Here is a 54,265-nt window from a genome sequence, read left to right as displayed (position 1 = left end):
CGAAGAGCTTCCCGCAAGGGATGAAATACGACATCGTCTATAATCCGACACAGTTCATCCAGCAGTCGGTCGATGCCGTGCGCTCGACGATCCTAGAGGCGATCGTCCTCGTCGTGCTCGTCATCGTGCTGTTCCTGCAGACCTGGCGCGCCGCGGTCATTCCAATCATCGCCATTCCGGTGTCGCTGGTCGGCACCTTCTTCTTCATGGCGATGTTCGGCTTTTCGCTGAATAACCTGTCGTTGTTCGGCCTCGTGCTCGCCATCGGTATCGTCGTCGACGACGCCATCGTCGTGGTGGAGAACGTGCAGCGCGGTATCGAGCACGGCCTGTCGCCGCGCGACGCGGCCCGCCGCAGCATGGACGAGGTCGGCACGGCGCTGATCGCCATCGCGCTGGTCTTGGCCGCGGTGTTCGTGCCGTCTGCCTTCATCACCGGCATCTCCGGTCAGTTCTACCGTCAGTTTGCGTTGACCATCACCGGCGCCACCGTCATCTCGCTCACCGTGTCGCTGACCTTGTCGCCGGCGTTATGCACCTTGCTGCTCAGGCCGCCGCGCGAGAACGGCGCGCACTGGTGGAACTGGCCGACGCGCACCTTCTTCGGCTACTTCAACCTTGGTTTCGAGAAGCTGACACGCGGCTACGGCTGGCTGTCGGGACGCACCGTGCGGCTGTCGGTGTTGATGCTGGTCGCCTACGCGGTCGTCATCGGCTTCGGCCTCAACGAATTCCGCAAGACGCCGGTCGGCTTCATCCCGCAGCTCGATCGCGGCTATCTCATCATCGTCACCCAACTGCCGCCGGCGGCCTCGCTCGCCCGCACCGACGCGGTCAACGCCAAGGTCGTCGACATCGCGCTAAAGACGCCGGGTATCGACCACGCGGTAAACATCGTCGGCTTCTCCGGCGCGACCTTCACGCAGGCGCCCAATGCCGGTGCCGTGTTCGTGACGCTCAAGCCGTTCGAGGAGCGCGCTGGGCACGCCAACGAGACGGCTGCGGCGATCCAGGGCGAGCTGTTCAAGCGGCTGGCCGGTATCCAGGAAGCGCAGGTCTTCGTCGCCGCGCCGCCGCCGGTCTCCGGCATCGGCAATGCCGGCGGCTTCCGCATGATGGTCGAGGACCGCGCGGGCCGCGGGCCGGTGGCGCTGCAGAACGCAACATATGCGATGATGGGCCGTGCTGCCCAGACGCCGGGCCTCAGCCAGGTCTATTCGCTGTTCGAGACAACGACGCCGCAGCTCTATCTGGACATCGACCGCACCAAGGCGCAGTTGCTCGGCATCAACATCCCCGACGTCTTCGCGGCGCTGCAGATCTATCTCGGCTCGGCCTACGTCAACGACTTCAACCTGTTCGGCCACACTTACCGCGTCGTCGCGCAGGCCGCCGACAAATATCGCGCCGACACCCGCGACGTTCTGAACATCCGCGTGCGCAACAAGAGCGGCGCCACCGTGCCGCTCGGCGCTTTCACCACAGTGCGCACCGTCACCGGCCCGTACCGCGTGCCGCGCTACAATCTCTATCCCGCGGCCGAGCTCGACGGCGCCGCGGCGCCCGGCTACAGCCAGGGACAGGCGATCCGGATCATGGAGAAGCTCGCGGCCGAGACGCTGCCGGAGGGCTTCTCCTACGAATGGACGACGCTCGCCTACCAGCAATTGAAGGCCGGCAATACCGCGGTCTTCGCCTTCGTGCTGGCGGTGGTGTTCGTGTTCCTCGTGCTCGCGGCGCAGTTCGAGAGCCTGACGCTGCCGCTCGCCGTCATCCTGATCGTGCCGATGTGTCTCATCGCCTCGATCGTCGGCGTGGTCTTGCGCGGGCAGGACAACAACATCCTGACGCAGGTCGGCTTCATCGTGCTGATCGGCCTTGCCGCCAAGAACGCCATCCTGATCGTCGAATTTGCCAAGCAGCTGGAGGACGAGGGCCGCGACCGCTTCGGCGCCGCCGTCGAAGCCGCACATCTGCGCCTGCGCCCGATCCTGATGACTTCGATGGCCTTCATCCTCGGCGTCACGCCGCTGGTCTGGTCGGTCGGCGCCGGCGCCGAGCTGCGGCAGACCCTCGGCACCACCGTGTTCTCGGGTATGATCGGCGTCACCGTGTTCGGCCTGATTTTCACGCCCGTGTTCTACGTCGTCTGCCGCTGGATCGCGTTGCGGACGGCGAAGGTCAGGGGCCGCAAGGCCGAGGAGCCGGCACATCGGAGTGAGTGAGCATGGCGATGAAGTTCGGTTTCGGTCAGCCGCTCAAGCGCAAGGAAGATGACGCGCTCGTCCGCGGCGCCGGGCGCTACATCGCCGACGTGATGCCGGACGGCGCTTTGCAGGCGGTGGTGGTGCGCTCGCCGCACGCGCACGCGAAGTTCACGATCCGCGATCTGTCGGCCGTGCGCGCCATGAAGGGCGTGCGCCTGGTGCTCACCGCCGCCGACGTCGCCGATCTCGGCCCGATGCCGACGCCGGGCGTGATCCCGGGGCCGACCATCGACGTTCCTTACTACCCTGTGCTGGCGCGCGACGTCGTCAAGCACGTCGGCGACGCGGTCGCCTTCGTCGTCGCCGACACCCTGGCGCAGGCGCGCGATGCCGCCGAGGCCATCGCCATCGACTGGCAGGAACTGCCGCACGTGGTTGGCGCCATGGCCGCGCTGGACGCCAAATCGCCGCGCGTCTGGCCGGACCGCTCCAACCTGTCGTTCGAGACCACGATGGGGGACGAAGCGGCGACCAAGGCCACCTTCGCGCAGGCGGAGCGGGTGGTCGAGACCACCATTGTCAACCAGCGTCTCGTCACCAATTACATGGACACGCGCGGCGTCGTCGCCGAATTCGACGGCAGCCGCTACACATTGACGCTCGGCAGCCAGGGCTCGCACATCATCCGCGACATCATCGGCGTCGAAGTGATGAAGCTGAAGCCGGAGCAGATGCGCGTCATCACCCCCGATGTCGGCGGCGGCTTCGGCACCAAGCTGTTCCCCTATCGCGAATACGCGCTCGCCGCCGTCGCAGCAGAGAGGCTGCGCCAGCCGGTGCGCTGGGTGTCGGACCGCTCCGAGCATTTCCTCGCCGACAGCCACGGCCGCGACAATATCTCGACGGCGCGGCTGGCGCTCGACGACAAGGGCAAATTCCTCGCGCTGGAACTCGATATCGTCGCCGACATGGGCGCGTATCTCTCGTGCTATGCGCCGTACATTCCCTGGCTCGGCATGGGCATGGCGACCGGGCCCTACGACATTCCGATCGCGCATGTGCGTCTGCGCTCGGTCTACACCAACACGGTGCCGGTCGATGCCTATCGCGGCGCCGGCCGCCCCGAGGCGTCCTATCTGATCGAGCGCGCCGTCGATCATGCCGCGCGCGAGATCGGCATGGCGCCCGACGCGATCCGCCGCAAGAACCTGATCAAGCCCAAGGCGCTGCCGTACACGACGCCGACCGGCAAGGTCTACGACTCCGGCGATTTCGCCGGCACGCTGGCGCGCGCGCAGGCGCTCGCCGATTGGGACGGCTTCTCCAGGCGCCTGCGCGAGTCGAAGCGCACCGGCAAGTTGCGCGGCATCGGCATCGCCACCTATGTCGAGGCCTGTGGCAACAACGGGCCGGAGACGGCGCGCGTCACACTCGATCGCGACGGCGGCATCACCGTGCTGATCGGCTCGCAATCGACCGGGCAGGGGCATGCCACCTCCTACGCGCAACTCGTCGCCGAGCGGCTCGACATTCCGCCCGAGCGCGTGCGCGTCATCCAGGGCGACACCGACCGCATTCCAACCGGGGCCGGCACCGGCGGTTCGAGCTCGATTCCCGTGGGCGGCGTCTCGGTCGACCGCGCCAGCAAGACGCTCGCCGACCAGATGAAGGAGATCGCGGCTGACGCCTTGGAAGCATCCGCCGTCGACATGGAGGTCGTCGACGCCACCGTGCGTGTCGCCGGCACCGACCGCGCCATTACCTTCGCCGATCTCGCCGCGCATCCGTCGGCGACGCCGGAGAAACTGACGGCGGCCAACGAGTTCGGCGTCGACGCGCCGACCTTTCCCAACGGCACGCATATCGCCGAGGTCGAGATCGATCCGGACACCGGCGCCACCCGCATCATCGCCTACGTCATCGTCGACGACTTCGGCGCCACGCTGAACCCGCTCATGTTGGAAGGGCAGGTTCACGGCGGCACGGTGCAGGGCATCGGCCAGGCGCTGCTCGAGGACACGGTCTATGACGCCGCCTCCGGCCAGCTCGTCAGCGCCTCGTTCATGGATTACGCCATGCCGCGCGCCGCGGACGCGCCGGATTTCGTGTTCGAGACGCGCAACGTGCCGTGCAAGACCAACCCGCTCGGGGTGAAGGGGGCAGGAGAGGCCGGCGCCATTGGGTCCTGCCCGGCCGTGATCAATGCTGTGATCGACGCTTTGGACCGGGCCTATGGCATCCGCGCCATCGACATGCCGGCGACGCCGCAAAAGATCTGGGCGGCAATCCAAGCGGCCACGCGGGCCGCCGCGGAATAGACCGCCCATCTCCAATGTTCGTTACCCTGCAGAGGGTCATTGGAAGGGATTTCCGGCATGGTTTCGAACTGGGCTCTGGCGGTAACATCTCGCAGATGCTGAAAGGCCAGCAACCCTTCGACGCCGGGGCAGCGGCCTTCGCCAAGGTTGTCGCCAAGAACCGAGACAAGGCGAAGGCTTCACTCGACGGCCTGAAAGCGGCCGCCAAGCCGGTCGGCGACGCTTGCGATAATCGCCACAATGACTACCGTCTGTCGCGGCGTTAGCGCTCGGGGACGGGACGTCTGTTTCACAAGATTCTCATAGCGGTTGTCGCGGCGCTTATCGGCGCCGCGGCGGTCTTTTGGTTCGTGACGGTGCCGAAGACGGTGGCGGTGGCCGACCTGCCGCCGCATACGCCCAACCTCGGCAACGGACGCACCATGTTCATCGCCGGTGGCTGCGCCGCCTGCCACATGACGCAAAAGCAGACGGATGCCACGCGCCTCGGCGGCGGCCTGCAATTGCACACCGCCTTCGGCGAGTTCTACGTGCCGAATATTTCATCCGACCGGCAGGACGGCATCGGCGGCTGGAGCGAGGCGGAGTTCGTCACCGCCATGACCGAAGGCACGGCGCCGGACGGTTCGCACCTCTATCCGGCGTTTCCCTATCCGTCCTACCGGCACATGCGCCTCGGCGACGTGCGCGACCTGTTCGCCTATCTCAAGACGCTGCCGCCGGTTGCCGGCCGCGTGCGCCCGCACGATCTCAAATTCCCGTTCGATATCCGCCGCACCGTCGGCCTGTGGAAGCTGCTTTTTCTCGACGGCAAAGGTTTCACGGCAGACGCGAAGCAGTCGGCCGAATGGAACCGGGGAGCCTACCTGGTGAACGGGCCCGGCCATTGCGCCGAGTGCCACAGCCCGCGCAACGCGCTCGGCGCCATCGTCGAGGGCCGCAAGTTCGACGGCGGGCCGAGCCCGACCGATCAGGGCGGCGTGCCGAGCATCCGCCAGGACAAGCTCGCCGACTGGTCGGTCGACGACATCGTCGGTACCCTGACCACGGGCGATACGCCCGATTCCGACCGCGTCGGCGGTCCGATGGTCGAGGTGGTGCGCAGCATCTCGCAACTCTCCAACGCTGACCGCCACGCCATGGCGGTCTACATCAAGTCGCTGTCGCCGCTCGCGAAGTAGGGCAGGCGCAGGCAAAAAGCCGCCGCGCCGGCCGGCGCGAGGGCTTCGCTCGTTCAGCGCCGTCAGGAGACGACGACGATCTCGACGATCTTGCACCGTAGTCGGGACGACACGCCGGAGTTGTGGGGGCGGGCCGTACACGGCCGATTGCGCGTCCCCGTGGCTCTGCTAGACTTTTGAACAAGCCGCTTGCGGACGGGGCGTGCCGAACCCCGCAAAATAGACGAGCGGCGATGCGGCCATCGGCGGGCCACAGCAAGTCTCACAGTAATCGTAGTCATATCGGACACGCGCGCATGCGTCGCGCGGCGTCGTGTCGTCGCAGCTTCGCGGCGCACGGCGTGGAAATCAAAATTGGGGGAAATGCAATGCAAGGTAACGGATCGATTCGCTCGATGTTGGCCTGCTGCGACGGGGCGGCGGATAGCCTGCGCGATGTGCTGCTGCTGATCGCACGCATCTGCGTCGCGGCGATGTTCTATCTGACGGTCTCGAAAGGATCGCCGACGGCCGCCTACCTGACCTTCCTCGGCTATCCGGCGCCGGGAGCCTTCAGCGCGCTGGCCCAGCTTGCCGAATGGATCATCGTCGTCACGCTGGTGCTCGGCGTCGCGACGCGCGTGGGTGCGCTGATCGCCGTGGCGTTCATCCTCGTCGCATCGGTGACGGCGCACCAGTACTGGCACTATCCGGAGGCGGGACAGCTGGTGCAGGCGACCTACCTTGCCAAGAATTTCGCGGCGCTCGGAGGCGCCCTGCTGGTCTTCGCCGTCGGCGCCGGCCGTTACAGCGTGGACGCCAAGATGCTGGGCAAGGCCTAGATCGGGGCCGGTTGGGGGGCGATGAACGACGACCGCATCTGGCCGCTCGTCGGCCGCATCTACGACGGAATCGAGCTCGCGCTTTGGGCGAGCCTGATTGCCGGACTGGTCGTCTTTGCGCTCTTCATCCTGCCGGGTATACCGGCGGCGCAGCAGCGCAATGCCGCGGCGCGCGCTGCCGCGTTCGAGCACGAATGCGACTTCTACTGCAGCAAATGGGGCATGCCGGCGGATACGCGTCAGCATGCCCGCTGCATGTCGGATCTGAAGCAGTTCAGCCGCGCGGTGATCAAACGGATCGAAGACGACGATCAGTTCTAGAGTCGCTGCACTGCCGGTCAGCCAAAGCAAAAGAGGCCGCTCGCGAGAGCGGCCTCTTCGTTTTGGCGCCCGGGCTGTGCGTCAGTTGCAGACGCGCACGTTGCGGATGTGCCGGTAGCCATGGCGGTCGTACCAGACCTGACGGCGGATATAGCAGTCCGGGCCGTAATAAGCCGGCGGCGGCGCCACGATCACGCCGGGGAAGAAGCCGTGATGATGATGGTGATGATAATAGCGGTGATGGTGATGATACTGCACGAGCTGCAGCAGCGGACGCGGCTGCTGCGCCTGCGCGAGATCGTCGGCGGCGAGCACGGCGCTGGCGTTACCGACCGGCTCGAGCAACTCGGCATAGGACTGCGCTGCGGTCACGGGACTCTGCACCGGGGCCGCCTGCGCGGCGCCCAGCATGCAGAGTGCACCCGCCGTACTCAGCAGGAAGGTCGCATATTTTCTCACGTCGTTTCTCCCAGGTTGTATCGTGCGAATCGCCCCGAATGATTGGAGTTTAGTCGGCCCCGCTGAATTGAGCGTTATCGCCGCATTCAAGTGCAGTTCATCTCCGCGGCGCCGGCGTGTCCGATATACGACATTGCCGGGACGGGCGCGGCCCAATCCGACCGAACTAATGGGGCTCGTGCGCGTGCGCGAAGCCCTTGGCGAGCGCGTGGTAGACGCCTTCCGGACACACGAGCCGTGACGCCGCGTAAGCGATGAGCGATGCGCACATCAGCGGGATCACCATGGCGTGGTTGTCCGTCATCTCGGTTACGATGACGAAAGCGGTGATCGGCGCCTGAACCACGCCGGCGAAATACGACACCATGCCGAGCAGGATGATGGCTGACGTCGGCGCGGTCGGGAAGTAATGCGCGATATTGGCGCCGACGCCGGCACCGACCGCAAGCGACGGCGAAAAGATGCCGCCCGGGATGCCGCTGATCGTCGAGAAGGTCGTCGCCAGGAATTTGAAAAATCCGAAGTCGCCGCGCAGCGGCGTTCCGCTCTCGAGGGCGGCTTTCACCTGCGCGTAGCCGGTGCCGTAGATCGCGTCTCCCGAAGCGATGCCGCACAGCGCCACCAGGAGGCCGCAGGCCAGCGCGAAAGGGATCGGGTTGGCCTTGATCGCGCGCCCGAGGCTGCCGGGCAGCCCGCGCGCGACGACGATCACGATGCGGCTGAACAGGCCGCCGGCGAGCCCGCCGGCAATGCCGCAGACGGGGATCGCCAGCCAGTCAAGGCCGTTGCGCAGCATGGCCGGGCTGCTGCCGAAATAGGCGTAGTTGCCGACCAGCGCCAGCGAGGTGAGGCCGGCGGTGATGACCGTGGCGATGATGAGCCCGGAGGTGCGGGTCTCGAAGGCGCGGCTCATCTCCTCGATGCCGAAGACGATGCCGGCGAGCGGCGTGTTAAACGCGGCGGCGACGCCGGCGGCGGCACCGGCGAGAATCAGGCCGGGCTGGCGCCGCGGCGAGAAGCGGCCGATGGCGAACATGATCGAGGCGCCAACCTGCACCGTCGGCCCCTCGCGGCCGGCGGACGCGCCGCACAGCAGGCCGAGCAGCGTCAGCAGGATCTTGCCGACCGCGATGCGGATGGAGACGAGGCGGCCGCGCGCATCCTGATCCTCCAGTTCACGCGCGGCGATCGCCTGCGGGATGCCGGAGCCTTGCGAGTTCTGGAAGAAGCGGTTGGTGAGGTAGACGGAGACCGCGAAGCCGAGCGGGGTGACGATTAGAGAGGCGTAACGCCAGTGCGTCACGAGGCGGTTGAATTCCGCCTGCACCCAGTCGGCTGCCAGCGCCAGTCCAACGGCGGCGGCGCCGATGGTGATGCCGCCGACGACGAAGAGCGTGCGCCGCTGCCAGTGCGCCGAGGTCACACGAGCGAGGCGTAAATGTCGGGCGGAGAGAAACTGGCGCATCGAGGACCTGACGGGCCGGCCGTCAGGCCTGGAAGGCCTTGAAGGTGATGATGGTGTAGGTGTCCTTGATGCCGGGCAGCGTCTGCACCTTCTCGTTGACGAAGTGCCCGATGTCGGTGCCGGCCTCGACGTAGAACTTCGCCAGCAGGTCGTAGTCGCCGGCGGTGGAGTATATCTCGGAGGCGATCTCCGCCTCGGCCAGCGCGTTGGCCACCTGGTACGCCTTGCCGAGCTCGCATTTGATCTGAACGAAGAAGGGGGTCATTGGACGCCTCCGGCTGTCGGCCCTAGACAGCAAAAAGCGCCCGGCCTGACAAGCGCGGCGAACCGGGGAGGGCGCGCTTGCCTTGCCCGGCCCCGCGGCAGTAGGTAATCCGCCAGCAATCTCGTGGGGTGTCCGGCCGCAAGCCGGGCTGAGAGGCCTGATCCCATGGCCAACCCAACGAACCTGATCCGGGTCATGCCGGCGGAGGGATGAGAGATGCACCACGCCGGAGGGGACCTGACCGACGCCGCGCCGAGGGCGGCGGCGCGACTGGTCGGCGAGCTGCACGCACGCGGCCCCCGCGTCCACTGCATCACCAACACCGTGGCGCAGGCCTATACGGCTAACATGCTGCTCGCCGCCGGCGGCGTGCCGTCGATGACGCTGTCGGCCGAGGAGATCGGCGGCTTCGTCGCCCGTGCCGACGCGCTGCTGGTCAATCTCGGCACCTTCGATGCGGAGCGGCGCGCGGCGACCGGTGTCGCCATCGCCGCGGCGCATGAGCACCGACGGCCCTGGGTGCTCGATCCAGTGTTCGTCGACCGCAGCGCCTCGCGCGCCGCCTTTGCGCGCGATCTGGTCAGGCGCGGCGCGCGGGTGGTGCGGCTCAACCACGCCGAGCTCACCGCGCTTGCCGACGGCGCCACGCGCGAAGACGCAATGGCCTATGCGCGCGCGACCGGCGTCGTCGTCGCCGTGTCCGGCACCGCCGATCTGATCACCGACGGCATGCGCACGATCGCCATCGGCAACGGTCATCCGCTGATGGCCAGGGTCACGGCGATGGGCTGCGCCGGCTCCGCGCTGGTGGCGGCTTGTCTCGCGCTTGAGCCCGACGCGCTGATGGCGAGCGCGGCAGCGCTGATCGCGCTCGGCGTCGCCGGCGAGATCGCCGCCGAAAAGAGTGCCGGGCCCGGCAGCTTCGCGTTTCACATCATCGACGCGCTTGCCGCCCTCGATGCGCCGACCTTGATGGCCCGCGCCAAGGTGAGCGCATGACGCCGATCGCCTTGACCATCGCCGGCTCCGATTCGTCCGGCGGCGCCGGCATCCAGGCGGACCTCAAGACTTTCGCCGCGCTCGAGGTCTATGGCGCCAGCGTCATCACCGCGCTGACCGCGCAGAACACGCGAGGCGTCAGCGGCATCCACGACGTGCCGCCGGACTTCATCACCAAACAGATGGACGCGGTGTTCTCCGATCTCGCCGTCGGCGCGGTCAAGATCGGCATGCTGTCGCGCGTCGAGGCGATCGCGGCGGTCGCCGCCGGCCTCGACCGTCACAAGGCCAGGAACATCGTGCTCGATCCGGTGATGGTCGCGTCTTCGGGCGACCGCCTGCTGGCGAAGAACGCCGTCGAGGCGCTGACGCGCACGCTCATGCCGCGCGCGGTGCTCATCACGCCGAACCTGCCGGAAGCCGCGGCTCTGCTCGATCAGCCGGTCGCGGGCAACGAGAGCGAGATGGAGCAGCAGGCGCGCGCGCTGCTCAAGCGCGGCGCCAAGGCCGTGCTCATGAAAGGCGGCCACGGCAGCGGCAGACAAAGCGTCGACCTCCTGGTCGAGGCCGGCGGCGGCGTTGCGCGGCTCGCCGGCCGCCGCGTCGCCACGAAGAACACACACGGCACCGGTTGCACATTGTCGTCGGCCATCGCCGCCGGCCTCGCCAAGGGCCTCGGCCTCTATGACGCGGCCACCGCGGCGAAGACCTACGTCAGCACGGCCATCGCCGCCGCCGACATGCTCGCGGTCGGTCACGGCCACGGGCCGCTGCATCATTTCTACCGGCAATGGAGAAAGACATGACCACGCGCCGCCGTTTTCTCGGCACCGCCGCCGCCGGCATGCTCGCCGCGCCGGCCATCGCGCGCGCCGAGACCATGAAATGGCGCATGGTCACGTCCTGGCCGAAGCGGCTGCCGGGCCCCGGCATGTCGGCCGAGCGCATCGCCACGCGCATCAAGACCATGTCGAACGGCCGAATCGATATCGCCGTCAATGCCGCCGGCGAGATCGTGCCGGCCTTCGGCGTGCTCGATGCCGTCGGCAACGGCGTCGCCGAGATCGGCCACACGGCCGCTTTCTATTGGCAGGGCAAGATGCCGGCCGCGAACTTCTTCACCACCGTGCCGTTCGGGCTGACGCCGGCCGAGCACGTCGCCTGGATCGACGCCGGCGGCGGCCAGGCGCTGTGGGACCAGCTCTACGCGCCGTTCGGCGTCAAGCCGTTCATGGGCGGCAACACCGGCGTCTGCATGGGCGGCTGGTTCCGCCGCGAATTGAAAAGCCTCGCCGACCTCAAGGGCGTCAAGATTCGCTCGCTCGGCCTCGGCGGCGAGATCTATCATCGCCTCGGCGCCACGCCTCAGACGACGCCGCCGGCCGAAATCCTCGTCAGCCTGCAATCGGGCGTGCTCGATGCCGCCGAGTTCGTCGGCCCTGGCACCGACATCGCGCTCGGCCTCTATCGCGTGGCGCCGTTCTATTATTATCCCGGCTTCAACAAGCCGAACGGCACCGGCGAATGCATCGTGTCGCTGAAGGCGTGGAACGCACTGCCGGACGACCTGAAGGCCATCGTCGCGCATGCCTGCGCCACCGAAGCGAACTACGCGCTCGCCGAAATGGAGCGGCTCAACGCCGCCGCGCTCGCCTCGCTGACCGGCGAGCACAAGGTGAAGCTCACGCCGTTCCCCGACGATCTCGTCACCGCGGCGCGCAACCAGTCCGGCGAGGTGCTCGGCGAGCTCGCCTCGCGCGACGCCATCAGCGGCAAGATCCACGCGTCCTATCTCGGCTTCCGCGATCGCACGGCGCCGTGGTCGCGCGTGTCGATCGAGGCCGTGCTCAGGGCGCGCGGGTAGCGCGGTGAAATAAAGAAGGCGCCATGTCCAACCGCTGGCTGATCCTCGCCGCGCTGACCTTCGCGCGCACCGTCATGGGCTTTCAGTTCCAGTCGGTGGCGGCGGTGGCGCCGCTGGTCATCGCGGACTTTCATATCGGCTACGCCGCGCTCGGCACCGTCATCGGCCTTTATCTGCTGCCCGGCGTGGCGGTGGCCATTCCCGGCGGCGTGCTGGCGCAGCGCTTCGGCGACAAGCGTATGGTCCTCTTCGGGCTAGCGGCGATGACGCTCGGCGGCCTCATGATGGCGTCCGGCGACGAGACGCTCCTCACCGCGGGTCGCGTCCTGTCCGGCTGCGGCGCGGTGGTGCTGAACGTGCTGCTCACCAAGATGACCACCGACACCTTTGAAGGTCGCGAGGTGGTGACGGCGCTCGGCGTGCTGATCACCAGCTGGCCGCTCGGCATTGCGCTGGCGTTGGTGACGCTGCCGCGGCTTGCGGCGGCGGCGTCCTGGCACGCCGCGATGGTTGCCGGGGCAGGCCTGAGCGCCGTCGCGTTCGTGCTGGTCGCTGTCGCCTATCGCTCGCGACAAACATCGTCCGCGGCCGCGCGACTGCGCTTCGATCTGGCGCATGGCGAGCTCGTGCTCGCCATGCTCGCCGGCCTGGTCTGGACCTTCTACAATATGGGCCTCATCCTCGTGCTCACGTTCGGTCCGGCGTGGCTGATCGCCGGCGGCGACACGGCCGCGCATGCAAGCGCGGTGGTCAGTCTCGTGAGCTGGCTGATCCTTCCGGCGATCCCGCTTGGCGCCTTTCTGGCCGACCGCGCCGGGCATCCGATGACCACCATGTTCTCCTTCTTCGCGCTTGGCGCGCTGGCGATCGCGCTGCTGCCCTTCGTCGGCGGCGCGCCTGCGCTGCTGGCGGCGATCGGCTTGATCTTTGGCCCGCCGGGCGGGCTGATCATGGCGCTGCCGGGGCAGGCGGCGCCGGCTCAGCGCCGCGCGCCGGCGATGGGCGTGTACTTTACCGTCTACTATGTCGGCATGGGCATAGCGCCCGGCATTGCCGGCTTTGCGCGCGACGTCTCGCACAGCGCTGCCGCGCCGCTATGGCTGGCCGTGGCGATGTTGGCCTGCGCCGCGCTGTCGCTGGCCGTGTTCCGCGCCGTGCGCCGCACCGAGGCCGCCGTTTGACCGGCGTGCGTTGTGGCTTTCGAGTCACAGCCGTACGCGATTACGTCTCCGGCGCGAACCGGCCGTTAAGGTTAACCACCCTTTAAGTGTTTGGCGGCATTCCTGTACGTGCGTGTGCATGCGCGGACCGTCCCGTCGGGGGGCGCGGCGAATGTGACACCGACGGGTGACCGCGTTCGCCCGCTTGCAACCGATAGGACCAGTCAAGGGGCCGACCTATGAAGACCAGTTTCCTGCTTCGCGCCGGCGTTGCCGTCGCCGCACTGATGACCACCGCACTCGTTGCAAATGCTGCCGATCTGCCGCGCGGCCCGTACAAGGCGCCCGCTTACGTCGCGCCCGCCTATGCCAACTGGACCGGCTTCTACGTGGGCTTGAACGCCGGCTACGGCTTCGGCAAGTCCAATTGGGATATTCCCGCCGTCAGCCCGAGCCCGAAGGGGTTCCTCGGCGGTCTGACGCTCGGCTACAACTTCCAGACCGGCACCTGGGTCTGGGGCCTCGAGGCTGACGCCGACTACTCCGCGATGAAGGGCTCGACCGACTGCGCCGGCGGCTCGTGCGAGACCAAGCTGCCGTGGCTGGCGACGGTGCGTGGCCGTCTCGGCTATGCGGGCTGGAACAACTGGCTGCCCTATCTGACCGGCGGTGCCGCGATCGGCAACGTCAAGGCCAGCGACGCGGCTGGCGACGCCAGCAAGACCAAGGTCGGCTGGACCGTCGGCGCCGGCGTCGAATACGCGATGTGGTCGAACTGGAGCGTCAAGCTCGAATACCTCTACGTCGACCTCGGCAAGTTCGACTGCGGCGTGTCGTGCACGGGCGTCGCCGGCTCGAGCGACAATGTCAGCTTCAACGCCAACGTCGTGCGCGCGGGCCTGAACTACCGCTTCTAAGCGGCGCGCACAGCAACAGCTTTCCAGACCCCGGGCCCTGCGGCCCGGGGTTTTTCGTTGGCCGCGCGGCGCGCCTGTCCACAGGCGGAACGGCGCCGTGCGGCAAAATGTCCTAAGTTATATCGCATTGCGATATTTATAGAACGCGCCTTCCTTTAAGCCTCCGTCCCGCAATGGGCCGGCGGCCTGTTCCGCTTCTTTGCGCTGCAACAAGCGCGTGCCGGCGCGTGTGTTCGCGCTGCCGATCGCCGCGAATGGCGTGGAACGTGGCCGATTGCATTGATATTTCGGGGAGCGGCGATGCGCGCGCAGCCAAGGGAGGGCGTGCATCGCCGGATGTCAAACAAGAACGGAACAGCCGATGTCGACACAGCCCGCTCGTGCACAAGCCAACAAGCCCAATCGCTGGATCCAGCTCATCCTCGGCATCGTCTGCATGGCGAGCGTCGCGAACCTGCAATACGGCTGGACGCTGTTCGTGCTGCCGATCCAGCACCACTTCGGCTGGACCAAGGCCGAGATCCAGATCGCGTTCACGATCTTCATCCTGTTCGAAACCTGGCTGGTGCCGTTCGAGGGCGCGATCGTCGACCGCATCGGCCCGCGCTGGATGATCGCGGCGGGCGGTGTGTGCACGTTCATCGCGTGGGGCATCGACTCGATGGCGACGTCCTTGTGGATGCTCTATCTCGGCGGCGCCATCGCGGGCTTCGCCGGCGGCGCCGTGTACGGCACCTGTGTCGGCAACGCGCTGAAGTGGTTTCCCGACAAACGCGGTCTCTGTGCCGGGCTGACCGCGGCCGGATTTGGCGCCGGCGCCGCCATTACCATCGCGCCGATCCGCGCGATGATCAGTTCCAGCGGCTACCAGCATACGTTCCTCGTCTTCGCCATTATCTACGGCGTCATCATCGTGGTGGTGTCGAACTTCATCCGCGCGCCGCGTGACAGCGATATCCCGCCGGTGACCATCAAGGTCGCGCAGTCGACCCGGGACCTGCCGCCGTCGCAGGCCGTGCGCTCGCCGATCTTCTGGATCATGTACCTGATGTTCTTCCTGGTCGCGGCGGGCGGCCTGATGTCGGCGGCGCAACTCGCGCCGATCGCCAAGGAGCGCGGCATCGCCGACGCGCTGGTGACCATCTTCGGCATCACCACGCCGGCGATCGTCGCGGCGCTCACGGCGCACAGCATCACCAACGGCGTCGGACGGCCACTGAACGGCTGGATCTCCGATCACATCGGCCGCGCCAACATGATGGGCATCGCCTTCGGCATCGAGGCGTTGTGCATCGCGGCGTTCGGCTTCTTCGGCACGACGCCGATCTCGTTCATCATCACCGACGCGCTCGTGTTCCTGTTCTGGGGCGACATCTTCAGCCTGTTCGCAGCGACGGTGGGCGATGCCTTCGGCCGCCGCTACGTGACGGTCAATTACGGCATCATGTACACGGCCAAAGGCGTGGCCTCGCTGCTGGTGCCGCTCGGCAACGTGCTCACGCATATGACCGGCAGTTGGCATGCCGTTTATGCCGTCGGCTGCGGCATGAACGTCGTGGCGGCTCTCCTCGGCTTTTTCGTTCTGCGGCCGGTGATCAAATCCCGCCTCTCCTCGGGATCGTCACCGGAGACGGAGGCGCAGAGGGTCGGGCTTGCGACCTGAGCGCGGGTAGGGGGCACACGCAGGCGGCATCCGGCGCGCGGCCACGCGCCGGATGCGCGTGCTTGTAATGTCAGTCGGTCGTGGCCACCGGGCCCGATCGCGGCCGGCAATATCTCCTTAATCATTCGCGGGACCGGACTAATCGGAGCTTAACGGTCGCAGGGTAGCGTCGCGCTGAACATGCCCTCCAGCCCGTGGCCCTGCCGATGACGGTCGAACGCGTTGCGCTGCCCGCCGCGACCAACACGCTGCGGCTCGTCCCGGCGCTTTACGCCGCGACCTTGTTCGTGTCGGCGCTGCTCCTGTTCCTGATCCAGCCGATGTTCACCAAGATGGTGTTGCCGCGCCTCGGCGGCGCGCCCACCGTCTGGTCGATCGCCATGGTCTTCTTCCAGGCGGCGCTGCTCGCGGGCTACGCTTACGCGCATGTGCTGGTGCGCCAGCTGTCGCCGCGGCTCGGCGCCTTCGTCCATCTCTGCCTGCTGGCCTGCGCAGGCGCGATGCTGCCGATCGCGATCTCGTCGCTGTTCGGTCCGCCGCCGAGCGACGGCATCCCGCTGTGGCTCATCGGCCTGTTCTCGGCCTCGATCGGACTGCCCTTCGCCGCGCTGTCGGCGAGCGCGCCGCTGCTGCAGGGATGGTTCGCCGGCACCGACCATGCGCAGGCGCGCAATCCTTACGTTCTGTACGCCGCCTCCAATCTCGGATCCTTCGCGGCGCTGTTCGCATATCCCGTCGTGGTCGAGCCGTTCCTCACCTTGCGGGAGCAGTCGCGGCTGTGGTCGATGGGTTTCGCCGTCCTTGCGGTGCTGATCGCGATTGCCGGCGTGCTGGCCTCGCGCCATCCGGTCGACAGCTCGGCCCCCGCCACGGCGGCGGTGCCGACGGCTCTGGCGACGCGACTGCGCTGGATGGCGCTCGCCGCGGTACCGGTCGGGCTCGTCATCGCGGTCACGTCCTATATCAGCACCGACATCGCCTCGGCGCCGTTCCTCTGGGTGGTGCCGCTGGCGCTCTATCTCCTGACCTTCGTCGCCGTGTTCCGCGAGCGGCCGTGGGTCTCCACCACCAGCGTCGTGATGCTCGTTCCCATCGCCGTCGCGCCGCTGGCGATCGGATTGCTTGGCGGCGCCAAGCGCTATTTGTTCGCGATGATCGTGCTCAACCTGGCGGCCTTCGTGCTGCTGACCTTGCTCTGCCACGCCGAACTGTATCGACGGCGGCCCGAGCCGGCGAAGCTCACCGAGTTCTATCTCTGGATGTCGGTCGGCGGCGTCGTCGGCGGCCTCTTCGCCGCGCTCGCCGCGCCGCATCTGTTCTCGCTGCCTTTCGAATATCCGCTGCTGATCGTGACCGCGCTCATGGCCGTGCCGGGCATGCGCGCGCTGCGCGGACATGCGCTCGCGCGCGAGATCGTTCCGCCGCTGGCGCTCGCGGCCGTCGCCGCCGTGGCGCGGCTCGGCTTCGGCCTCGATCTGCCGGCGGGCGCAGAACTGCCGTTCCAGATCGCGCTCGTCGCGCTGGCGGCGGTGATGCTCTTGCAGCGGAAGCGGCCGCCGCGCTTCGCGGCGCTGGTGGTGCTCGGCTTCGTCGTCACCGCGCTGTGGCAGCCGGGTCTCAACCGCGTGCTCGCGGTGCGCAGCTTCTTCGGCGTGCATCAGGTCATCGACACCGCCGACGGCCAGTACCGGCTGCTCTACAACGGCACGACTCTGCACGGCGCCGAACGCATCGCCGATCTCGCGGGCGCGCGCCCCGAGCCGCTCACGTATTATCACCCCGGGGCTGCGCTCGCCGAAAGCGTCGACGCGATCCGCGCGGCGCATGGCGGACTGCGCCGCGTGGCGGTGGTCGGGCTCGGTACGGGGAGTCTCGCCTGCAGCCGCCGCGGCGGCGAACGCTGGACCTACTACGAGATCGATCCGGCGGTGGTGGCCATCGCCGAGAATCCGAAGCTGTTCAATTTCATGACGTCGTGTGCGCCGGACGCGCGCATTGTGCTGGGCGATGCCCGGCTGACGCTCGCGCAATCGCACGAAACCTACGACCTCATCGTGCTCGACGCCTTTTCGTCGGACGTGATCCCGGTGCACCTGCTGACGCGCGAGGCGATCCGGGGCTACTTGTCAAGGCTCGACCCACACGGCGCGCTCGTGCTGCACATCTCCAACCGCTATCTCGAATTGGCCGACGTCGTCGCCGCCATCGCGAGAGAGGAGGGGCTGACGGCCGAGGGCAAGATCGACCGGCGGCCCGACAGCGTCCCCTACGACTACCGCACCAATGCGCAGGTCGTTGCGCTCGTCCCCTCATCGGACACGTTGCGCGACCTCGAACGTGTGCCGGGCTGGGCGCCGCTGCCGCTCGATCCGCGGGTCGCCGCCTGGACCGACGATTATTCCAATATTCTTGGCGCGGTGCTGCGCAAGCAGTTCGGCTGGTAAGACGCGCGCAGGCGCGCGTCGCGACTCAGAATTGTCTTTTGCTGCAGGGCAGCAATGGGGGGCGGAACCCGCATGCGGCCGTCTGTCCGCTTGCGGGCGGGGGCGAAAATGGCGAACATCCTCTCCTATAAAAACAATCGGGAGGATGGACCAATGCGCAAGCTCCTTGCCGGCCTTGCCCTTGCCGCCGCCATGGCGTCGCTGCAGGCCACACCCGCTACCGCCGCCGGGAAGAAATTGATCGTCGGCACGCCGGGCATTCCGCCGATCTTCGCCGCGACACTGCCGATCGTCGCCGACAAGATGGGCTTCTTCAAGAAATATGGCGGCGACGTCGAAGTGAAATTCATGGAATCGGGCACGACCGCGGCGCGCGCTTTGATCTCCGGCGACGTCGATGTCGCGATGGCGCCGACGCCGCAGGTCACGGCGCAGGCGTCGAACGCCGGCGTGCCTTACGTCGGCATCTTCGGCCTGCCGCATCCCGACTTCCTGCTCGCCTCGACCGATCCGAAGAAAGCGACCTGCAAGGATGTGATAGGGCACTCCGTCGGCGTCGACGTCATCAACGGGGCCCGGGTGGTGGCGCTGCGCCTCATGCTTGCCCCCTGTGGCGTCAAGCTGGACCAGGTCAAACAGGTCGCTTTGCCCTCGACCGCAACGCAGCAGGCGATGATCTCCGGCCGTCTTACTTACGGCGTGCTGCACATGGACGAGATTCCAGTGCTGGAGGAGCACGGCAAGCCGATCACCGAGGTCGCCAGCATCCGCAAGGCCAACCCAAAAGCCCACATGGTGCTGTTCACGGTGCGCAGCGACCGCCTCAAGGCCGACCGCGAGCCCTATGTCCGCTTCGTCGCCGGGCTGATCGCGGCGGCGCGCTGGATGAAGGATCCGAAGAATGCCGACAAGTTCGCAGATATCGCCACCGTTACCGGCCGCACCAAGGCGGAGGCGAAGAGCGCGCTGGAAAAGCTCGAGGCGATCGACTACTGGCCGGCCGACGGCGGCGGCATGGACCGCAAGCAGATCGAGGGCGTGATCGCGAGTCAGGTGAAGACCGGCAACATCCAGCCGGGCAAAACCCCGGTCGCCTACGACAAGCTGATCGACAACAGCATCTACAAGGACGCGGTGGCGCTGGTCGACAAATCGAAATAGCGCGGTCGCGTGGTTTCCGCGGGATGGACACCGCCCGCGGACGCCTCATTCGTTTGTATGCAAACAATAACTGCGACGATTGTCCGGATCTGTCCGCCGGCAGACAAACATTCCGGCCATTTGGCATTACGATAATGTAAAAATGCCCCTTGATGTTTCTCGTCGCGTGTTCAATATCGGCATACGAAAATACCTCCGGTGTGGCGGCATTCCGGGGCGATATCAGACAAGAAGAATGGGAACCGCATGATCGCGGCGGAGGATTACGGCAAGGACGCCCTGGATTTCATAGAGAGCCTCGATCGGATCGCGACCGTCGATGCGGCGATGGACGCGATCGAGAACGCCTTTGCCCAGTTCGGCTTCCGTACCCTCATTGTCACCGGTCTGCCGCATCCGCAGGAGCGCTTCGAGCAGGTGGTGCTGGCCAAGCGCTGGCCGGTCGAGTGGTTCAACCTTTACACCGCCAACGACTATATCCGCGTCGATCCGGTGGCGCGGCAATGCCGCCGCTCGTTCAACCCGTTCGAATGGTGCGAGGCGCCGTTCGACGCCGACGACGAGCCGCGCGCGGCCGAAGTGATGAATCGCGCCCGCGATTTCCATATGTCGCGCGGCTTCATCGTGCCGGTGCACGGCGACGGCACGCACAATGCCTGCGTCTCGATCGGCGGCACGCATCTCGACCTCAACAAGCGCAGCAAGCCGGCGCTGCACCTGATGGCGATGTACGGCTTCGAGCGCGTGCGCCGCCTGCTCTCGCCGGCGCACGAGGTGCCGCGCGTAACGCCGCGCGAGCGCGAGGTGCTGGCCTGGGCGGCGCAGGGCAAGTCGGCCTGGGAGACGGGCGAGATCCTCGGCATCTCGCAGCGCACGGTCGAGGAGCACCTCGCCGCCGCGACGCGCAAGCTCGGCGCCGGCAACCGTACGCGCGCCGTCGCCATCGCCATCCGCGACCGCATCATCGAGCCGTAAGGCGCGCCGGCAAGTCGCGGCGGCTCCACCGATACCGCAATGCTCATCGGAATACCTGACAGGCGCTGCCGTCGGCGCCTTTCGCTTGCGCTTGGGTTCGGCGCGGTTCTCGACTAACAACGTCGGACCGCGCGCCCAGGTCGCGGCCGAAGAACGCCGAGGAGGAAGCATGCGCTACGGGGACAGATCCGCCGCCGGTCGTGGGACGGGCCCCACGCGCCGCATCGTGCTGGGAGGTGCATTGGCCGCCGCCGGCGCCGCCTTAAGTGCGCGCGGCGCCTTCGCCGAGGACGCATATCCGTCGCGGCCCATCCACGTCATCGTCCCCTTCGGCCCCGGCGGGCTTGCCGACGTGACCGTGCGGATCGCGGCGGAGCAGATGAAGAGCCTGCTTGGCCAGCCGCTCGTCATCGAAAACCATCCCGGCGCCGGCGGCATCGCCGCCGCCAGCGCGGCGCTGAAAGGCGGGCCGGACGGCTATTCGCTCATCGTGCTGTCGAATGGCACGACGATCGCGACGTCGCTGTTCAGTCATCTCCCGTATAACCCACAGACCCAGTTCACGCCGATCTCGACGGTGGCCTGGTTCGACCTCATCCTGTTCACCAACGTGAACTCGCCCTACAAGTCGGTGAAAGAACTGCTGGACGATGCGCGGAAAAAACCCGGCTCGCTGAACATCGGCACCGTCAATCCCGGCAGCACGCAGAATCTCGCGGCCGATCTGTTCCAGTCTGTCACCGGCATCAAGTCGGTCATCGTCACCTACCGCACCTCGCCGGAGGTCCAGACCGCGCTGATGCGCGGCGACATCGGCCTGGCGATCGAGTCCTATACGGCCTTCGCCGGCGCCATCCATAATGCGAGCATCCGACCGATCGCGGTGACCGGGCCCGAGCGCAACCCCGCTCTGCCCGACGTGCCGACACTGAAGGAGCAGGGCGTCGAGCATTACGACGTGACCGGCTGGAACGCGCTCTATGCGCCGGCAGGCACGCCGCCCGCCGTCATCGACAGGCTGCAGGCGGCGGTCGTCAAGGTCACCGCGATGCCAAGCGTCAAGCAACGCTTTGCGACCTTGGGCACGATCGCGCGTTCGACGACGCCGGGCGAGATGGCCTCCATCTTCGAGGCAGATCGCAAGAAATGGGCGGCCGTCATCGCGCAAGCTGGCATTCCGAAGGAATAAGGCAGGACACGCATGGGCACTGGGACTTCGAAGCCGCGTATCTCGCCGATGGTGGACGCGCACGCACACGTCTTCACCGCAGACATGCCCCTGCGCGACAGACCGCGGCACGCCCCGACCTACGACTTCACGGTCGAGGATTATCTCAAGATCCTCGATGCGCACGGCGTCGGCTTCGCGGTTCTGGCCGCGGCGAGTCCGTGGCTCGACTACAACGACTACCTGATCGACTGCGTAAAGCGGAATCCGCGCCTGCGCGGCACGGTCATCCTGCAGCCGACGGTCGAGCGCTACGTCATGGAGGCGATGGCCCGCGACGGCGTCATCGGCGTGCGCCTGCACATGATCGGCCTCGACACGATGCCGGACATCACCACGTTCGAATACCGGCGCACGTTCCGCCGCATCGCCGACCTCGGCTGGCACATCCATCTGCATGCGGAGGGCAAAGAGCTGCCGGCGCTGGTGCCGCTGCTCGAGCAGACAGGCGCGACTCTGGTCATCGATCATCTCGGCCGTCCCGATCCGCAGGGCGGCATCGACAGCGAGGGCTTCAAGACCATGGTGCGTTCGGTCGAGAAGGGCCGCACCTGGGTCAAGGCGTCGGGCGCCTACCGGCTCGGTCTGGAAAAGTCCTCGGTTTATCTCAAGGAGCTGATCCGACGTGTCGGCGCGGACAAACTGGTCTGGGGCAGCGATTGCCCCTTCGTCGGCGTCGAGTCGACGACCTACCAGAGCACGATCGACTGGTTCACCGATACGGTGACCGATCCGATGGACCGCGAGAAGATCCTGGGGCTCAATGCGCTGAAGCTCTATTTCACGAGATGAGACGGGCGGCGGTTCCGCCGGCTATTTGTCGACCTTGATGTTGGCCTCGCGGATGACACGCGCGTACTCGTCCTTCTTGGCGCGCAGGAAGCCGGCGAACGTCTCGCCGCAGGTGACGGTCGGATAGAGCCCGACCATCTCCAGCTTCGACTCGATCTCCGGCCGGCTCATGACCTCGGCCAGCCATTTCGTCAGCTGCGCGACGCGCGCGGGCGGCGTACCTGCCGGCCCGAGGAGGCCGAGCCAGACGTCCGAGGCGTAGCCGGGATAGCCGCTCTCGGCGACCGTCGGCACGTCAGGTGCCGGCTTGAGGCGCGCCGCCGACGTGGTCGCCAGCGCGCGCAGCTTGCCCGCCTTGATCTGCTCGACGCCTTCCGAATAGTTGATCAGCGCCGCATCGACGTGCTGCCCGAGCAGAGCGTTGACGGTCGGAGCGCCGCCGGCGAACGGCACGAAGATCATGTCGGCTTTGCTCACGTGCTTGAAGCTCTCGAACGCAATGTGCTGCGTGGTCGCCGGTCCGAGCGCGCCGAGCGTCAGCGTGCCGGGCCGGTTGTGCGCCGCGGCGATCAGGTCGCCGATGGTCCTGAAGGGCGAGGCGGCATTGACGACGAAGATCATCGGCGAGGCGACAAGATTGCACACCGGCGCGAAGCTGGTGAGCGAGTCGTAGCTGACCTTGCGCAGCAGCGGATTGATCAACAGCGAGTTGGAGCCGACGACGACGAGATTGCCGTCCGGCGCCGCGCGCGCGGTGAGGTCGTAGGCGATCGAGGCGCCGGCGCCCGGATGGTTCTCGACCACGATCGATTGCTGCGACAGATCGCCGAGACCCTGGCTGATGACGCGTGCGAGCAGGTCGGCGCTGCCGCCGGGCGGGAAGGGCACGATGATGCGCACCGGACGCCCCGATTGCGCCAGCGCCGGCGTTGCCAGCATCGCCGCGACAACTGCCCCTGCGAAACACAGTGCCCGCCAGCGACGGATTGCCATGATCCCCCCAATGCGGCCTCACGGCCGTGCGCCCGAAAGCGAATGCGGTTGCAGGGTAGCGACAATTGACAGAGCGCGAAAGGGCACCCGGCACCGTGCCGCCGCGCCCGTGCGCCGACCAGGTTGGCCGCGCGGGCACCTCGCCACGTGCGCTCATCGCGGCGATGCTCGCATGTCGTATTGAGCTGGTGTAAGCAGGTCGCTACCGTGCGACCGAAATCGCCTCCAGGAGTTCCATGGCCTCCATCGACCGTTCCCTCGTTGCCGGCATGCCGCTGTTCGCCGGCGTGGCGCCGGCCGATCTCGATGCGCTGCTCGCCGAGGCCCGTTCCGCCCGCTATCCGAAAAATGCCGCCGTGTTCTCACAGGGCGAGGAGGCGCACTCGTTTTTCCTTTTGCTGCATGGCCATGTGCGCGCCGCCAAGACCACACCGGCGGGCCAGCAGGTCGTGGTGCGCTACATCACCCCGGGCGAGACCTTCGGCGTCGCCGTGGCCATCGGGCTTTCGCACTATCCGGCGACGGCAACGGCGGTGGACGAGAGCGTCGCGCTTACCTGGCCGTCCCCGGCCTGGCCGCGGCTCGTCGAAAGGCATCCGGGGCTCGCCGCCAATACGCTGCAGGCGGTCGGAGCGCGCCTGCAGGAGAGTCACAACCGCGTCATCGAGATGTCGACGGAGCAGGTCGAGCGCCGCGTCGCGCACGCGCTGCTGCGCCTCGTGCAGCAGGCCGGGCGCAAGGTCGAGGCCGGCATCGAAATCGACTTCCCGATCAGTCGCCAGGATATCGCCGAGATGACCGGCACGACGCTGCACACCGTCAGCCGGATCCTCAGCGCCTGGGAGAGCGACGGCCTGGTCGAGGGCGGGCGGCAGCGCATCGTGCTGCGCGATCCCCACCGGCTGTTCCAGCTCGCCGGCGAATAGGCGGCCGCCTCCGTAACATTACCTAGATCGCGCGTCGCAGCTCCGCGGTGAAGGCGTCGAGGTCGACGCCGTGCTCGCGGCACGAGTCCTCGATGCTGTGGAACGTGCCGACCGGGCAGCCGACGCAGCGCATGCGGTGATCGAGAAACACACGAATCGTCTGCGGCCACAGCCGCATGATATCGTCGACGGAGTGGCTGAGGTCGGGTTCGCGGTGGCGCGTTACTATCGACATGCCGCAGACGTTAACGGCGGCGCGCGGGTTGCGTCTTTGCGCCGGCGCAAGCTCGCGCGCGCTCGCGGCATGTCCTTACGCATTCATACGGAGCCGCAACGGCTGTACAATTTGATCCGGCACAAAGAGGCGCACGCGCCGCCGCCGCATAACCCGTGCATCGAATTCAAGAAGACATTGCACGAGGATTGCCATGAACATCAGCAGACGTTTTGCCTTGCTCGGCGTCGCCGGCGCGGCCGGTGCGGCCGGACTGGTCAGTCTCTCCGGCACGAACGTGCCACCCGCCGGGGTTCCCGCCATCGCCGACACTGCGCCGCCGGTGGCGCTCAGGCGTGAGAAGGTCAATCTCGTGGCGCCGCCGCTCGTGCATCCGCACAACCAGGTCGCCAATCAGCCGCCGGCCATCAAGGAGTTCAAGCTGACCGTCGAGGAGAAGAAGATCGTCGTCGACGAGGACGGCACGACGATGCATGCGATGACCTACAACGGCTCGATCCCGGCGCCGCTGATGGTCGTGCACGAGGGCGACTACATCGAGCTCACTTTGGTCAATCCGGCGACCAACACGATGGCGCACAACATCGACTTCCACGCCGCGACGGGCGCGCTCGGCGGCGCCGCGCTCACCTTGATCAATCCCGGCGAGCAGACGGTTCTGCGCTTCAAGGCGACGCGCCCCGGCGTGTTCGTCTATCACTGCGCGCCCGGCGGCCCGATGATCCCGTGGCACGTGGTCTCGGGCATGAGCGGCGTGGTGATGGTGCTGCCGCGCGACGGCCTCAAGGACGCCCAGGGCCGGCCGTTGCACTACGACCGCGTCTATTATGTCGGAGAGAGCGACTTCTATATCCCGCGCGACGAGAAGGGCAAGTTCAAGACCTACGAATCGGCCGGCGAAGCCTATCCCGATATGGAGCAGACGATGCGCGGACTAGTCCCCTCGCACGTCGTGTTCAACGGCAAGGTGGGCGCGCTCACCGGCAAAAATGCGATGACCTCGCATGTCGGCGAGACCGTGCTGATCGTGCACTCGCAGGCGAATCGCGACACGCGTCCGCACCTGATCGGCGGCCACGGCGACTATGTCTGGGAAAGCGGCAAGTTCTCCAATCCGCCCGAAACCAACCTCGAAACCTGGTTCGTGCGCGGCGGCTCGGCGGGTGCGGCGCTCTACACGTTCCGTCAGCCCGGCGTCTACGCCTACGTGAACCACAACCTGATCGAAGCCGCTCTGCTCGGCGCGACCGCGCACTTCAAGGTCGACGGCAAGTGGAACGACGACCTGATGACGCAGGTGCAGGCGCCGGCGCCGATCAAGACGGCGTAACGGCGAACCCAGCATCGGCCGGTCCGACCGGGCCGGCCGGCGGAGGCGAACGATGACCTGCCTCGTCAAATCGATCTGTGGCGCCGCCGTGCTGGTCGCGGCCATGATGGTGCCGCGTGCCGCCGCAGCGGGCACGATCGAACCGCCCGCGCTCGTCGCGCTCAAGTCCGGCGCGCTGCAATACTGGGCGGCCGGCGAGTTCACGCGCGACGGCAAGCCGGCCGACGCGCCGCACGTGACGGTGCAGATGTCGGCTCCGGTCTCCATCATGAGGCACGAGGTCAGCGTCGGCGAATACAATCGCTGCGTTGCTGATAAGGCCTGCGTCCCTCTCGCCGACGGCCAGACGAATCCGGACCTTCCCGCGGTGATGGTGAGCTTCAACGACGCCACGGCGTACGCCGCCTGGCTGTCGAAGCGAACCGGTGCGCACTACCGGCTGCCGACCGACGCGGAATGGACCTATGCCGCCGGCCACCGCGCGCCCAACGAGGCGCCGCTCGGCAAGGCCGACGCGGTGGCGCGCTGGGTCGCGCAATACACGCGCGAATCGCAGGCGGCGCCGGTCGATACGCGGCCGCAGCCGGTCGGCTATTTCGGCGCCAACGAGAACGGCCTTGTCGATATCGCCGGCAACGTTTGGGAGTGGACCGACAGTTGCTATACGCGCACGGTGCTCGACGCGGCCGGCAAGCCGGCGGGCCGCGGCACGGTCAATTGCGGCGTGCGGATTGCCGAAGGCCGCCACCGCGCCTACGTCGTCGATTTTATCCGCGACCCGCGCGCCGGCGGTTGCGCAGCCGGTGTCCCGCCGAGCAATCTCGGCTTCCGCCTGGTGCGGGAGAGCAGGTCCGTCTGGTCGCTGTTCTAGGGACGCCTTATTGCTCGTCCGGCGACAGAAAGACCCGGCAGGGGCGGCCCGCCTTCTCGGGAATGACGAGCGCGCGCGGCAATTCCGCGCCGGCGCCGCAGCGGCCGCCCGATTGCGCGCGCGAGAAGTCGATCGACACGAAACGCCCGACCGTGACCTTGATGGTGTCGGGCTGCGTCGGGGTGTCGGTCGACGCGGTGATGGTCGTGGCGCCGCCGTTCTCCGACCATTTGGACTCCGGATCGTCCTTGCGCGAGGCGTCGATCATGCAGCTGTAACCGGGAGCGTCCTTCTTCAGGCCGCACCAGACGATATCGAATTCGAGATGCTGCACCTTGCCGTCGGCGAGCGTGACCTTGGCGTCGCCGGCGATGCAGCCCGACTTGAGCTTGAATTCGCAGGCGCGGATGTCGTCGGCGCGGGCGGCGGCGATGCCGCTCGCCAGCGCCGCGGCGATGAGAAGGCCGGGGGATAGGCGGAGGTTCATGAATTGCACGCGGTGGTCAGTTGCAGACCGTCCGTCCACTCGAGCATCAAGCGGACAAGCTCGGCTTGGCGGCGGACGCCGGTTTTCTGAAAAATGTGGATGCGATGCGTACGCGCCGTTGCTTCCGATATATGTAATCGCCGCGCCACGGCCGCGATGCCGTCGCCAACCAGCAACTCGCTCGCTACGCGGGTTTCTGCCGGCGTGAGGCCGTGATGGCGACTGATCGCGTCGAGTAGACGCGGTGCGGCGGGGTTCAACTCCTTGGTCACGACTATCGCGCCCGGCTGTCCGCCGACCGCGCTCCAATTGTCCGCGCGTACCGGAATCACCGTGAGGAGGAGCGGCGCGGCTTCGCCGCGCGTGACGATCGTGCTCCCGCCAACCTTGCGCTGGGCCGCGGCAACGATGAGCTGTTGCAAGGCTTGGTTTTGCGCAGGATGCTCGACCGAGAGGCGCTGCTGTCGCAGCTTCAGCCCGCCGCGTTCGCCAAGCAGACTTTCTGCGATGCCATTGGCGAACAGGACTATCGCCGAGGCGGCGACGATGAAAAGGCCGCGGCCGAGCCGGTAGAGCGCTTCCGCGGAAAAGGTATTGATCGTTTCCGCCGCCCCAAAGTGGTCGCCGATCCGGACGGCGCGGGCCAGATGCGGCACCAGGCCGCGAAAGCGCGCGACGTCCCTGCCGGTCCAGCCATCGTCCCGGCGCGAACGCCACAGCGTGATCGTGCTGCCGCATTCCTCCTCGCGAGTGATCGGCGCGATGAGCAGGTCGTCGCAGTCCTGCGGCGCGAGAAAGTCGTTGTAAAATTCGGTCTTTCGCAGTTTCTCCTTCGGAATGACCTGTCGGTCACACATGATGATGGAGAGCCGCCGCCGCACGAACTCATGCCACAGCACGTTACGCGTGACGTAATACTCGCCGTATTGCAGCGCGAAGGCAGGATCGGCGCCGGAGGAGATCATCTTGCCGCGCGTCGACTCGAAATTCTCGAAGGAAAGATGCGCCGAGCCGCTGCTGAAATGCGCAGCCAGCTCGCCAAGTATGCGAGGCCAGCGCGTGCGGTCGACGGCAGCATCGTAGATGCCGTCCAGAAGCGGCTCAGTCGGTCCGGTGTCGCCCATTGTGTCGATCGATGCAGTCCGGAAAACGGCCGCATTGGTCCGTTCGGGCCGTCGATGCGGTATGCAAATGTACCGCAACCGCAGGCCTGCACAAGCGCGCCGGGCTCGGTGCAATTGTGTGAAAAAAGTCTCGGTATCGAGCCGCCTTTAACTCCAATTCGCGCGGCCTTGCCCCTCAACCGTTCGGTTGACGACGCCCGGCGGCCGTCCTGCGAAGAGAGCCCCGAGAAGCGCGGCGCGCCCCGGGGGGAATTGTCATGCCGACGGATCTTGCTGTGGCCATCGGGCGGAGGCGGGCGGAACGCTTCTTCGTCGTGCGCGATGAGCTTCTCCTGATTGTCGGAGCGGCCATGGTGGGCGTCGTCAGCGCGCTGCTGGCGATGCAAAGCCCGGCCTTCGCCTGTGCGTTCAATCTGGCGGGTCTGCGGTGATGCCGGCGTTCGCAGCAAGGAAGCGCCCATGATTCTCGGAAGCGCGGGACTGTCGCTGCTGGTGGCCGGAATTGTGCTGGCGTTGCTCGCCGAGCGCTATGTCGGGCGCGTGGCGCAATTGGAGTGCGCCGGTGGCATCCTTATTGTCGGCGGGCTCTCGCTCATCGGCATCGGCCTTGCGTGGGCGCTCAACTCGATGTCTTTCGTCTCGCCCTGAATTTCAGCAGGAGGTCCGGCGTGCCGATTCGTCTGCCAGTCGCGACATGGGGGCAGGCGCGCCCGTCGCGACGCTCAAACAGGGCCTTCGATCTGTCCTGCGGGGTGATCGGTGCGGCCGCGATCGCAGCCGCTGTCTTCATCGACTGGTTCTGCTGTGACCGCACCGGAGCTGTGCTCATCCTGGTCATGCCCAGCGGCCTGATTGCGCTGCTGATACGCGGCTCGAGCAGGAGCCAGACCGATTAACGCGGACATCCGACGGTGCCCGGTCGCGGACCGCACCGGATCTCTTCAGCTCGCGCCAAGATATCTTTCGACGATCAGCCGGTGCCAGCGTTCCGCCGGTCTGCCAGCGCCATCAACCGTTCGGTTGACGGCCGGCTGCGACTGCGTCGCTAAGCTGAAATGATAATGGCAGGCTCGCGCGCGAAAACCACCGTCCGTCGTATCTACGACCAGGTCAACCTGGCGCTGTGGGCTGGCCTGGTGGGCTTTGCCATTTTCTGCGCGTTCGTCATCGTGCCGCAAATGCCACGGTACCGGGCCGAGGCCGAGGCGGCGCGCGCCAACGCGCGGGAGCAGGCGGACGCGCTCTACTGCAAGCGCTGGGGATTTGCCGAGGGCAGCGCAGCTTACCTCGGCTGCATGAGCGATTTGCTCGAGCTCAGGCGCAGCATCGAGCGCCAGGTCGACGACGAGGCTGTTCCCTGACCGCCTATTTCGACAAACGCAGTTTTGCCAGCTCCGCCTGCACGTCCTTCAGCAGCTCGGAATTGCGCGGGCTTTCCGCCGTCCACGATGCGATGACGGATTGGAAGACGCCGCGCGCGATCTCGGCGTCGGCGGCTGAAGGTTCGACCATCTGCTGCCGGGGATCGGCTTTGATCGCCGCAAAGATGTCCTGCTCGTTGCGGCCGTAGGTATCGACCCACATTTTGGCGGCGTATTCTCCGGCGTACTTGCGAATAAGGGCCTGCGCCGTCGCCGGCAGGCTCTCGAATTTCTTGCGGTTCATGACCAGCGCCAGTGGATTGACGCCGCTTCGCAGGAGATAATGGTGCGGCGTCAGCATCGCGATGTGATAATCGACGATGGCGGTCGGCGCCAATGCGGCGCCGTCGAGGCCGCCCTTCCTGATCGTCTCGGCGATCTGCGGCACGGGCAGCACCGTGGGCGTGGCGCCGAGACCTTCGAGTACGGCTGCCTCGATCTCGTTGTTGGCGCGGATCTTCTGCCCCTTCAGCGCCTCGAGCGAGGCGATCGGCTTGCGGCTGTGGATGGTGTTCGCGCTGGTCGTGTAGGCGCCGATGACGAAGAAGTTTTCGTATCCGCGCAGCTTGCCGGCGCCGACGAGCCGCGTATAGGCGAAAGTGCCCTCGCGCAGGTCGTGGAAAAGCCCGGGCAATTCGAGCAGCTTGTTGTCGGGGAACCGGTACGGCGTCTGCCCCGGGATGACGAAAGCGATATCCGCAGCGCCATCGAGGACGAGGCGCGGTTGCTCGGCAAGGGCAGCGGCCAACTTGCCATCGGGATAGACGTCGATGGCCAGCAACCCCGTCCCTTCCGCGTTGATCGAGTCCACGAACGGCTTGATTGCGTACTGATAAACCGCGGTATCCTGGTCCTGGTAGAACGCGAGCTTGAGACGCGCCGGCTGGGCCATAGCCGCGATCGCGAGTAACTGTGCGATCGCCAGCGTGCCGAGCCAAACCGAGGCCCTCGCGCATCCGCGGCCGGCCGGACGGCGGCGGGTTCGAGCTGTCGCAAGCGCGCTCATCGCGGGCCTCGATCCTTCAGTTGCCGTTCTTGCGCAGCGTTGCGAGCGCGGCCGTCACCTTGTCTATCAGTTCGCGATTGTGCGGGCTCGCGGCTGTCCATGCCTGGATCGCCGCATCGTAGGCGGCGCGTGCGGTCGCAAGATCGGCCGGCGATGGGTCGATGACCGCACGGCGTGGCGCCGCGCGCAACTGCGCGATGACTTCGCGGGCTTTTGCGCCAGAGCAGGCTGCCTTTTGCTTCGCAGACCAGTCTCCGCTGTATTTGCGGATGATCTCCTGCGCGCGCGGCGGCAGGCTGGTGAACTTTTCGCGGTTCATCACGAGCGCCAAGGGGGCGGCGCCAAGGCCGAGCAAATAATGGTTCTGCGCGAGACGGCTGAAGCCGAACTCCGCGAGCACGGACGGGTCCACCACGACGCCGTCGATAGTCCCCTCGCTGAGTGAGTCCATTGCGCGATTGAGCGGCAAGACCACCGGCACGGCGCCGAGCCGTTTCAAGACATCGGCCTCCACCTCATTGTTGACACGCAATCTCTGGCCCTTGAGATCGGAAATTGTCGCGATTGGCTTGCGGCTGTGGATGTTTTCGGCGACGGAGACGTGGGCGCCGACCACGAAAAAGCGGCTGTAGCCTTGCAATGCGTTGTCTTCGACGAGCCGGGTGAAGGCCAACGACGCTTCTTCATCGTTCCTGAACAGACCGGGAAGCGCAAAAACAAAGGAATCGGGGAAATTCTCGGGCGTTCGGCCCGGAACGATGAGCGCCATGTCCGCCGCCCCCGAGAGAACCAGCTTGGGCTGTTCCGGCTGCGATGCGCTGATCGCTCCGCTGAAATAGACATGAATTTGGATAATTCCGGCGCCATCGGCATTGACGGCGTCGACGAAAGGCTTGACGTGACATTCGTAGACGGTGGAACGGTCCGATGTAAAGAACGACAATTTCAAGACGACCGGCTCGGCCCAGCCGTGGGCGGGCGCGAGAATGAGTATGACGGCGAGGGCGATAAGCCGAAGTGCCGTCGCCCATGAGCGGTATTGCGCGTGCATATGCCACGTCCACTGCGATCGACGCGCGAATTGGCACGCGACCGGCGCGTCAAGGCTTTGCGCTTGATCAACGGACGCTAATAAATCTGTCCTGGTGGTAGGATCGAACTATCCTTGGCCGGCGGAGCCGTCGGCGATCGGCTTGTGAGCGGGTCCGATCGTCACGGTGCCGCGATGCGCAAGCATCCCACTCGCGCGCCGCGTCATCCGGTCAACCGATCCGAGGTATGGTGAGTCCCGCGCGGTGACCAATGCGAGGGGCGTCCGGGCCGTCGGACGTTAGAAGGCGTGCGCGACGCTCTCTAGCGCGCGCGCTTGCGCCGATTGTACGGGGAGCGGTTCGCAGGCTTGAGCGAGATGCCCTCGCGCTGCGCCTTGCTGCGGATCGCGGCCGGCGGCCGCTGCAGCTTCAGGCTGATCACGCCGGTCGGCGTGTTGCCGCGCGCCAGCGAGCGAAGCTGCCGCACTTCCTGCGTCGTCCAGCGCTCGCGCGAACGGCGCTTGTATTTGGGATTGGCTTTGCGGCGACCCTTCCTGCCGATCGGCGATCCGGGACGTTTCCAGGCTGCTTGTGCCATGTCGTGCCTCCAAAAACTGGAAAAGCGCGAATCGCGTTTCGGGTTCCTTAAAGCGTGCCCCCGGGCTTGCCGGCCTCCCGGAATCAGGACGACAGTGCGCGCGGGGCAATGGGGGATCGCTTGCAATGTCCGAAAAATGGAAGAACTGGCATGCCACTCATGCCGCCGAGCTGACGACGGGCCAGCGCATCGCCGACGGCGTCGCTACGACGATGGGCTCGTGGACCTTCATCATCGTGCAGTCGATCATCCTCGCGGTGTGGATCGTGCTCAATCTCATCGCCTGGATGCAGCACTGGGATCCGTACCCCTTCATCCTGCTCAACCTGGCGCTGTCGTTCCAGGCGGCTTATGCGGCGCCCTTTATCATGATCAGCCAGAACCGGCAGGCCGACCGCGACCGCCATCAGGCGGAAGAGGACTACCGGACCAATGTCGAGGCCGAGCGGCGCATCGAGGAATTGCAAAAGAGCCTGGCGCAGCTCGAGGTCAACAAGCTCGACCGCATTCTCGAATTGCTGGAAGGGCGGACGCCGGCACGAAGCCCGTCATAGCCGGCGTCGCAGACTGGCCCTCGAGCGCTGATGCCCGCCGCGGCTAGAGCACCGGAAGGACGGGCGTCGGCACGAAGCGATAGCCGGAGCCGGCCTTCACGACATGGCCGACCCCCGGCCAGGCCATGTGGAAGATGAGCGCCTGCACCTTGTCGTGCGCCAGCATGTCGAGCACGCGCATGCGCGTCTCGACGCCTTTGTCCGAATCGGTGTCGAACGAGACCGCTACCTTCGGATTCTCCATCATGATCTCGTGCAGCACGACGTCGCCGGTATAGAACAGCGATTGCCCGTTCGACTGGATCATGAACGAGCTGTGGCCGACGGTGTGGCCGGGCGTCGCCATCGCGTGGATGCCGGGGAATATCTCCTGTCCGTCCTTGTACATGACCAGCCGGTCCTTGTTCGGCAGCAGGTTCTTGAGCGCGGTACGCACCGAGGCCTGCGCCGGCGTGCCGAGCAGCTTCTCGTTGGTCCAGAATCTGAAGTCGGCCTCGGTCGTATAGATCTGCGCATTCGGAAACAGCCGCGTCTTGCCGTCCGGCGTCATGATGCCGCCGGCGTGATCGATATGCGGATGGCTGAGCACGATGGCGTCGATCGACTCCGGCTTGATGCCGGCCTCGCCGAGGCTGGTGAGGATGCGGCCCGCTGTCGAATTCGCCGCCTTCATCGACAGGATGCCGGTATCGATCATGATCAGCTTCTCGCCGGTGTTGATCACCAGGATGTTCTGCTCCATCCGCACCGTCGCGGCGGGCAGGAAGTCGGCGACCAGCATCTGCTGTATGTCGGCGTCGGGGAGGCCGCGGAAGATCTTGGTCGGGAAATTGAGCGGCCCGTCTGAGATGATTGTCGCTTCGAATGCGCCGAGTTCGAAGCGGTAGAAGGCCGGCGCCCGCGTATGCACGAGGGGCGCGCTGGCAAAGGCGGGCATCGCGCCGAGCTGCGCGGCGCCGAGCGCGAGCGCGGAACTTCCGATCAGCAGTTGTCTGCGATCGAGCGAAAACTGTTTGCCGTGCATGGATTGGTCCTCCCGGGTGTCGATTGTTGGCTGGCGACGAGCGTCGGCTTCATTGGCCGCTCAATCATCGCCGGAGCCGGGCGGATGGCCAATTCGAACGGCCTCACACCGCAATAGCCAAATCGTCACTCTTGGGCGAAGGCGCGAAGGCTCGCCTCGCCCCGCCGTCCTTGCCGTGTGTCAATTCCGGGTCCGTGCAAGGGCTCTCGTCCGGTCGCGAACTCGCGTATGATCCGGGCGTTGTCGCTCACCCGATAGGATGACAACAGGAGACTTTCGATGCGCCTTATTGCTCTCATGGCCGCCGGCGTGACGCTCGCGACCGCCGTGCCCACCATCTCGCACGCCGATCCGTACCGCTGGTGCGCGGAGTACAGTACCGGCGACTCCGGCAGGAACTGCGGCTTCGTCACCTATGGCCAGTGCATGGCCACCGTCAGCGGCATCGGCGGCTTCTGCGTGCCCAATCAATTCTATGACGGCCGTCCGTACACCAGCGGCGAGGCACGTCCCCGCGAGCGTGGCCGTTGGCGCTGAGCCTCACGGCCTTCGCGCGTCGATCGTGACCGGCGCCAGGCTGCGCTCGCTCCGGCTCGCCGTGGTCTCGATGCGCACCGCGTTGCCGGCGATCGTCGCGTCGCCCTGCCAGCGGTCGCCGAGGATGACGCTTCGCACGGGCGTCAGCACGAGCCGCCGATAACGCGCGCCGTCTTCGTCGAACGCGTTCGCCCAGGCGGCGTCGACGATGTGCAGCGTGTAGAATACGCCGGTGCCGCCGCCGCTCCACGATGTCAGCACCACGAGAAGCCCGTTGGCGGCGGCGCCGATGAAATTATAAGACTCGGTCTCCGCGCCGTTGATGCCGGTGTTCTGCGGCTTCATCTGCTCGATCCAGGCGCCGTTGCGTTTGGCCGGATCGGCATAACGATTGCTGTCGATCGCCGTCAGCGCATCGATGCCGACGACGATGGCGCGATTGTCGGACATCATCGCGTCGCCGAAATCGCCGAACACTTCCGGCGGCACCGGCTTGCCGCCGATCGTGAACGACGCGCGCAGTTCATCGAGCGCATCGGCCGCCGGCGCCGGCAGTGACGCGAGCAGCATCGTCAGCAGCAGAATCACACGCAGCATGATCGCCTCCGGATCGGCCGGGCGGGCCATGCGCCCGAGTGTAGCCAAACGGTCATATTGTACCCCGTAAATTTCCCAATACCCGCGCCCTGCGCAGACCGGTTTCTTCTCACCCCGTGACGTCACGTGCGGGGAGGGGCTGATGATCCACGTGGTGAGCGCATCCAATCGACATTTGTACCAAGACCAGATCGAACGCATGTTCCGCATCCGCCACGACATCTTCGTCGGCGAACGCGGCTGGACGGAGCTGGCGAGGCCAGACGGCCGTGAGGTCGATGCTTATGACGACATCAACGCCGTTTATTGCCTGGCGATGGAAGGCGACCGCATCGTCGGTGGCCACCGGCTCTATCCGACCACCAGGCCGAACATGCTCGGCACCTCGTTCGCCTACCTCGCGGCGGTGCGCGGCGTGCCGCAGGATCCGGCGGTGTGGGAATGGTCGCGTTATTTCGTCGTGCGCGACCGGCGCGACGGCCAGCTCAATCAGCAGCTCATGGCCGCAGCGCAGGAACTATGTCTCGACGAAGGCATCACCGAGGTAAGCGCGGTGATGGAGACCTGGTGGCTGCCGCGCTTCCAGCAGAGCGGCTTCACCGTGCGGCCGCTCGGCCTGCCGGCGCTGGTCAACAACGAATGGACGATGGCGGCGCGCATCGAGATTTCGCCGGCGACGCTCGACTCCCTGCGCGAGCGCGCCGGCCTCCGCGGCCCGGTTCTGGTGCGCAAGGGGCCGCAGCGTCCGCTGATCGACCGCGCGCTGGTGATGTACCGCATGGCCATGGGAGCAGGCGTATGACCGCATCCGTTCGATCCGACCAGAACCTGCGCACCGTGCTCAAGCGGCTCGCCGCCACCTGCAACGAGCCGGCGCGCCTGCTCGAGCTCTGTTACTGGAGCGAGGAGCCCGAACTGCTCGCCGTGCTGCGCCACTACGTCAACCTGCCCGAGGGGGCGCGGGACGCGCTGCGCGCCTTCCTCGCCATCACCGCCGACTGCCCGGAGACGGTCGAGGTGCGGCTGACGACGGAGGGCGACGTGCGCCTGGCCTCGCCGGTGCTGAGCGGCCGCGCGCTGCAGACGGTGCCGCTGCCGCCGCACGACGCGCACAAGGAACGGACGCTCTGAGCGGAACGATTATCGGATCGACGGCATTGGCTGCTATCGGACGGGCGCGCACGCGGTCGCGTCCGCCATCCTTCCGGAGCTGCCATGTCATCCGCCGCCGTGTCGTACAGCATCGTCGAGGACGGACCGTGCTGGCGCTGGGAGGTGCGGCTCGACGGCCGTCCGTTCGCGAGCGGCACCGAGACCAGCGCCGCCGGCGCGCGCGTGCAGGCGCTGTTGCGCGGCACCGGACTGGCGCGCGAAGGCCGGGCGCTTTCCGTTGGACGGAAATCTACGCGCTGACATTGGCGAAGCCGCTCGCCGGGTGTTAGGCTCGCCCGCTACTTTAACGTGCGATGTCTGTGGAATGAACAGCCCCAATCCGATCGATCTTTATGTCGGGCGCAACATCCGTCGCCTGCGCGAGGAGCGTGGCCTGTCCGACGCGTCGGTGGCGCTCGCGCTCGGCGAGCCGCTGGTGCGCCTGCGCGCTTACGAGGCCGGCACCGAACGCATCGGCTCGCGCCGGCTGACGGCTCTGGCGCGCATTCTCGACGTGACGATCGACGCCTTCTTCGAGAACAGCGACGCCGGCGGCCACGGCCGCGCGCGCGGTGAGGTCGCAGAGCTGCTGGAGCAGGGTGCGCCCATCCGCGTCAGCCCGGCCCCGCGCCGCGGCGAGGTGGTGCGGCTGCGGCCGCGCCGGGGGCATTAGCAAATCGCTCGCGTCGTCCTGAGGCGACAGCGCCATCGGTACGTTTGTGCGTGGTCGCTGCGCAACGGCGCGGGCCTCGAAGGTATCCTCGACCTAAAGATCCACCGATCCCGGATTCATGCGAGACGCAATGTCCGCGTTTGACCCGATGCAGACATTGGCCCCGACGCCACTCGTCCTTGCGGCGATCCGCACGCACCTGCATCATCAGCGAAATCGACCGGGCTAATCGCGCCGGATGTAACGCGACAAAAGGGTTCGCACATCGTTGTGTGGGACTAGAGACTAGCAAGGTCGCTGACCCTGGTAGGCTGGCAGCGAATAGGCTTAATCCAGTATTTAATTCGCCGCCGCGAGCGACTGCAGCGGAACGTCCAACGTGTAGACGAAGCCGGTAGGCTCGTATGCAAGTCGCACCGCGCCGTTCAGTTGTTGCCCAAGCGATTCTATCATTCGCGTACCAAAGCTTCGACGGGTTGGCTGCTCGACTTTAGCGCCCGCTTTTTCGGACCAAAGGAGAGTAAACCGGCCGGTCTCGGTTACCGCCCATGCTAGTTCGATTAGTCCGGTCGGGACCGACAGCGCGCCAAATTTTGTCGCGTTCGTGCACAGTTCATTGAATGTCATGGCAAGCGCGATGACCGCGCCGGAATTGATAGAGATATCCGGTCCGGTGATCAAAAATCTTTCGCTGCTATAGGGCTCTATTGCACGTTGGACGGTCTCAGCGAGCCGTGCATTTGCCCAGCTACCTTGCATGAGCAGATCGTGCGCCCTGCCGAGAGCCGTGAGTCGTCCTTCAACGGCATGTTTGGCATGTTCAAGACTCGCCGCATTACGGAGGCTTTGCGACGCGATGGCGCTCACGGTCGCAAAAGTATTCTTAATACGGTGGTGAAGTTCGCCGTGAATGAGCGTCTGCAAATGGCGGGCGGCTTCCCGCTCCTTCGCATCGATACCGGCTTGCGCAAGTAAGGCCTGGGCATCAACCGCAGCTTGCTCCAGTAATAAGCGAAGATTATCGTTCTCAGCAACTAAAGAGTCGTGATCGGTGGGCCCCGATAGCCTGGTTGGTGTTTGCAGGATTTCAAGCGCGCCTGCGCCGACCATATTCTGCAATTCAGTAACTATTTTGGCCGTCTCCAGTGGCTTTCCAAAGAACCAGCTGTCGACGGGCCTGTCCGCTATCGGCGGCATTATTCGACCAGAAACCAATATGATTTTGATCGATGGCCATCTATCGTGAACCGCGTGCGCCAGTCTTAACCCGTCCATCGACCCTGGCATCTGTATGTCGGTAAAGAGGACAGAGATATCGGATCGAGTTTCCAAGATCGAAATAGCTTGGTCGGCATTAACGGCTTGAATCGGTGTGAACCCAGCATCTTCGACAATATCAACGGCGCGCATCCGCAAAACGAGTTCGTCCTCGACAACGAGAACGTTGGTTTCGGGATCTGCGGGATTTTGAGTCATTTATGGCTTGATGCTTTCTTTGCAAAGAACGCGGACCGTTTTGACGTCGATAGCGGCCGACGCCGGAATGCAGGCTGATTACTGTGGACGCAGAATAACCGGCATTACACGCGCTCTCTCATGAGGCTCCCTACGGCAGAACTCGTGGATCTCATGCTGAAGCGATCGGCTACGAGCGGACGGCCTTTGCTGAGCGCCTCCACCGGTGCGCCGGCTAACGGAGAATCAGGCGCGTTAGTGAATATATGCGGCCGCAATGGTCGGTACGTATGCGATCTGAAAAGGCAAGTGCGGCGCAGATTTGGCAACCCTTTTCGACTTTATCGTTATCGGCTTTGTCGCTGATGGGACTGCAAGTTGCGCAGCTGTATATTTGATTGTCGGGTAGATAGGCCCCATCGGGCGTGACGCCTCGAGATCGTTGTCTTTGATGCGCTTCGAAGCTGTTGCATCGGCCTTCGAAGCGGTGACCGTATGAGGGATCGTTTCTGCCTTTGATGACATAAAGACCTGGAGGGCCACCAAGCTGACCGCAGCACAAGCTGCAATTAAGGCAACCTGAACGACGCTTCGAACTGCGATCATGATGTGTACCCCTTCGGTGAATAACTCCGAAGTACCGGTTTTGTTCCTCTATCTACCCGCGGCCGACGTCATTTCGATGGACTCACGGCCCGCGGCTGATCGGTCAGGAGTACACCCACCAAAGAATTGTGAACCTCAAGATGTCCGTTGTAATCAATAAAGCCCATTTTGCGGAACTTGTTCATGAAGTGACTCACGCGGGATCGCGTTGTGCCGATCATTTCAGCAAGGGTTTCCTGGCTGATCTTTGCAAGAATCGGCTCCGTTCGGCCTTCCTTTCCGAAATTCGCTAACAGCAGTAACAGCCGCGCGAGCCGCTTCTCGGTTGAATTGAATAGTTGGTCAACCAGGTCTTCTTCAATCCTGGCGTTCCGTGCGAGAATATGTGAGACGAACATCTGCGAAAATGCGGGCTCGTCAATAAGAAGTCGCTGGATTTCGGCTTTGGTCACTCGCACCGTCTCGCATTCCGTCATCGCGGACGCAGTCGCTAAACGCTTTTGCTGACCGGTCAGGCAACCTTCTCCAACAAATTCGTCAGGCCCCATAAGCGCAATGACGGCTTCCTTTCCGTCCTTCGACACGACCGCGACCTTGACCCTGCTTTTCTTGATATAGAAAACCGCATCCGCTGCGTCGCCTTGAGCGAAAATGACGGCCTTCTTTGAATAATTTGAAATGTCGCGACCAGGCGCCGCCTTTGTGAAAAACACCGCCGGGTCGGACGGCGTGCCTTTTCCTGGTGTGGAGTTTTGGCTTCGCCTGGCGCGCTTCGATCTAGAGGCACGAGACATACGGAATTCCCTCCACTCAGGCGGGAGCTCGATTGTCTCTCAGCCACCGACGCCTGGCACAGGGCCGCTGTAGGTGATCATGTAATATATGATCGCGGGCCCGGATTGTTAGACCTTCTGCCAAGCCATTTTACGAGGCTGGACTAGATTCACGGGACTGAGACCCATCCGCGTCAGCCCGGCCCCGCGCCGCGGCGAGGTGGTGCGGCTGCGACCGCGCCGGGGGCATTAGCAAATCGCTCGCGTCGTCCTGAGGCGACAGCGCCATCGGTACGTTTGTGCGTCTTCGAAGCGCAATGGCGCGGGCCTCGAAGGTATCCTCGACCCATAGATCCACCGATCCCGGATTCATGCGAGACGCAATGTCCGCGTTTGATCCTGAGCTGACCTCGGTCGATCGCCAAGGGTCGGGATCAAGGAGCCAATGCTTTGGGAAGTGCCACCGCAAAAGACGCTGTGGGTATGGGCCGGTTTGAGCCCAGGGACCCTCTCCAAAAATGAGCAAAACGGGACAGTTTCCAGAGTTCCGTTGCGCCTATTGTCATTGTCGTCTCCACAGCCGCGAAGGGGCTGGAAATGGACAAGTTCATAAGGCGTGAGAACGTTAAGCACTATCGAGAATTATTAGAACAGACGAACGACAACGAACACCGACAGCGCATCGAAAAGCTGCTTGCCGAGGAAGAGCAAAAGCAAATCGAGTCTGGTGACTTCGATTTCTATGACAAGGTGCAGGTCAGCTAGGCCGCCTCCACGCGCCGCCGCCGGTACGTACTGAGCTGGCGACGCCAGACCGGCCAACGTCCTCGCCCAATCGACAACGGTCTGCTTCGTGTCGATTAGGACGGCGACGCTGCAAAGTGCGCAATTTTTCTCATAATGTCTGGCGTCGAACACCGTTGATTTAGGTCAATGTTACTGGGCGCTTTGCGAGCGAAATTGGCGTGCTTGCTGAAAATGCAGCACTCGTAACGTTGAATTGCTCTGCATTCATGAGGTCGGGAGTTTCATAGGTTTGGGGGCGCCTGGGCTGGGCGTGAAGATCATTGCCGCATTGGTGAGACAAATCCGCGGCGAACCGAAGTTCGGCGCAGGGGACCAAGGTCAAGGCACGCGGCTTTCTGTGATGTTCAAGCCGCAGGATGCAGCGTCGTGAATCGCAACGGTCTTTCTGTCGTCATCGGGGCGCTGGCCGCCATCGCGCGAGCGGTGAGTTATCGGCTCTCTCAGGCGCGGCAGAAAGCGAACGGCATCGAGATCAACGTCGGCAAAGGCGGAGTTTCCACCGAGAAGAAGCAGATGTCGGTTTGAGCGCACGGAAAGGTTTGGCGTTCGCTAGGTAACAGCAAAGGGAGGTCGTAAATGTCGCTCGGATTTATCTTGGTTATCATCCTCGTCATCTTTCTGTTGGGTGGCTTCAGCGGCCGCTTCGGCGGCTACGGATATGGTTACGGCCACGGTGGCGTAGGGTTGATTGGCACGATCCTGATCATCGTTCTCATTCTGGCATTGCTCGGACGGATATGACCGCACGGCAGAATCTCCGATGAGCCGCCTTCACATCGAGAACCATCTCGTCGGCCGTATCGGCTGGATGCGAGCGGCGGTGCTCGGGGCCAACGACGGCATTATCTCCACCGCAAGCTTGATTGTGGGTGTGGCGGCGGCTGCCACGACGCAGCATGAAGTCGTGATCGCGGGGATTGCGGGACTGGTCGCCGGCGCCATGTCGATGGCGGCCGGCGAATACGTGTCGGTCAGTTCGCAATCCGATACGGAACGAGCCGATCTGGCGCGCGAACGCAAAGAATTGAGCGACAATCCGGTCTTTGAACTCGATGAGCTTGCCGACATCTACGTCAAACGAGGCGTCGATCAGCCGCTGGCCCGGCAGGTCGCCCAGCAACTCATGGCGAAAGATGCTCTGACCGCCCATGCCCGCGACGAACTGGGAATATCGGAAGTCACCGCTGCGCGACCGGTGCAAGCGGCGCTGACCTCGGCCGCGATGTTTTCGATTGGCGCGGCCATGCCGTTGCTCATGGTCGTCGTGTCACCCACGAAGGCGCTGCTTCCAATCGTCGCCGGCGCGTCACTGGGCTTTCTCGCCCTGCTCGGGGCCATCGGCGCGCGAGCGGGCGGTGCAAACATGCTCCGCGCCACAGTCCGCGTGACATTCTGGGGGGCATTGGCGCTCGCGATTACGGCCGGAATCGGCAAGCTCTTCGGCACCGTGGTCTGAGATGCAAGGGCAACCATTGAAACGGCGTTTTCCCTCCTGAGGCGACGGCGTGTGGCCCATCGCGTGATGGCAGCCCAAGGCCGCCATTATAAAGGGAACGTTTTGACTCAGCGCGTGTTGAGTCCATTACCCAACTAAACGACAAAGGCTTGAGCGGCGCCGATCATGGCGAATGCTGTTGTGGACCATGGCCGCGTTGCCTCGCTCCAAAGGAGGCGTCGATGGAATTGCTCTTGATTATCGTTGTGCTCTTCTTGCTCTTCGGCGGTGGTGGATACTTTGGTCGCCGTCGCGGCTACTGGTAAGGCAACCTTTTGTGTTCGAGATGAAGGTGCTCGCGGGATGATCAAAAGTATAGTGATGTCCGCCGTGGGGCTCACGCTGCTGCTGGCCGGCGCGGCCTCGGCGCAGACCGCAGACCAATGTGGTCAGGTCCGCGCCGCGGTGGCGCAGTATGGCTATAAGGCAGCGAAAGCGCATGCCGATGCCACGTTGAGTCCTGATGAAGTCCGGGCCGCCGGTGCTTGCCTGAAAGGCGGGCCTGTGGCGACAGCACGTAATCCCGGTACGACAAAGCGCCATCCGCCGGGGAGAGAACGCCACACCGCTCGCTGAACCGCATGTGCTGAACCGCATGTGGTGTCGCGTCCCCGTCTCGGGGACCGTCGGGCTTGTCGACGTATTCCGTCGGTGACAGTGCCAAGAATTGTCAGAATACATAAGCCATATAATTAGCGCAGCCTGCTGACTGCGGCTGCTGGAAATGTCGGGCGAACCCCGCCATGCACAAGAGTCCTGTGCCGTTGTGGCACTGCCGGCGTTCGCAAGTTAGCCGCGGCGCGCGTTGCCGACCTGACGACATCCGGCCAAGTCAACGTGTTCCATTGTAAAGCCTGCGACGCCATCAGCCATGATGAGGTGCCGCGCGAGCCTCCGTGCCTGGTTCAAGCGGCGGCCAATAGCCGGGTTCTACCCTGTGGGCGGACATCACTCCCGGCCCGTGCGGACATCTATCCGGCCAAAGTGAGCAATTCTATACAGATATAGGTCTGTCAGACAGCGTAACCTCGACGTGCCGGGGAGGGGTTAGCGAGTGAGTGATTCAGCTATGCAGACAACCAATTTCAGGGAGCAGTTCACCGATGTCGCTGACGCCTGTGAGCTCGCTCAAAGCATCGTCGACACCGTCCGCGAACCGGTATTGGTGCTCGACAAAGGACTGCGGGTGATTGCCGCCAGCAGATCCTTCTATTCGAACTTCAAGGTCCGGCCCGAGGATACCCAAGGCAGACTTCTCTATACCTTGGGGGATGGACAATGGGACATCCCGAAGCTTCGCGTGCTGCTCGAACAGATCATTCCCGAGCACGGCGTCATGGATGGTTACGAGGTCGAGCACGAGTTCCCCGATCTTGGACCCCGCACGATGTACTTGAATGCCCGCCAGGTGGTCTACAAGGCGGGCGCCGAAAATTCCATTCTTCTGGGCATAGAAGACGTTACCGTGCGGCGGATATTGGAGCGCGAGAAGGATGCGCTGTTGCGACAGAAGGAAATGATGCTGGAAGAACTGCAACACCGCGTTGCAAACAGCCTGCAGATCATCGCCGGCATCATATTGATGAAAGCGACAAGAGTAGACTCCGAAGAGACGCGCGCCCATCTGCAGGACGCTCACAAGCGCGTCATTTCGATTGCGGCCGTGCAGGCCCAGCTTCACGCGTCCGGAGCCATCGGACCTGTCGACATCGTGCCTTATCTCTCGAAGCTATGCGCCACCCTCGCGACCTCGATGATCAGCGACAATCGCCCGATCACGATCAAAGTCGTCGGCGAAGGCGGGCTTGCGACTCCCCGTGACGCTGAAAGCATCGGCTTGATTGCTACCGAACTTGTCATGAACGCTATAAAGCATGCCTTTCCGGCCGAGCAGAACGACGGTCGAATAGTCATCGCCTATGACGTCGATGGGGCAAACTGGAAGCTTTCGGTCGCTGACAACGGGTCTGGCAGGCCGGACGGCACATTCGCTCAAACAAAAACCGGACTCGGAACCGGCATCGTGAAGGCGCTCGCGCAACAGCTGGGCGCGAAGGTCGATACTCTCGCCGACCCGGCGGGCACGACGGTCTCGATCACCCACGCGACGTTCTTGACCAAGGAAAATCGGGCCGCATAGACAATAGCGGAACGAGAGGCGGCGACGGCTTGTGGCCCGAAGTGGACCGGGGCGGGTACGCTGCTGCTGTCGTGCCGCCTTACCCTCACCCGGCGCGGCTGAGCTGATGCTCCTCGGCGGTGCGCTCGAAGGTCTCGGCCGGGTTCTTGACGCGGTAGAGGATGCGGTTGTCGTTCTCGACCGGCAGCTGCCGCGTCACCTTGTAGATGCCGCGCGCGGCGGCCGCGCCGCCCTCGAAATGCACCGTCGTGCCGATGGTGAATTTGTGCGTCATCGCGGCTCTCCTTTAGCTGGCGCCGAAGTCTGTAGAAACGAAAACGCCCGGCGCATCGGCCGGGCGTCCTGCCGAAGCGCGATGCGCCTCAGGCGTTCTGGAGATTCGACGCGGCCTGCTTGCCACGCTCGGTGACGATCTCGTACGAGACGCGCTGGCCTTCGTTGAGCGTGCTCATGCCCGCGCGCTCGACGGCGGAGATGTGCACGAAGACGTCCTTGGAGCCGTCGGTCGGGGTAATGAAGCCGAAGCCCTTCTGGGTGTTGAAGAACTTCACGGTACCTGTTGCCATGATGGCGATATCCTCGAGATGTGAACTGTAGTTAAGCGAAACGGCGCCGAGTGGGACTTCCCGCCTCGACGATCGAAACATCCGATTTTTGAGGGATGCCTGGGCCGGCCCGTCGGGCCGCGCGGTGAGGCAGAACCAAAAAAACAAAGTTTCAACGTCGGGCTCTATACGCCTTTACCGGGCCGCGGTCAAAGGAAATCGGTCGCAGGATCGGGCCGGCGTCTCGCGTCGTCCCGCCCGGCGCTATTCGGGGAAGTCGACCTTCTGCCCCAGCGCCGACAACGCCGTGCGGCAGAGCTTGTCGGGATCGCGCTCGCCGCCCCGCGCGGCGGCGATGATGCGGGCGGCGATCACCTCCTGCACGATCCACGGCTGGCCCTTGTCGTGCAGCGATTTGCGCGCCTTTTCATAGGCGCGGGCCATGACGTCGGCCGTCTCGGGGCCGAACTCGGACGTCTGGAACAGGGCAACGATCGTCGTCATCGCGGGCTCCCACCGGTACCATGGGACCAACGCGGCGCGCGGCTGTCAAATGACAAGTCGGTCAATGGTTTGCCGGGAGGCCGGGCCCGGCGCCAGACGCGCCGGCGTTCGGGTGAATAGTCCATAGGAAGGAAAAAAGCCCTTGACAGCGTAACGCTCCTCGGGCATGATTTGGGCACGCTCGAGAGCCGCGCCCGCATGGGGTGCCGCCCGGGCGTTTTTCATTTTTCCCTGACAATCTGAAGGATGATCGCCATGGCGAAGCCCCGCCGCCGGCAGGCGTACACGCCTGCGCTGCTGGAGAACCTGCGTTTCCGTTTCGAGCAGACGGACGAGTCCGTGCTCGACATCGCCGCCAGTTTCGCGCGCAGCCACACCACCTTGCGCAAGCTCGCGCGCGAGGAAGGCTGGACCAAGTTCGTGCCGCCGCCGCTCGATGTGTCGCCGGCGGCCAGGCTCGCCGCCGAGGCGGCGCAACTCAACAACCTCTCCCGTCGTCCTGTGGAGGGTGGCGCTTCTTCAACCATCCCTGCGCGCGCACCACGCGCTTCGCTCGCGGGAGGAGGGGAGACCGAGCCGCCACCCCCACCACCAACGACTACGAGCGCCGCCGATCTCTCCGTTCTCGCGCCGGACGCGCGCATGGCGCGCTTGAGCGAGATGGCGCGCGTCATCGACTTCCAGCTCGCGCTGCTGCGGCAGAAGCAGGCGCATCCGCAGCGCGGCGAGGACACGAAGGCGATCAACGCCGAGGTGAAGAACTTCGCCGCCACCGCCGCCATCATCGAACACCAGCTTCGCGACCTGCAAAACGGCCGCAGCACGCCACTGCAGAACGAAACCAATGACGACATTCCCGAGGACATCGATGCATTCCGTCTCCGACTTGCGGCAAAAATTGAAGCATTCCTCGAACGGCGGCCGGACATTGGAGATGGTGATGAGGATCCCGGTGAAGGACACCGTCACGCTCGACCGTGACTTCGCCCTCTTCGCCCACGCGCACCAGGACCCGCCGCCCGCCGCCAACAATGGCGGGCCGTGGACGACCTGGCTGGTGCTCGCCGGCCGCGGCGCCGGCAAGACGCGGCTCGGCGCCGAGTGGGTGCGGGCGCTGGTCCACGGCGAGAGCCCGCACGCTGTCGCACCGCACGGCGCGATCGCTTTGGTCGGCGAGACCGAGCACGACGTGCGCGAGGTGATGATCGACGGCCCCGCCGGCCTGTTGCACACCGGCCCGCGCGCGATGCGGCCGCAATGGACGCCGACGCGCCGCCGCCTGCAATGGCCGAACGGCGCCGTCGGCTACGCCTTCTCGGCGGAAGATCCGGAACAGCTGCGCGGGCCGCAGTTCGACGCCGCCTGGTGCGACGAGCTCGCCAAGTGGCATTACGCCGACGAGACCTTCGACATGCTGCAGTTCGGCCTGCGGCTCGGCCGCTTCCCGCGCCAGATCGTCACCACCACGCCGCGGCCGATCGCACTGGTCAAACGCCTGGTCGACGACCCGCGCACGGCGGTGACGCGCGCGGCGACGCAGGCGAACGCCGCGTTCCTGTCGCCGGCGTTCCTCTCGGCCGTCATCGAACGCTATGCCGGCACGCGGCTCGGCCGGCAGGAGATCGACGGCGAGATCATCGAGGACCGCGCCGACGCGCTGTGGACGCGCGCCATGATCGAAGCGGCGCGCGTGCGGTCCGCGCCCGCGCTCGCGCGCATCGTTGTCGGCGTCGATCCGCCCGGCAGCGCCAAGCCCGGCTCCGACCGCTGCGGCATTATCGCCGCGAGCGTCGGCGAGGACGGCCTCGTCTACGTGCTCGAGGATGCCAGCGTCGAACGCGCGATGCCTTCCGAGTGGGCGGCGCGGGCCGTCGCCGTCTATCGACGGCATCAGGCCGACACTCTGGTGGCCGAGGTCAACCAGGGCGGCGACATGGTGCGCGCAGTGATCCGCGGCGTCGATGCGGCGGCGCCGGTGAAGACGGTGCATGCGACGCGCGGCAAGTGGCTGCGCGCCGAGCCGGTGGCTTCGCTCTACGCGCAAGGCAAAGTGAAGCACGTCGGCGCGTTTCCCGCGCTCGAGGACGAGATGGCCGACTTCGGCCTGTCCGGCCTGTCGGCCGGGCATTCGCCCGACCGTCTCGACGCGCTGGTCTACGCGGTGACGGAACTCATCGTGAAGCCGCGCGCCGAGCCGCGCATCCGCTCGCTCGGCGGCGACGGGCCGCTGGTGCCGGGCTGGGCGCGGGGCGGGTGAGAGGGCACCACGTTGAGCGCAGCGCGCAGCCCCACACGGCGCGTCCTGCGCCGGCTGCGGCGGCAAATCGCCGGCGCGCTTTGACCTGGATCATGGCGCCGTCGCGGCGGGTCGCGCTTAACTCGGCGGCATGATGGAAGCGCTGACGCCTCCCGACAAATGGCTGCCGGTGTCGATCGCGCCGCGCGACGTCGATCTGGAAGTCTGCGTGATCGCGCGCGGCGGCGTGCACGCGCTGGTGTTTCCCTGCCGCCGCACCGCCTCCGGCTGGAGCGACCCCGTGACGCACAGGCCGCTCGACATCACGCCGACGCACTGGCGGCGCTGGGGCGACGGCGGCTAGTACGCTTTCTTGACCTCGGCCGGCGTCTGCTTGGCGGCCGCGAGCGCCGTTTCCTCTTCGGCGAGCAGGCGGCCCAGCATCGTTCGCTTGGTTGCGTCGGTCTCGTCCACCAACAAAGCCTTGTACCGGGCGATGTTGGCCTCGATGATTCTCTGCATCCAGCCCATCCTGTCGTTCGGTGACCGGCCGGTTGCCCGTCCGGAAGTCCGACTGAAGCTCAGGCGGGAGACGCGTGCCGCTCTCGGCGAGGCGGCGTATACGATCGCGTGTCTCGGTCGGTGGCCGTGCGATCCACGCACGTACGGGCCAGACTAGCACCGCGACCGCACGGCTGCCAGCGGCGTCGCGTGTGAAGTGGTACGATCCTGTTGTCGTAATCGCCGATCGTGACGCGCCGACGACGGCACGCCCGCGGCGTTGCCGCCGTCACTCGCCGCGGCGCAGCTGGTGCTCTTCCGCCGTGCGCTCGAAGGTCTCGGCGACGCTCTTGATACGGTAGACGATCCTGCTGTCGCGCTCGACCGGCAATTGCCGCGTCACCTTGTAGGGCGCGCGGGCGCCGGGCGTCAGCGTGCCGCCCTCGAAATGGACCACGGCGCCGACGTTGTATTTGTGAAGCATGATGGCTCTCCGTTGCTGCGCCGCGGCTTCGTGCGGCGCGATTGACGCGCGCAAAACAAAAACGCCCGGCGTGGGGCCGGGCGTGTGAGGCTTGCAAAGCCGCGCTCAGGCGTTCTGCAGATTGGCTGCCGCCTGCTTGCCGCGCTCGGTGACGACCTCATACGAGACGCGCTGGCCTTCGTTGAGCGTGCTCATGCCGGCGCGCTCGACGGCGCTGATGTGCACGAACACATCCTTCGAGCCGTCGGCCGGGGTGATGAAGCCGAAACCCTTGGAGCCGTTGAAGAACTTTACGGTACCTGTTGCCATGATGGCGATATCCTTGCGAGTGAACTTACATTAGGCGATACGGCGCCGAGAGCGACTTCCCGCCTCGGCGATCGAAACATCCGGATTTTTTGAGGGGTGACCTGCCGGGGGCCGCTGCGGGGCCGCATGCAAGGCAAAGCCAAAAAACAAGGTTTCAACACGTCCGCGTATACGCCGTTATCGGCCTGCGGTCAATGTCATTCGGCCGCGCGTCATTTTAATTTAGGCCATGCCACATGCGGCGCGCCGTCCATGTCCGCACACCGCGCTGCATGCTACGGATACTCGCTCAACATGCGCCGCAGCGCGGTATTGCCCGCGCGGTTCGCTTCCGACACGGTGGCGAAGAATTCCTTCGAATGCGCGATGGGGCTTCGCCGGCCGGCCCTGTAGATCTCCCACCGCCACGGCCTGGGCGGATCGGCGCGGTTTTTGACAACGACCGAAAAGTCATCGTGCATCGACATCGAGAGCGTGTAGCACACAATCGTGCGCGGATGGCGCCGTGGCCACGATTTATCCGTTGCCCGTTCGGTAATGTTCAACGTCCGCCGCGACGGCGCTCGTGAAGCCGGCCTGCGGCTTCGCCGGGCATCCGACAAAAAAAGCCCGGCAATCGCCGGGCTTCCTGATCCGTGCGATCGGGCAGGCTACTTCTGCTGCTCGGACGGCTTCTTCTGATCCGACTGCTTCTGGCCGCCGCTCTGGTTCTGCTGCGGGGCAGCTGCCGGCTGGCTCTGCACGGGAGTCTTCGGCGCTTCGTTGGAATTGCTCGGACTATTGGTCATTTGAAATTCATTTCAATATGTCTGAATAAATCTCCAGGCACCTTTAGGAGGTACGCACGCTCGGCGCCGATACAAGGCGAGGAATATTTATTGTCGAGGGGTTGCGCGGCGGGGGCGGCACGCTGGTGTCGACCGTGCGGTACGATCGGCTGATGCCGGGGCAGGGGTGAGGGTGAGGCGGCGGGGCCGCTCACTCGTTCGTCCCCGCGAAAGCGGGGACCCAGCCCGCTATTTGCTCGCGCAGCGTATCAGTTGTGCTCCTTCGACCGAGACGAGACCTCGTTGAAGCATGTCATCGATGACTTCGTCTATAGCGGTCCGCAATTGCAAACTCGTTGATAGAAAGCCGAAGAGCCTTGCTGTCGCAACGAGTAGTTCCTCCCGCAAAGCTCCGTAGTTGGCGTCGATCAAAGCAAGAGCGGCCGCCTGAATCTCTATGGGCGGTAGGCTTTCTGGCTTCCGAAGGCTAGCAGATTGGACATTTGTCCGATCTCGAATAATTACCGGCCTGCCCGGAATCGCGTAAAATGGTCCCCCAGCGATATCACCATTTCGCTTGGCCGCCTTAATCGCGCTCTGCACCGCGTCACGGATCCTGTTGCCGGCACGGCCTAGACCCCAAGCGTCTCTGATCCGAACGATGACCTCGTTTTCGTGAACGGGGCCTTCGTTTTCAACGATCTGGATTACGTATTTCGCCATTTCCGCGACTGGTATTTCATGCGGCTCGCGGCCATTGCGCACTCTCAGTACTGTTTCGACATAAACCTGCGCGAGCGACTCCGCCGATGGTGCTACTGTGCCGATAATAATATCAGTGTCGCCCTCGCGCTCTGAGGTGATTTGGAGAGGGACGGCCTTCTTTGGAGCGGAAAGCCCGTCATCGCGCTCCCTCCAAACAGACCGTGCCGCATCGTACGCAGCCTGAACTTTCCTAATCTCGCTGTCAGGTCGTAGATACCAATCCGTTGACCAAATGCGATGAATGATCCACCCGTGATCTTCGAGAACCTTCTGTCTCAAGCGGTCGCGGTCGCGCGCAGAGCGGGACGAGTGGTATTGCATTCCGTCGCATTCGATTCCTAAAATAAATCGCCCGGGCTTATCCTGGTCCGCAATTGCAAGGTCAACGAAAAATCCTGCTGCGCCGATCTGAGGCTTCACGTCGAAGCCGAGATTGAGCAGTGCTTGCATGACTTGCTCTTCGAAGACCGAGTCAGGGTCTTTTCCGGTCAACTCGGCTATTCCGAGCTTGCCAGTTTGCGCAAAGGTCAGAAACATCTTGAGGGCTGCGACGCCTTTTGTTCTCGCGCGCTCAAGGTCGATATCGTCACCGGTGATCGACGAGAATACTTCGCAACGAAGCTTTGCACGAGAAATGAGTACGTTAAGGCGGCGCTCGCCGCCGTCCGAATTGAGAGGACCGAAGCTCATGGCCATATAGCCGGAATGATTCTTACCGTAGCCAATCGAGATAAAAATCACGTCCCTTTCGTCGCCTTGAATGTTTTCAAGATTCTTGACGAAGAACGGTTCAGGTGTTGTTTTAGAGAAGAACTCCTCAGCATCGGGATGAATGCGGCGAAGTACTTCGAGCTCATTTAAGATCGCCTGACGTTGAGCAACTGAGAATGTAGCTACACCTAATGAGGTGTCCGGGTGCGTTTGCGCGTGCTTGATTACTGCCTCCGCAACGGCTTTTGCTTCGACGGGGTTAGTGCGGGTTCCTCCACGATCATAGTGAGCGTCGGTGAGATAGTTAAATTTCAGACCCATGCCCGCGACCGCATCATACGGACTCGGGACGATAAACAGTCTATTTTCGTAGAACTGTCTGTTCGAGACCGCGATGAGCGATTGATGCTTGCTGCGATAGTGCCAGTTCAGCATGCGATGGTGCATGCCTTTCGCTAAGCATAGGTCCAAGATGCTCTCCGCATCTTTCGCCCTAAAGGTGATATCTTCGTCCTCGTCCTCATCTTCGATATCCGACGTCAGCTTTGAAAAGAATCGCGTCGGGGGAAGTTGGCGTTCGTCGCCGACCACCACGATCTGCTTGGCTCGGGCAATCGACCCGAAGGCGTCGACCGGCTCAATTTGAGATGCCTCATCCATTACCAGCAAGTCGAAAGAGATTGCGCCCGGTTTTAAGAACTGGGCTACCGACAGCGGGCTCATAAGGAAAACAGGCTTGATTTGTTGGATAACTGCGTCGGCACGTTCGAAGAGTTGGCGTATTGGAAGATGATTTCTTTTCTTTGCGAACTCGCCATTTAGAACGCCAAGCGGGCCAATGCCACCAGCCGACCTCGGCAATAAAGCCGCGTGCTGCTGTGCGATCTGTTCGCGGGCTAGGTCTATTCGGAGATTATCAAACGATCTAAACCGCGCCACTTCTCTCGAGTGATGCTCGCCATCGAAGCGCTTTAGGGCGGGTATCGCCCGAAAAAAATCGGTACGGAGGGCTTCGAAGTAACTTTTTTCGAAAGTCGGCTCTAATGTACCTGCCTGGAGGCTACCGTTACATAGTCCCTCGATGAGGTATTGGAGTCCTAAATCGCTGGCCGCTTCGCAGCGCCCAGCGAAGGCTATCCATTGTGTTATTCGCTCGGGCGATTGTCGCCATTCCCCCAGCCGCGTTGAAAGCTCTAAGAGCAACACGTCATTCCAAGGCTGCGCGCCGAAAGCGGCATCCAAATCTAGCTGCAAAAACTGCTCAAGCGAGCCGAGATTGTGCATGAGGTGCGCGTAGGCGTCTCGTAGCGTTTGAGCGTAATTTGCTGGGCGATGGTCACTACCAATGACGCTTAGCTTCCGAAGGAAGTGAGCGGGCAACTCGGCAACTCGGCTCTGCTCCCACCACGAGATTAGGCCTTTCAACTCGCCCCAATCAGACTGGTCGCCTCGCCATAGCGATCCAAATGCGGACCTGCCAATCGGCTTCGTACGTTCGAAGGACTCTCGCGCAGCTTGGGCAGCAAGCAATCCGTCGATCAGTTGGAGTCGTTTTTCAAGCGAGGGAGGCAGCGGAACCTTGATGTAGGATTTCAAGAGCGCAATTTGGGAACGATATTCGGAACTGAGTGCGCGGAAGAGCGAGCCACCTTTCATGGCCACAATCTGTCTACACGGCGCCAACGATGCTGCCCACGCAGAATCTACGAATGCCGTCTCTACTGCATTCTTAAGCCGCGCGAAACGTTCGCTCTGTGCGATCGTATCTGTGATCCTGGCCGGATCGTTCCACGCGGAGCCGGCGAGAGCGGAGTAGTCGCACGACGGGCATGTACTGGCCGCAACAACGAGATTTAGGCATCGTCCGATATCGCGAAGCGTTTTCGGCTTATCGGTTTCGAAGAGTTCCGCGGCGGCGCTTGCGGTCTCGACCGCGATGTCGAGATCCGATTTTATTGCCTCGAGGCGATTTCGTAAGGCTTCCAACTCCGAGGGATCGAGGGCTTCGCGTTTCACGCCGCGCCATGGGTGTGCGCTTGGTGGACCAATTGTCTCGGCTCGCTCCGCGATCTCTTGCAGTAATTCTTTGCGAGTTCGGAATTCTGTCGGTGTCCAGGTTTCTGGGGACGCTAAGGCATAATTAGGAGCGCCACCTTCGTTGCGAACCCGCAACAACTGACCCAACAATTGAAATGGTGTAAGGCCAGACGGTTGCTGCTTTTCATGCATGCGGTCTGCATGAGTATTCAGCTCGTTTTGTGTATCGGTGAGGCGTTGAATAATAGTGGCGTCACCGCGTGGTTTCGCGATCGCTTGCTCCTTAGTCTTTCGAAGTTCTTCAAGTACGGATCGCTTATTTGCTTTGCTGGAGTGGAGCTCAAGTGTAACCGCGGACAAGCCGGCGGATTGCAGGCGTCTATGAACCACGTCAAGCGCGGCCATTTTCTCGGCAACAAACAGAACCTTTTTGCCGTCAGCGACCGCGCCGGCGATAATGTTTGTAATGGTTTGGCTTTTTCCGGTTCCGGGCGGGCCTTTTACTACGAGATGACGTCCGCGGACCGTCTCCTCGATTGCAACCGATTGAGACGAATCTGCGTCGACGATATGGGTCTTTGTTGCCGGAGGAATGTAAGCATCTATCCGTCCCTCGTCAGGGACTATGGGGTCAACGGGTCGGAACCCTTCCCCAAGCAGCGATCCGATCACCTCATGATTTTCAAGTAGCTCTGCGTTCGGCCAATTATCGGGATCGAGGTCTCTATACATTAGGAACTTAGCGAACGAAAAAAAGCCGAGCACCATCGCATTGGGCATAACCTCCCAACGTTTTTTCGCGGATATCGTTTTTGCGATATTGTTAAAATATGATGTTAGATCGACATCGTCGTCTTCGGCCAAATCATCAAATTTCAGACCAAATTCTGCATTCATCTTCGCTTGTAGCGAAAGATTTGCTGACGGTGGTTCGTTACGCGATTTTAAGGTGAAGCGGTCGGCAGCGCTGCTTCGCTCCAGCCTTACCGGAAGCAGGATCAATGGAGCAAAGCGCTCAACATCAGATTTGTCATCTTCGAACCATTTCAAAAGTCCGAAAGCTAAGTAGAGGATATTGACGCCTTGTTCTTCTTCCAGAGTTCGGGAGTCGTACCAAATTTCGAATAGACGCTTCTGTAAACCTTCTGAGGTCAGACGAGTCTGGAGCCGGGTGTCCGTGTGGCGGGTTGCATCGGGTTCATCGTCTCCCGGTTGCCCGAAGATAACCTCAAGGGAGCTGTCGTCTTTGGAGCCGTCATTAGGTTGGGCTTCGCGTCCGGGGAGAAAAGTGAATCCCTTCCCGTCGGCTAAAGTACCAAATACTTGGCTGG

Annotated in this window: 63 protein-coding genes and 1 riboswitch (2 of these 64 cut by a window edge); of the genes, 39 read left to right on the top strand and 24 right to left on the bottom strand. The window is 64.4% G+C overall.

Going from position 1 to position 54,265, the window contains the following annotated elements; genetic code table 11:
* From VGV41_RS11120 to VGV41_RS11095, 6 genes are all read left to right on the top strand, one after another.
* On the top strand, positions 1-2,225 hold the 3' portion of the coding sequence (locus tag VGV41_RS11120) for a multidrug efflux RND transporter permease subunit (protein ID WP_326863885.1). It extends 946 nt beyond the left edge of the window; 2,225 of the gene's 3,171 nt are visible here — the last part of the coding sequence; its start codon lies beyond the left edge, outside the window; its stop codon occupies positions 2,223-2,225.
* Positions 2,222-4,525, top strand: coding sequence for a xanthine dehydrogenase family protein molybdopterin-binding subunit (locus VGV41_RS11115; RefSeq protein ID WP_326863884.1), 2,304 nt, complete (start codon positions 2,222-2,224; stop codon positions 4,523-4,525). The genes VGV41_RS11120 and VGV41_RS11115 overlap by 4 nt, the downstream gene beginning before the upstream one ends.
* 14 nt (positions 4,526-4,539) lie before the next feature.
* The gene (locus VGV41_RS11110) at positions 4,540-4,791 is read left to right on the top strand and encodes a hypothetical protein (RefSeq protein WP_326863883.1); all 252 of its coding nucleotides are present in this window, start codon (positions 4,540-4,542) and stop codon (positions 4,789-4,791) included.
* 84 nt (positions 4,792-4,875) lie between these two features.
* On the top strand, positions 4,876-5,706 hold the full coding sequence (locus VGV41_RS11105) for a cytochrome c (protein ID WP_326863882.1): 831 nt from the start codon (positions 4,876-4,878) through the stop codon (positions 5,704-5,706).
* Positions 5,707-6,002: 296 nt separating this feature from the next.
* Positions 6,003-6,527 carry a DoxX family protein gene (locus VGV41_RS11100; protein WP_326863881.1) on the top strand — a complete coding sequence of 175 codons (525 nt, stop codon included), beginning with the start codon at positions 6,003-6,005 and terminating at the stop codon, positions 6,525-6,527.
* Positions 6,528-6,548: 21 nt separating this feature from the next.
* Positions 6,549-6,848 (top strand): hypothetical protein, encoded by a 300-nt coding sequence (locus tag VGV41_RS11095; RefSeq protein WP_326863880.1) that lies wholly within the window; start codon positions 6,549-6,551, stop codon positions 6,846-6,848.
* Between the two features lie 81 nt (positions 6,849-6,929).
* Here the strand turns inward: VGV41_RS11095 and VGV41_RS11090 are convergent, their stop codons facing one another.
* From VGV41_RS11090 to VGV41_RS11080, 3 genes are all read right to left on the bottom strand, one after another.
* A complete protein-coding gene (locus VGV41_RS11090) occupies positions 6,930-7,307 on the bottom strand; it encodes a hypothetical protein (protein WP_326863879.1) in 378 nt (125 codons plus the stop codon).
* Between the two features lie 166 nt (positions 7,308-7,473).
* Positions 7,474-8,772, bottom strand: coding sequence for a chloride channel protein (locus VGV41_RS11085; RefSeq protein ID WP_326863878.1), 1,299 nt, complete (start codon positions 8,770-8,772; stop codon positions 7,474-7,476).
* Positions 8,773-8,794: 22 nt separating this feature from the next.
* A complete protein-coding gene (locus tag VGV41_RS11080) occupies positions 8,795-9,037 on the bottom strand; it encodes an Lrp/AsnC ligand binding domain-containing protein (RefSeq protein WP_326863877.1) in 243 nt (80 codons plus the stop codon).
* A 114-nt stretch (positions 9,038-9,151) separates the two neighbouring features.
* A riboswitch (TPP riboswitch) is annotated at positions 9,152-9,264 on the top strand.
* Here VGV41_RS11080 and VGV41_RS11075 point away from each other — a divergent pair.
* The 11 genes from VGV41_RS11075 to VGV41_RS11025 all read left to right on the top strand — a co-directional run bounded on the left by VGV41_RS11075 (position 9,254) and on the right by VGV41_RS11025 (position 22,240).
* Entirely contained in the window at positions 9,254-10,036 is a 783-nt protein-coding gene (locus tag VGV41_RS11075; protein WP_326863876.1) for a hydroxyethylthiazole kinase, read from the top strand. Its footprint overlaps the riboswitch before it by 11 nt.
* Positions 10,033-10,842, top strand: a complete 810-nt coding sequence (gene thiD / locus VGV41_RS11070; RefSeq protein ID WP_326863875.1) for a bifunctional hydroxymethylpyrimidine kinase/phosphomethylpyrimidine kinase — start codon at positions 10,033-10,035, stop codon at positions 10,840-10,842. Before VGV41_RS11075 ends, thiD begins: the two co-directional genes overlap by 4 nt.
* Positions 10,839-11,900, top strand: coding sequence for a TRAP transporter substrate-binding protein (locus VGV41_RS11065; protein ID WP_326863874.1), 1,062 nt, complete (start codon positions 10,839-10,841; stop codon positions 11,898-11,900). The genes thiD and VGV41_RS11065 overlap by 4 nt, the downstream gene beginning before the upstream one ends.
* Before the next feature lie 23 nt (positions 11,901-11,923).
* Positions 11,924-13,081, top strand: coding sequence for a CynX/NimT family MFS transporter (locus VGV41_RS11060; RefSeq protein WP_326863873.1), 1,158 nt, complete (start codon positions 11,924-11,926; stop codon positions 13,079-13,081).
* 218 nt (positions 13,082-13,299) lie between these two features.
* Positions 13,300-13,977: an outer membrane protein gene (locus VGV41_RS11055; RefSeq protein ID WP_326863872.1), complete on the top strand. Its 678-nt coding sequence runs from the start codon at positions 13,300-13,302 to the stop codon at positions 13,975-13,977.
* Positions 13,978-14,338: 361 nt separating this feature from the next.
* Entirely contained in the window at positions 14,339-15,640 is a 1,302-nt protein-coding gene (oxlT, locus tag VGV41_RS11050; protein WP_326863871.1) for an oxalate/formate MFS antiporter, read from the top strand.
* Between the two features lie 206 nt (positions 15,641-15,846).
* Positions 15,847-18,084, top strand: coding sequence for a fused MFS/spermidine synthase (locus tag VGV41_RS11045; RefSeq protein WP_326863870.1), 2,238 nt, complete (start codon positions 15,847-15,849; stop codon positions 18,082-18,084).
* A gap of 153 nt (positions 18,085-18,237) precedes the next feature.
* Positions 18,238-19,245, top strand: coding sequence for an ABC transporter substrate-binding protein (locus VGV41_RS11040; RefSeq protein ID WP_326863869.1), 1,008 nt, complete (start codon positions 18,238-18,240; stop codon positions 19,243-19,245).
* Positions 19,246-19,494: 249 nt separating this feature from the next.
* Positions 19,495-20,220, top strand: a complete 726-nt coding sequence (locus VGV41_RS11035; protein WP_326863913.1) for a LuxR family transcriptional regulator — start codon at positions 19,495-19,497, stop codon at positions 20,218-20,220.
* 241 nt (positions 20,221-20,461) lie between these two features.
* A complete protein-coding gene (locus tag VGV41_RS11030; protein WP_326863868.1) occupies positions 20,462-21,409 on the top strand; it encodes a Bug family tripartite tricarboxylate transporter substrate binding protein in 948 nt (315 codons plus the stop codon).
* Between the two features lie 12 nt (positions 21,410-21,421).
* Positions 21,422-22,240 (top strand): amidohydrolase family protein, encoded by an 819-nt coding sequence (locus tag VGV41_RS11025; RefSeq protein ID WP_326863867.1) that lies wholly within the window; start codon positions 21,422-21,424, stop codon positions 22,238-22,240.
* Positions 22,241-22,261: 21 nt separating this feature from the next.
* On the opposite strand, the gene VGV41_RS11020 is transcribed toward VGV41_RS11025, so the two are convergent.
* A complete protein-coding gene (locus tag VGV41_RS11020; RefSeq protein WP_326863866.1) occupies positions 22,262-23,233 on the bottom strand; it encodes a tripartite tricarboxylate transporter substrate binding protein in 972 nt (323 codons plus the stop codon).
* A gap of 236 nt (positions 23,234-23,469) precedes the next feature.
* On the opposite strand from VGV41_RS11020, the gene VGV41_RS11015 reads away from it, so the two are divergent.
* On the top strand, positions 23,470-24,159 hold the full coding sequence (locus tag VGV41_RS11015) for a Crp/Fnr family transcriptional regulator (protein ID WP_326863865.1): 690 nt from the start codon (positions 23,470-23,472) through the stop codon (positions 24,157-24,159).
* A 22-nt stretch (positions 24,160-24,181) separates the two neighbouring features.
* Here VGV41_RS11015 and VGV41_RS11010 read toward each other — a convergent pair whose 3' ends face one another.
* Positions 24,182-24,394, bottom strand: a complete 213-nt coding sequence (locus VGV41_RS11010; RefSeq protein WP_326863864.1) for a DUF1858 domain-containing protein — start codon at positions 24,392-24,394, stop codon at positions 24,182-24,184.
* Between the two features lie 193 nt (positions 24,395-24,587).
* Here VGV41_RS11010 and nirK point away from each other — a divergent pair, with 193 nt between their 5' ends.
* Together nirK and VGV41_RS11000 are read left to right on the top strand one after the other, a co-directional pair.
* Positions 24,588-25,724 (top strand): copper-containing nitrite reductase, encoded by a 1,137-nt coding sequence (nirK, locus tag VGV41_RS11005; RefSeq protein ID WP_326863863.1) that lies wholly within the window; start codon positions 24,588-24,590, stop codon positions 25,722-25,724.
* 52 nt (positions 25,725-25,776) lie between these two features.
* Positions 25,777-26,595: a formylglycine-generating enzyme family protein gene (locus tag VGV41_RS11000; RefSeq protein ID WP_326863862.1), complete on the top strand. Its 819-nt coding sequence runs from the start codon at positions 25,777-25,779 to the stop codon at positions 26,593-26,595.
* A gap of 7 nt (positions 26,596-26,602) precedes the next feature.
* Here the strand turns inward: VGV41_RS11000 and VGV41_RS10995 are convergent, their stop codons facing one another.
* Together VGV41_RS10995 and VGV41_RS10990 are read right to left on the bottom strand one after the other, a co-directional pair.
* Positions 26,603-27,082 (bottom strand): hypothetical protein, encoded by a 480-nt coding sequence (locus tag VGV41_RS10995; protein WP_326863861.1) that lies wholly within the window; start codon positions 27,080-27,082, stop codon positions 26,603-26,605.
* Positions 27,079-28,206, bottom strand: coding sequence for a helix-turn-helix transcriptional regulator (locus tag VGV41_RS10990; protein ID WP_326863860.1), 1,128 nt, complete (start codon positions 28,204-28,206; stop codon positions 27,079-27,081). The genes VGV41_RS10995 and VGV41_RS10990 overlap by 4 nt, the downstream gene beginning before the upstream one ends.
* 257 nt (positions 28,207-28,463) lie before the next feature.
* On the opposite strand from VGV41_RS10990, the gene VGV41_RS10985 reads away from it, so the two are divergent.
* From VGV41_RS10985 to VGV41_RS10970, 4 genes are all read left to right on the top strand, one after another.
* Positions 28,464-28,637 carry a hypothetical protein gene (locus VGV41_RS10985; protein WP_326863859.1) on the top strand — a complete coding sequence of 58 codons (174 nt, stop codon included), beginning with the start codon at positions 28,464-28,466 and terminating at the stop codon, positions 28,635-28,637.
* 28 nt (positions 28,638-28,665) lie between these two features.
* Entirely contained in the window at positions 28,666-28,854 is a 189-nt protein-coding gene (locus VGV41_RS10980; RefSeq protein ID WP_326863858.1) for a hypothetical protein, read from the top strand.
* 20 nt (positions 28,855-28,874) lie between these two features.
* Complete coding sequence (locus tag VGV41_RS10975; protein ID WP_326863857.1) at positions 28,875-29,102, top strand: hypothetical protein; 228 nt, start codon at positions 28,875-28,877, stop codon at positions 29,100-29,102.
* 165 nt (positions 29,103-29,267) lie between these two features.
* The gene (locus VGV41_RS10970; protein WP_326863856.1) at positions 29,268-29,567 is read left to right on the top strand and encodes a hypothetical protein; all 300 of its coding nucleotides are present in this window, start codon (positions 29,268-29,270) and stop codon (positions 29,565-29,567) included.
* Positions 29,568-29,571: 4 nt separating this feature from the next.
* On the opposite strand, the gene dctP (VGV41_RS10965) is transcribed toward VGV41_RS10970, so the two are convergent.
* From dctP (VGV41_RS10965) to VGV41_RS10955, 3 genes are all read right to left on the bottom strand, one after another.
* The gene (gene dctP / locus VGV41_RS10965; protein WP_326863855.1) at positions 29,572-30,519 is read right to left on the bottom strand and encodes a TRAP transporter substrate-binding protein DctP; all 948 of its coding nucleotides are present in this window, start codon (positions 30,517-30,519) and stop codon (positions 29,572-29,574) included.
* 130 nt (positions 30,520-30,649) lie between these two features.
* Complete coding sequence (dctP, locus tag VGV41_RS10960) at positions 30,650-31,684, bottom strand: TRAP transporter substrate-binding protein DctP (protein ID WP_326863854.1); 1,035 nt, start codon at positions 31,682-31,684, stop codon at positions 30,650-30,652.
* Positions 31,685-31,986: 302 nt separating this feature from the next.
* Entirely contained in the window at positions 31,987-32,262 is a 276-nt protein-coding gene (locus tag VGV41_RS10955) for a hypothetical protein (protein WP_326863853.1), read from the bottom strand.
* Between the two features lie 125 nt (positions 32,263-32,387).
* On the opposite strand from VGV41_RS10955, the gene VGV41_RS10950 reads away from it, so the two are divergent.
* Positions 32,388-32,816, top strand: coding sequence for a DUF1003 domain-containing protein (locus VGV41_RS10950; protein ID WP_326863852.1), 429 nt, complete (start codon positions 32,388-32,390; stop codon positions 32,814-32,816).
* Positions 32,817-32,859: 43 nt separating this feature from the next.
* Here the strand turns inward: VGV41_RS10950 and VGV41_RS10945 are convergent, their stop codons facing one another.
* Entirely contained in the window at positions 32,860-33,840 is a 981-nt protein-coding gene (locus VGV41_RS10945) for an MBL fold metallo-hydrolase (RefSeq protein WP_326863851.1), read from the bottom strand.
* Between the two features lie 279 nt (positions 33,841-34,119).
* Between VGV41_RS10945 and VGV41_RS10940 the strand changes: the two genes are divergently transcribed.
* A complete protein-coding gene (locus VGV41_RS10940) occupies positions 34,120-34,377 on the top strand; it encodes a DUF3551 domain-containing protein (RefSeq protein ID WP_326863850.1) in 258 nt (85 codons plus the stop codon).
* 3 nt (positions 34,378-34,380) lie between these two features.
* On the opposite strand, the gene VGV41_RS10935 is transcribed toward VGV41_RS10940, so the two are convergent.
* Positions 34,381-34,974 carry a hypothetical protein gene (locus VGV41_RS10935; RefSeq protein ID WP_326863849.1) on the bottom strand — a complete coding sequence of 198 codons (594 nt, stop codon included), beginning with the start codon at positions 34,972-34,974 and terminating at the stop codon, positions 34,381-34,383.
* A 142-nt stretch (positions 34,975-35,116) separates the two neighbouring features.
* On the opposite strand from VGV41_RS10935, the gene VGV41_RS10930 reads away from it, so the two are divergent.
* The 4 genes from VGV41_RS10930 to VGV41_RS10915 all read left to right on the top strand — a co-directional run bounded on the left by VGV41_RS10930 (position 35,117) and on the right by VGV41_RS10915 (position 36,799).
* A complete protein-coding gene (locus VGV41_RS10930) occupies positions 35,117-35,776 on the top strand; it encodes an acyl-homoserine-lactone synthase (RefSeq protein ID WP_326863848.1) in 660 nt (219 codons plus the stop codon).
* Positions 35,773-36,105 (top strand): hypothetical protein, encoded by a 333-nt coding sequence (locus tag VGV41_RS10925; RefSeq protein WP_326863847.1) that lies wholly within the window; start codon positions 35,773-35,775, stop codon positions 36,103-36,105. Before VGV41_RS10930 ends, VGV41_RS10925 begins: the two co-directional genes overlap by 4 nt.
* Before the next feature lie 84 nt (positions 36,106-36,189).
* Entirely contained in the window at positions 36,190-36,387 is a 198-nt protein-coding gene (locus VGV41_RS10920) for a hypothetical protein (RefSeq protein ID WP_326863846.1), read from the top strand.
* 64 nt (positions 36,388-36,451) lie between these two features.
* The gene (locus VGV41_RS10915) at positions 36,452-36,799 is read left to right on the top strand and encodes a helix-turn-helix transcriptional regulator (RefSeq protein WP_326863845.1); all 348 of its coding nucleotides are present in this window, start codon (positions 36,452-36,454) and stop codon (positions 36,797-36,799) included.
* A gap of 339 nt (positions 36,800-37,138) precedes the next feature.
* Here the strand turns inward: VGV41_RS10915 and VGV41_RS10910 are convergent, their stop codons facing one another.
* From VGV41_RS10910 to VGV41_RS10900, 3 genes are all read right to left on the bottom strand, one after another.
* Positions 37,139-38,275: a sensor histidine kinase gene (locus VGV41_RS10910; RefSeq protein WP_326863844.1), complete on the bottom strand. Its 1,137-nt coding sequence runs from the start codon at positions 38,273-38,275 to the stop codon at positions 37,139-37,141.
* Between the two features lie 234 nt (positions 38,276-38,509).
* Positions 38,510-38,860, bottom strand: a complete 351-nt coding sequence (locus VGV41_RS10905) for a hypothetical protein (protein ID WP_326863843.1) — start codon at positions 38,858-38,860, stop codon at positions 38,510-38,512.
* A 68-nt stretch (positions 38,861-38,928) separates the two neighbouring features.
* Positions 38,929-39,654 carry a Crp/Fnr family transcriptional regulator gene (locus VGV41_RS10900; RefSeq protein WP_326863842.1) on the bottom strand — a complete coding sequence of 242 codons (726 nt, stop codon included), beginning with the start codon at positions 39,652-39,654 and terminating at the stop codon, positions 38,929-38,931.
* A 576-nt stretch (positions 39,655-40,230) separates the two neighbouring features.
* On the opposite strand from VGV41_RS10900, the gene VGV41_RS10895 reads away from it, so the two are divergent.
* The 6 genes from VGV41_RS10895 (at position 40,231) to VGV41_RS10870 (ending at position 44,075) form a co-directional block, all read left to right on the top strand.
* Complete coding sequence (locus VGV41_RS10895) at positions 40,231-40,398, top strand: hypothetical protein (protein ID WP_326863841.1); 168 nt, start codon at positions 40,231-40,233, stop codon at positions 40,396-40,398.
* Between the two features lie 408 nt (positions 40,399-40,806).
* Entirely contained in the window at positions 40,807-40,965 is a 159-nt protein-coding gene (locus VGV41_RS10890) for a hypothetical protein (RefSeq protein ID WP_326863840.1), read from the top strand.
* A gap of 51 nt (positions 40,966-41,016) precedes the next feature.
* The gene (locus VGV41_RS10885; RefSeq protein WP_326863839.1) at positions 41,017-41,181 is read left to right on the top strand and encodes a DUF3309 family protein; all 165 of its coding nucleotides are present in this window, start codon (positions 41,017-41,019) and stop codon (positions 41,179-41,181) included.
* A gap of 19 nt (positions 41,182-41,200) precedes the next feature.
* Complete coding sequence (locus VGV41_RS10880; protein WP_326863838.1) at positions 41,201-41,896, top strand: VIT family protein; 696 nt, start codon at positions 41,201-41,203, stop codon at positions 41,894-41,896.
* 342 nt (positions 41,897-42,238) lie between these two features.
* Positions 42,239-42,511, top strand: a complete 273-nt coding sequence (locus tag VGV41_RS10875; RefSeq protein ID WP_326863837.1) for a hypothetical protein — start codon at positions 42,239-42,241, stop codon at positions 42,509-42,511.
* 493 nt (positions 42,512-43,004) lie between these two features.
* Positions 43,005-44,075 (top strand): sensor histidine kinase, encoded by a 1,071-nt coding sequence (locus tag VGV41_RS10870; protein WP_326863836.1) that lies wholly within the window; start codon positions 43,005-43,007, stop codon positions 44,073-44,075.
* 85 nt (positions 44,076-44,160) lie between these two features.
* Here the strand turns inward: VGV41_RS10870 and VGV41_RS10865 are convergent, their stop codons facing one another.
* The 3 genes from VGV41_RS10865 to VGV41_RS10855 form a co-directional block, all read right to left on the bottom strand.
* Positions 44,161-44,349, bottom strand: a complete 189-nt coding sequence (locus VGV41_RS10865; RefSeq protein ID WP_326863835.1) for a hypothetical protein — start codon at positions 44,347-44,349, stop codon at positions 44,161-44,163.
* An 88-nt stretch (positions 44,350-44,437) separates the two neighbouring features.
* Positions 44,438-44,641 (bottom strand): cold-shock protein, encoded by a 204-nt coding sequence (locus VGV41_RS10860; protein ID WP_326863834.1) that lies wholly within the window; start codon positions 44,639-44,641, stop codon positions 44,438-44,440.
* A gap of 243 nt (positions 44,642-44,884) precedes the next feature.
* Positions 44,885-45,124, bottom strand: coding sequence for a hypothetical protein (locus VGV41_RS10855; protein ID WP_326863833.1), 240 nt, complete (start codon positions 45,122-45,124; stop codon positions 44,885-44,887).
* 255 nt (positions 45,125-45,379) lie between these two features.
* Here VGV41_RS10855 and VGV41_RS10850 point away from each other — a divergent pair, with 255 nt between their 5' ends.
* The 3 genes from VGV41_RS10850 to VGV41_RS10840 all read left to right on the top strand — a co-directional run bounded on the left by VGV41_RS10850 (position 45,380) and on the right by VGV41_RS10840 (position 47,724).
* Positions 45,380-46,105 (top strand): hypothetical protein, encoded by a 726-nt coding sequence (locus VGV41_RS10850; RefSeq protein ID WP_326863832.1) that lies wholly within the window; start codon positions 45,380-45,382, stop codon positions 46,103-46,105.
* Entirely contained in the window at positions 46,065-47,381 is a 1,317-nt protein-coding gene (locus tag VGV41_RS10845) for a DNA-packaging protein (RefSeq protein ID WP_326863831.1), read from the top strand. Before VGV41_RS10850 ends, VGV41_RS10845 begins: the two co-directional genes overlap by 41 nt.
* Positions 47,382-47,514: 133 nt before the next feature.
* Positions 47,515-47,724: a hypothetical protein gene (locus VGV41_RS10840; protein ID WP_326863830.1), complete on the top strand. Its 210-nt coding sequence runs from the start codon at positions 47,515-47,517 to the stop codon at positions 47,722-47,724.
* Here the strand turns inward: VGV41_RS10840 and VGV41_RS10835 are convergent.
* From VGV41_RS10835 to VGV41_RS10810, 6 genes are all read right to left on the bottom strand, one after another.
* Entirely contained in the window at positions 47,721-47,882 is a 162-nt protein-coding gene (locus VGV41_RS10835; RefSeq protein ID WP_326863829.1) for a hypothetical protein, read from the bottom strand. The two genes, VGV41_RS10840 and VGV41_RS10835, sit on opposite strands and share 4 nt — an antisense overlap.
* 268 nt (positions 47,883-48,150) lie before the next feature.
* A complete protein-coding gene (locus tag VGV41_RS10830; RefSeq protein WP_326863828.1) occupies positions 48,151-48,345 on the bottom strand; it encodes a hypothetical protein in 195 nt (64 codons plus the stop codon).
* A gap of 105 nt (positions 48,346-48,450) precedes the next feature.
* Positions 48,451-48,654, bottom strand: coding sequence for a cold-shock protein (locus VGV41_RS10825; protein WP_326863827.1), 204 nt, complete (start codon positions 48,652-48,654; stop codon positions 48,451-48,453).
* A 275-nt stretch (positions 48,655-48,929) separates the two neighbouring features.
* Entirely contained in the window at positions 48,930-49,199 is a 270-nt protein-coding gene (locus VGV41_RS10820) for a hypothetical protein (protein WP_326863826.1), read from the bottom strand.
* Positions 49,200-49,304: 105 nt separating this feature from the next.
* Positions 49,305-49,442: a hypothetical protein gene (locus tag VGV41_RS10815; protein WP_326863825.1), complete on the bottom strand. Its 138-nt coding sequence runs from the start codon at positions 49,440-49,442 to the stop codon at positions 49,305-49,307.
* Between the two features lie 228 nt (positions 49,443-49,670).
* A protein-coding gene (locus VGV41_RS10810; RefSeq protein WP_326863824.1) for a DUF3320 domain-containing protein crosses the window boundary here: on the bottom strand, positions 49,671-54,265 show its 3' portion. 142 nt of this gene lie beyond the right edge of the window; only the last 4,595 of its 4,737 coding nucleotides appear in the window; its start codon lies beyond the right edge, outside the window; its stop codon occupies positions 49,671-49,673.

It is taken from the genome of Pseudolabrys sp., assembly GCF_035943735.1.
Lineage (GTDB): Bacteria > Pseudomonadota > Alphaproteobacteria > Rhizobiales > Xanthobacteraceae > Pseudolabrys.
Note: the sequence above shows the minus strand (reverse complement) of the source record. Positions and strands in the feature narration are given on the sequence as shown.

Coding starts and splice junctions, on each gene's coding strand:
- VGV41_RS10955 (WP_326863853.1), bottom strand. CDS start 32,262: ATGGCACAAGCAGCCTGGAAACGTCCCGGATCGCCGATCGGCAGGAAG.
- VGV41_RS10870 (WP_326863836.1), top strand. CDS start 43,005: ATGCAGACAACCAATTTCAGGGAGCAGTTCACCGATGTCGCTGACGCC.
- VGV41_RS11020 (WP_326863866.1), bottom strand. CDS start 23,233: ATGGCAATCCGTCGCTGGCGGGCACTGTGTTTCGCAGGGGCAGTTGTC.
- VGV41_RS10950 (WP_326863852.1), top strand. CDS start 32,388: ATGTCCGAAAAATGGAAGAACTGGCATGCCACTCATGCCGCCGAGCTG.
- VGV41_RS10835 (WP_326863829.1), bottom strand. CDS start 47,882: ATGCAGAGAATCATCGAGGCCAACATCGCCCGGTACAAGGCTTTGTTG.
- VGV41_RS10970 (WP_326863856.1), top strand. CDS start 29,268: ATGGCAGGCTCGCGCGCGAAAACCACCGTCCGTCGTATCTACGACCAG.
- VGV41_RS10930 (WP_326863848.1), top strand. CDS start 35,117: ATGATCCACGTGGTGAGCGCATCCAATCGACATTTGTACCAAGACCAG.
- VGV41_RS11040 (WP_326863869.1), top strand. CDS start 18,238: ATGCGCAAGCTCCTTGCCGGCCTTGCCCTTGCCGCCGCCATGGCGTCG.
- VGV41_RS10910 (WP_326863844.1), bottom strand. CDS start 38,275: ATGACTCAAAATCCCGCAGATCCCGAAACCAACGTTCTCGTTGTCGAG.
- dctP (WP_326863855.1), bottom strand. CDS start 30,519: ATGGCCCAGCCGGCGCGTCTCAAGCTCGCGTTCTACCAGGACCAGGAT.
- VGV41_RS11025 (WP_326863867.1), top strand. CDS start 21,422: ATGGGCACTGGGACTTCGAAGCCGCGTATCTCGCCGATGGTGGACGCG.
- VGV41_RS10920 (WP_326863846.1), top strand. CDS start 36,190: ATGTCATCCGCCGCCGTGTCGTACAGCATCGTCGAGGACGGACCGTGC.
- VGV41_RS11045 (WP_326863870.1), top strand. CDS start 15,847: ATGACGGTCGAACGCGTTGCGCTGCCCGCCGCGACCAACACGCTGCGG.
- VGV41_RS10815 (WP_326863825.1), bottom strand. CDS start 49,442: ATGACCAATAGTCCGAGCAATTCCAACGAAGCGCCGAAGACTCCCGTG.
- VGV41_RS10935 (WP_326863849.1), bottom strand. CDS start 34,974: ATGCTGCGTGTGATTCTGCTGCTGACGATGCTGCTCGCGTCACTGCCG.
- VGV41_RS10865 (WP_326863835.1), bottom strand. CDS start 44,349: ATGACGCACAAATTCACCATCGGCACGACGGTGCATTTCGAGGGCGGC.
- VGV41_RS10980 (WP_326863858.1), top strand. CDS start 28,666: ATGATTCTCGGAAGCGCGGGACTGTCGCTGCTGGTGGCCGGAATTGTG.
- nirK (WP_326863863.1), top strand. CDS start 24,588: ATGAACATCAGCAGACGTTTTGCCTTGCTCGGCGTCGCCGGCGCGGCC.
- VGV41_RS11010 (WP_326863864.1), bottom strand. CDS start 24,394: ATGTCGATAGTAACGCGCCACCGCGAACCCGACCTCAGCCACTCCGTC.
- VGV41_RS10990 (WP_326863860.1), bottom strand. CDS start 28,206: ATGGGCGACACCGGACCGACTGAGCCGCTTCTGGACGGCATCTACGAT.
- VGV41_RS10840 (WP_326863830.1), top strand. CDS start 47,515: ATGGAAGCGCTGACGCCTCCCGACAAATGGCTGCCGGTGTCGATCGCG.
- VGV41_RS10915 (WP_326863845.1), top strand. CDS start 36,452: ATGAACAGCCCCAATCCGATCGATCTTTATGTCGGGCGCAACATCCGT.
- VGV41_RS11080 (WP_326863877.1), bottom strand. CDS start 9,037: ATGACCCCCTTCTTCGTTCAGATCAAATGCGAGCTCGGCAAGGCGTAC.
- VGV41_RS10900 (WP_326863842.1), bottom strand. CDS start 39,654: ATGTCTCGTGCCTCTAGATCGAAGCGCGCCAGGCGAAGCCAAAACTCC.
- thiD (WP_326863875.1), top strand. CDS start 10,033: ATGACGCCGATCGCCTTGACCATCGCCGGCTCCGATTCGTCCGGCGGC.
- VGV41_RS11095 (WP_326863880.1), top strand. CDS start 6,549: ATGAACGACGACCGCATCTGGCCGCTCGTCGGCCGCATCTACGACGGA.
- VGV41_RS10985 (WP_326863859.1), top strand. CDS start 28,464: ATGCCGACGGATCTTGCTGTGGCCATCGGGCGGAGGCGGGCGGAACGC.
- VGV41_RS11065 (WP_326863874.1), top strand. CDS start 10,839: ATGACCACGCGCCGCCGTTTTCTCGGCACCGCCGCCGCCGGCATGCTC.
- VGV41_RS10940 (WP_326863850.1), top strand. CDS start 34,120: ATGCGCCTTATTGCTCTCATGGCCGCCGGCGTGACGCTCGCGACCGCC.
- VGV41_RS11015 (WP_326863865.1), top strand. CDS start 23,470: ATGGCCTCCATCGACCGTTCCCTCGTTGCCGGCATGCCGCTGTTCGCC.
- VGV41_RS11000 (WP_326863862.1), top strand. CDS start 25,777: ATGACCTGCCTCGTCAAATCGATCTGTGGCGCCGCCGTGCTGGTCGCG.
- VGV41_RS10825 (WP_326863827.1), bottom strand. CDS start 48,654: ATGGCAACAGGTACCGTAAAGTTCTTCAACGGCTCCAAGGGTTTCGGC.
- VGV41_RS10905 (WP_326863843.1), bottom strand. CDS start 38,860: ATGATCGCAGTTCGAAGCGTCGTTCAGGTTGCCTTAATTGCAGCTTGT.
- VGV41_RS10845 (WP_326863831.1), top strand. CDS start 46,065: ATGAGGATCCCGGTGAAGGACACCGTCACGCTCGACCGTGACTTCGCC.
- VGV41_RS10925 (WP_326863847.1), top strand. CDS start 35,773: ATGACCGCATCCGTTCGATCCGACCAGAACCTGCGCACCGTGCTCAAG.
- VGV41_RS10995 (WP_326863861.1), bottom strand. CDS start 27,082: ATGAACCTCCGCCTATCCCCCGGCCTTCTCATCGCCGCGGCGCTGGCG.
- VGV41_RS11085 (WP_326863878.1), bottom strand. CDS start 8,772: ATGCGCCAGTTTCTCTCCGCCCGACATTTACGCCTCGCTCGTGTGACC.
- VGV41_RS11100 (WP_326863881.1), top strand. CDS start 6,003: ATGCGTCGCGCGGCGTCGTGTCGTCGCAGCTTCGCGGCGCACGGCGTG.
- VGV41_RS10850 (WP_326863832.1), top strand. CDS start 45,380: ATGGCGAAGCCCCGCCGCCGGCAGGCGTACACGCCTGCGCTGCTGGAG.
- VGV41_RS10885 (WP_326863839.1), top strand. CDS start 41,017: ATGTCGCTCGGATTTATCTTGGTTATCATCCTCGTCATCTTTCTGTTG.
- VGV41_RS11055 (WP_326863872.1), top strand. CDS start 13,300: ATGAAGACCAGTTTCCTGCTTCGCGCCGGCGTTGCCGTCGCCGCACTG.
- oxlT (WP_326863871.1), top strand. CDS start 14,339: ATGTCGACACAGCCCGCTCGTGCACAAGCCAACAAGCCCAATCGCTGG.
- dctP (WP_326863854.1), bottom strand. CDS start 31,684: ATGCACGCGCAATACCGCTCATGGGCGACGGCACTTCGGCTTATCGCC.
- VGV41_RS10855 (WP_326863833.1), bottom strand. CDS start 45,124: ATGACGACGATCGTTGCCCTGTTCCAGACGTCCGAGTTCGGCCCCGAG.
- VGV41_RS11060 (WP_326863873.1), top strand. CDS start 11,924: ATGTCCAACCGCTGGCTGATCCTCGCCGCGCTGACCTTCGCGCGCACC.
- VGV41_RS10860 (WP_326863834.1), bottom strand. CDS start 44,641: ATGGCAACAGGTACCGTGAAGTTCTTCAACACCCAGAAGGGCTTCGGC.
- VGV41_RS11110 (WP_326863883.1), top strand. CDS start 4,540: ATGTTCGTTACCCTGCAGAGGGTCATTGGAAGGGATTTCCGGCATGGT.
- VGV41_RS10875 (WP_326863837.1), top strand. CDS start 42,239: ATGATCAAAAGTATAGTGATGTCCGCCGTGGGGCTCACGCTGCTGCTG.
- VGV41_RS10830 (WP_326863828.1), bottom strand. CDS start 48,345: ATGCTTCACAAATACAACGTCGGCGCCGTGGTCCATTTCGAGGGCGGC.
- VGV41_RS10880 (WP_326863838.1), top strand. CDS start 41,201: ATGAGCCGCCTTCACATCGAGAACCATCTCGTCGGCCGTATCGGCTGG.
- VGV41_RS10945 (WP_326863851.1), bottom strand. CDS start 33,840: ATGCACGGCAAACAGTTTTCGCTCGATCGCAGACAACTGCTGATCGGA.
- VGV41_RS10895 (WP_326863841.1), top strand. CDS start 40,231: ATGGACAAGTTCATAAGGCGTGAGAACGTTAAGCACTATCGAGAATTA.
- VGV41_RS11075 (WP_326863876.1), top strand. CDS start 9,254: ATGCACCACGCCGGAGGGGACCTGACCGACGCCGCGCCGAGGGCGGCG.